The following is a 54742-nucleotide window of genomic DNA, read 5'->3' on the forward strand; positions in this document are numbered from 1 at the left end:
CCGCCGGGCGGGTGGTGCGCAGTGGACTCGATGCGCTGTATCACCTGCCGCGCGGTGAGCGCCGGAAACCGGGCCCGGATCAGCGCGGCCAACCCGCTGACCACCGGCGCTGCGTAGCTGGTTCCGGACAGTGGCGCCGAACCGAGGGAGGTCACCTGCTCGCCGATCGCGGCCACATCTACCCATGGCCCCGCGAGACTGAAGGCCGACGGGGCGCCGTCGGCGTTCACCGAACCGACGGTCAACACGTAGTCGTCGTACCAGGCGGCGCTGGCCGCCGGCGCCGCGTCGCGCCGGCTACGGCGATCCCACAGCCAAGATGTCTCGCGCGACTGACGCGCCCTGCCGGCTCAATTCCGGCCCGGATGGCAACGCCGCCAGCACCGGCCACGGCGCCGGTGTCGCTTGCGCCGTCAGACCAAGGTCGTCCGCTGCGTCGTCGTCGTGGACGGCAAACCGAACCCCGGTGTCGGTGACAAGGTATCGCCTGCCGGCCCGCACGTAGGCGCTGCGCCCGGGCGGCAGGTAAACCGCATCGAGCGCCGGGCCGTTGCCGTCGGCTTGCGAGAGTCGCACCGGAGCTTGCCCCGCTGGAACCGGCAAGCCAGCGCCGGTCAGGAATCCGATGTCGGCATGACCGGCTGATCCTGGCGCCCACGTCGCGCACAAGGTGTTCCCGGCATCCACCGGGGCCGGCGCCCGGTCGGGAAAGCTGGTGACGGGCAGCGTGTTCACTACCGCGGCGTCGCGAATCACGTCCGGCGCCACCGAGATGACGTTGGCGGCGCCCCCCGAGTCGCTGAACCGCAGTAGATCCGCGGTCAGCGGGCCGATTCGCTGCGCTCCAGTGACCAAGACCACGTAGTACTCCTCGCCGTCGCCGCGGACGATGCGCAGCACGCTGCCGACCGGAAATCCAGCCAGGCTGCCCGGGGCCCGGCCGCCGGCGCCGCGGATAGCAGGCGCCGTGAGCGGCGGTGCCTCCGGAACGGCGGCCAGCAACGACGGCGCGACCCTGACGGGCACCCGGCCCTCCAGTCGCAACGCACGCACGATCGCGGGGTCGCCGAGATCCACCACCGCCCGTCGTCCGTCGTAGAACAGGTACGCCGGCGAACCCGAGCCGGACGCGACCAGGACGGCCTGCCCAGGTGCCAGACGACGTAGGGAGGACCCCCCGGCGGACCCGACGACTACGGTCGTCGCCGCGCCCCCATCGGTGTCACAAATCGTCCAAGCAGCTTCGGTGGCGGCCAGCGGCCGGCCGAGAAATTGGGGTGCACCGGGAATTCCCAGTAGCGGACCACGTTTGGTGCGGCTGAGCTCGAACTCGCGTATCGGTTGCGGGTTCGCGTCGGCCGCCGCGATCAATCGCGCCGAAGCCAGATTCAGCACCGGATGCCAGGTATCGCCAACCCGCACGTACAGCGCTCCGGATTCCTGGCCCATCACAATCTGCGCTCGATCGAGTGCCGCCTGCGGCTGCAGCAAAGAAAGAAGCGCGCATCCGGCCACCACGACAAGCGTCAGCACACACCCGAGCGCCAACGCCGCCGCGCGCGTGCGCAGAGGCTCGCTGACCGTGCCGAGATCCCTGCGCAGCAATGCGCACTCGAGTCGGCGCAGCATAAATCGGTGAGCGCTCGCATGCAGCCTTGTCGTCGGTGGACGCGGCACTGCTCCCCCAGAGAATCGGGTCGACTCGAATTGTCTGGGCCAAAAATAGGCTCGCCGCCTGCCGCAAGCAGACCATTCTGCACAGCCGATACCCAGTCGCGGACCATTCCTGTCGCCTGATTGCGGTTAAAATTTCGGCGTGCAAATCAATCGCATGGGTCGCTGGGCCGGCCCGGGTGCTGCCGCCCTGGCCGCCGCAACTGTTCTGCTGGTCACTGCGAGCGGCATTGCCGACGTCCTTCCAACGGCCTCAGCCGCTGACTGCACGGACGCCGAGGTCGTCTTCGCACGCGGCACCAGCGAGCCACCCGGCGTGGGCCGGGTAGGCCAAGCCTTCGTCGACTCCCTGCGCCAGCAGACGCCCGGCATGAACATCGGGGTCTACGCGGTGAACTACCCCGCCAGTCGCCTCCAGCTACACGGCGGCGACGGCGCCAACGACGTCGTCTCCCACGTCAAGTCCATGGCCGCGTCGTGCCCCGCCACCAAGATCGTGCTGGGTGGCTACTCCCAGGGCGCCGATGTGATCGACATCGTCAGTGGCGTCCCGATCGGCGGCCTCAATTTCGGCAGCCCACTGCCGCCCGAGTATGCCGACAACATTGCGGCGGTTGCGGTCTTCGGCAACGTGGCCAACCGCGCAGGCGGGTCACTGACCAGCCAGAGCGCGATGTTCGGATCCAAGGCGGTCGATTTGTGCAACCCCAGCGACCCGATCTGCCACGCGGGCCCGGGCAACGAGTGGAGCGGGCACACCGAGGGCTACGTCCCCGTCTACACCACCCAGGCCGCGACCTTCGTGGCCTCCAAGCTGTTGGCCTCCCGCGGCCAGCAGGTTCCCGGGTTCGGTCCTCAGCCGCCGGGCCTCTACCCGCAGGCCCCCGGGCCCGTCGCACCCGGCCCCGTCGCGCCCGGGCCCGTCGCACCCGGACCCGCTGCGCCCGGGCCCGTCGCACCTGACGCCGCGCACGGCTCCGTCGTCGGCACCCCGGGAACCCGCGTACACGTCCACTGACCAACCGCCAAAGGCATAGCCAATACAAATCTTTCTTGTCTTTGTAGCCTCGTACTATCGGATCATGAGGCTTCGCCGCCTCACGGCAGTCGCACTACTCGCACCGACGTTGGGGATCGTTCCGCCATCCGCGGTCGCGGCGGCGTGCCCGGGTGCTGAGGTGGTTTTCGCGCGGGGCCGGGAGGAACCACCCGGCGTCGGCGCAGTCGGCGACGCATTTGTCAATTCCTTGCGCGGCAAGACGCGTATGTCGGTCGGCGTGTACGGGGTCAACTATCCCGCCAACATAACCACGATCAGTGGTGCTAACGACTTGAGCGGTCACGTTCAATTCATGGCCAGAAGTTGCCCGAACACCCGCGAGGTGCTTGGCGGCTATTCACTGGGCGCTGAGGTGGTCGACCGCGCGACCTGGGGCGGACTGCCGCCAGATACTGTCGCGGCGGTCGCATTGTTCGGTAATGGGACCCGCCGACTCGCCCCCGCGTTCGCCGGTAAGACGATCGATCAGTGCGCACAGGGCGATCCGATCTGTGGGAGAGGCACCAACTGGCCGTCGCACCTGCAGCCCTCATACATCAACTCCGGGCTGGTGGATCAGGCCGCCTCCTTTGCTGCCGGCAGGCTGTAGCCTAGCGAAGTAACACCTGCCACTCTGGCACCAAAATGCGGGCCATATCGCAGTCCGAAAAGCGCTAGCGCCGGTGCTATCACATTGCAAAAGCAATGGCCGAGGATCGTAGGGACTCGTGTGACTGATGCGACTGGCGTGCGATCGCCGCTGAGCCGATCCGCTAAGCCAATCGGCGGCGACCGCTAACGCGAACGCAGATCCCGGGTGATCAGATTACGTGACTCGAGCTCGTCATCGGGCGGATAGTCGACCCCGACGAGCGTCAAACCGTGCGCCGGCGCGGCCGCGAAATCGCTGGATCGGCCTGTCGCGCTGAGCAACTCACGACACCAGTCGACGCTGCGCCGGTGCTCGCCGACCGCTAGAAGCGCCCCGACCAGCGATCGCACCATCGACCAGCAGAATGCATCGGCCGTGACATGAGCGGTGATCAGATCGCCGTCGCGCGACCATTCGAACCGCTGCAAATCCCGAATCGTCGTAGCGCCGGCACGCTGCCGGCAAAAAGCGGCGAAGTCATGCAATCCCAACAGCTCTCGTGATGCGGCGTTCATCGCCGACACATCCAGGGCGCGCGGCCAGGCGGTGACGTAGCGCGCCTGCAGCGGTTGCGCGCCATAGCAGGCCGTCGACAGTCTGTAGCGATAGTGACGTCGCAGCGCCGAGAATCGGGCATCGAAACCCGCTGGCGCGCGCGCGATTCCGAGGACGCGGACGTCGGCGGGCAAAAACCTGCCGAGGCGCCGTAGCAGCGACGAGAATTCCGGATCGTCCCGGTCGGGTGAGCGGGGATACGCGTTGGGCAAGGCGTCCGCCGGGACATCCAGGTGGGCCACCTGCCCGGTGGCATGGACACCCGTGTCGGTGCGCCCCGCGGCGCGCAGCCGCACCGGAGCGCGAAAGACCGTCGTCAGCGCCTCGTCGAGAACGCCGGCGACCGTCCGTTGCCCCGGCTGCGCTGCCCAGCCCGCGAAATCGGTTCCGTCGTAGGCAATGTCGAGCCGAAGACGGACGTCCTCACTAATTCTCGGTGGCCTCTTCGGGTTCCTCGACACTCGCCTGCGGAGCCGCCGCCGCCGTCTCCGGTGCGGCGGGAGCCTCGTCAGCCGTGGCGGCTTCCTCGACAACCTCATCCGCCGTCGGACCCTCCGCGGCGTCCGGCTCAACCGCCGCTTGCGGTGCCGCCGCGGCGGCTACCGGCGCAGCCTTCTTCGCCTTGCCCTGTTGCGCAGCCACCCGGCGCGCGCGATCGGCCTCTGCGGTCACCGTCTTCTCCCGCACCAGCTCAATCACCGCCATGGGAGCGTTGTCACCCTTGCGCGCCTCGACCTTGATGATGCGGGTGTAGCCGCCATCGCGGTCGGCGAAGAAGGGTCCGATCTCGGCGAACAAGGTGTGCACCACATCCTTGTCGCGGATCTTCTTGAGTACCTCGCGGCGATTGTGCAAGGTGCCCTTCTTGGCGTGCGTGATCAGCTTTTCGGCATACGGGCGCAGCGCACGTGCCTTGGGCTCGGTGGTCTTGATCCGGCCGTGCTCGAACAACGACGTAGCCAGGTTGGCCAGAATCGCCTTCTGGTGCGAAGACGACCCGCCGAGGCGAGGCCCCTTGGTGGGCTTAGGCATTGCGACTTCTCCTAAATGGGGCCGATCCCCGTATCAGGTAGGACCGGGACGGGATTCCTTAAAGCTGTTCGGTTTCGGCGTAGTCCTGGTCGTCGTAGGCACCCTCGGTGGACCACGTGCCGGTGGCGACGTCGTAGCCGGCGACCTCCGACGGGTCGAAGCTCGGCGGGCTGTCCTTCAGCGACAGGCCGAGCTGGTGCAGCTTGACCTTCACCTCGTCGATGGACTTCTGACCGAAGTTGCGAATGTCGAGCAGATCGGACTCGGTGCGCGACACCAGCTCGCCTACCGTGTGCACACCCTCGCGCTTGAGGCAGTTGTAGGAGCGCACGGTCAGGTCCAGGTCGTCGATCGGCAGCGCGAACGACGCGATGTGGTCGGCCTCGGCCGGCGACGGTCCTATCTCGATACCTTCGGCTTCGACGTTGAGTTCGCGTGCCAGGCCGAACAATTCGACCAGCGTCTTACCCGCCGACGCCAGTGCGTCGCGCGGAGTGATCGAGCTCTTCGTCTCCACGTCGAGAATCAGCTTGTCGAAGTCGGTGCGCTGCTCGACGCGGGTGGCGTCCACCTTGTACGTCACCTTGAGCACCGGCGAGTAGATGGAATCGACTGGGATACGGCCGATTTCGGCACCTGACGCCCGGTTCTGCACCGCCGGGACGTAGCCGCGGCCACGTTCGACGACGAGTTCGACCTCCAGCTTGCCCTTGTCGTTCAGCGTGGCGATGTGCATGGCGGGGTTGTGCACGGTGACACCGGCCGGCGGCACGATGTCACCCGCGGTGACCTCGCCCGGACCCTGCTTGCGCAGGTACATCGTGACCGGTTCGTCTTCTTCCGAGGACACGACCAGGCCTTTGAGGTTCAAGATGATGTCGGTGACATCTTCTTTGACACCGGGCACGGTGGTGAACTCGTGCAGCACGCCGTCGATGCGAATACTGGTGACCGCCGCGCCGGGAATCGACGACAACAGCGTGCGACGCAGTGAATTGCCCAGGGTGTAACCGAATCCGGGCTCCAGCGGCTCGATGACGAACTGGGACCGGTTGTCGGTGAGGATTTCCTCGGACAGGGTGGGGCGCTGTGAGATCAGCATTCTTTTCTTCTTCTCCTTCTCGGCACCCGCTATTTGATGCCGCTGTGTTGTCCCGCGCCGACCCGCTGCGCCCGGCTTCGCCGCGCTTGCGATCGCCGCGAGTTCCTGCACCGGCGGTGCGGGAAACTTACTTCGAGTAGTACTCGACGATCAGCTGTTCGGCGAGCGGGACGTCGATCTGCGCGCGCTCGGGCAGCTGGTGTATCAGGATGCGCTGGCGCTCCCCGACCACCTGCAGCCAGCTCGGGATCGGGCGGTCGCCCGCCGTCTCCCGGGCGATCTGGAACGGCACGGTGTTCAGCGACTTGTCCCGGACATCGATGATGTCGTACTGCGACACCCGGTAGCTGGGGACGTCGACGCGCACGCCGTTGACGCTGAAGTGGCCGTGGGTCACGAGTTGACGCGCCATCCGCCGGGTCCGGGCCAGCCCGGCCCGGTAGACGACGTTGTCGAGCCGGCTTTCCAGAATCCTGAGCAGTTCCTCACCGGTCTTGCCCGGCTGCCGAACGGCCTCTTCGTAGTAGCGGCGGAACTGCTTTTCCATCACGCCGTAGGTGAAACGGGCCTTCTGCTTCTCCTGCAACTGCAGGAGGTATTCGCTCTCCTTGATGCGCGCGCGGCCGTGCTGGCCGGGCGGGTAGGGACGCTTCTCGAATGCCTGGTCGCCGCCGACGAGGTCGGTGCGCAGCCGGCGCGATTTGCGAGTGACGGGTCCGGTGTAACGAGCCATTGTTATCTCTCCTGACCCTTCTAAACTCTTCTGCGCTTGGGCGGACGAACGCCGTTGTGCGGCTGGGGAGTGACATCGGAGATCGCGCCGACCTCGAGTCCAGCGGCCTGCAGCGACCGGATGGCCGTCTCGCGGCCGGAGCCCGGGCCCTTCACGAACACGTCGACCTTGCGCACGCCGTGCTCCTGCGCCTTGCGCGCCGCGTTCTCGGCGGCCAGCTGAGCGGCGAAGGGAGTCGATTTCCGGGAGCCCTTGAAGCCGACGTGACCCGACGAGGCCCATGCGATGACATTGCCCTGCGGGTCGGTGATCGTCACGATCGTGTTGTTGAAGGTGCTCTTGATGTGGGCAGCGCCGTGCGGGACGTTCTTCTTTTCCCGCCGCCGGGTCTTCTGTCCCTTTTTGGCTGCTTGCCCGGCCTTTTTTGCTGGTGGCATCCTAATTACCTGGCCTTCTTCTTGCCTGCGATGGTGCGCTTGGGACCTTTGCGGGTGCGCGCGTTGGTCTTGGTCCGCTGGCCGCGCACCGGCAGGCCGCGGCGGTGCCGCAGACCCTGGTAGCAGCCGATCTCGATCTTGCGGCGGATGTCGGCCTGCACCTCGCGGCGCAGGTCACCCTCCACCTTCAGGTTGGCTTCTATGTAGTCGCGCAGGTGGGTCAGCTGATCATCGGTGAGGTCCCTGGTGCGCAGGTCCTTGTCGATGCCGGTGGCCGCCAGGATTTCGTTGGAGCGGGTCCGGCCGATGCCGAAGATGTAGGTCAGGGCGATCTCCATCCGCTTGTCGCGCGGTAGATCGACGCCTACTAGTCGAGCCATAGGTGGCGTTCCTCTTTCTAGGCGGAGGTCTGTTCCCAGTCCGTTCCCTGGGCCAAAGTGATTTGGGCAGGGGCCCGGCCTCCGTCCGGACGTGGATGAGCTGGCCCATCTGATAGATGCCAGCCGCTCACTGGTGCTGGGAGGTCTGCATTCAGTTGTTGTGGGGCGAATGGGCCGAGTCCGGCGTCCTAGCCTTGCCGCTGCTTGTGACGCGGGTCCGAGCAGATCACCATGACCCGTCCGTGCCGACGGATCACCCTGCATTTGTCACAGATCGGCTTGACGCTCGGGTTCACCTTCACGGCAGTCTCGGTCCTGTTCTCTGGGCTTGCTGTCTAAATGTCTCGATGTCGGGGTTACTTGTACCGGTACACGATGCGGCCCCGGGACAGGTCATAGGGCGACAACTCCACCACGACGCGGTCCTCGGGCAGGATGCGGATGTAGTGCTGCCGCATCTTGCCGCTGATATGGGCGAGCACCTTGTGGCCGTTCTCCAGCTCAATGCGAAACATCGCATTGGGCAGAGGCTCGACCACGCGACCCTCGACCTCGATGGCACCGTCCTTCTTGGCCATTACTTTTCGGCGATCCTTTTCTATCCCTCGTCAATGCACCTGATTCGGCGCAGCATGTGTCCGGACTACTAAAACGTGAACCTGTGGTGGAAATTCCGCGAAGTGCTCCGAGAAATTTCAGAACTGGGCACGCCAAGAGCCGGCACAGAAGGCCGTACCGTTGTCCCACCTTACCCGTATCGCCGCAGTCGGCGCAAAACCGCCCGCAAGCTGGGAGTTGTGCGGGCTCATTTCTGCGGCAGTGCGTAGACCTTGTTGTTGTTGCCCGCCACGTAGACCGTGCCGTTGTTGGCGACGGCCAGGCCCCACGGATAGTCGAGGTTGCAGAACCCCAGCACGGCTTGCTGGCTCGAGCCGGCGGAAAGTTTCAGCACGCTGTTGTCCCCTCTGTCGGTGACGTACACGGAGCCGTCGCCGTCCACTGTCAGTCCGCCGGGGTCGGAGAGGTCGGCGAAAGGGACCTTGTCTTGTTTGTTCGTACGGGGATCCAAGACCAGCACGATTTTGTTGCCGCCATCGGCGACATAGATCTTTCCGTCTTTGCCCACCACCAAACCGGTTGGAGAATTAAGACCCGTGAACGGTATCTCCCTTTGCGCACCCGAGCCACGGTCGAGGGCGAACACCTTGTTTTTGACCGTGTCGGTGACGTAGACGGTGCCGGCGCTGTCCACCGCAAGGCCTGTCGGCTTTTCCAGGCCGGTGAACTGAAGTTGGCTCAGCTTCCTCGTGCCGGCTTCCACCTTGACCACGCGCTTGTTGCCGGCATCGTTCACGTAGATATTGCCGCTGCTGTCGGCCGTCACACCGGTCGGGAAATTGAGACCCTGAAGACCCATTTGGTGGACTTGCCCGTTCGCGGGTAGCTCAAAGATGTCGTTGTGGGAGGTGTCGGCAACGTAGACCGTGCCGCCACTATCAACCGACAACCCTTGCAACCGGAGGCCGGTGAAGGGCAGCGTCGTCTGCCGGCAGTTTGTGGGTGGTGAGCCGTTATGGCCCAGGAACGCAATGGCGCCGACCACCGCAGCGACGGTGACCACGGCCGCGGCGGCGACGAGGCCGCCCTTGCCGCGCCACCACGGCCGCGCCGGTGACGATGGATGCGACGGAGGCGTGGGCTGTGGGGTGGACAGCGCCGGCGACGGGCTGGCCGGCGGTTGGATGATTACCTGCTCGCGCCGAACGGGCGTGTTCGGATTGAGCGCCGGTTTGCGGAGGGTTTCCGGGCCCGTCTCGGTCGGCGGTGCCGGGACCGGCCTACGACCATAGTCGGCGCGGGGCCGCGGCATCGGCGGCTGAGGCGCGGTCGGGGGACGCCGAACCGGGGGCCGCGGCTCCGGCGGCCGCGGCACGGGCACCGGTGCGGTGATGGCTTGGCGGGCGGCTCGCGCAAGCTCCAGGGCGGTGCTGTAGCGATCGGCGGGGTTCTTCGCCATGCCCTTGGCAATTACCCCGTCCAAGGTTCGTGGCAGCCCGGGGTTGGTGTTCGACGGCCGCGGCGGCGGGGTGACGAGGTGGTTGCCGATCTGCTGTTCCAGGCTGTCTCCCCGGAATGCATGCTCTGCGGTCAAGCACTCGTACAGCACACAGGCCAGGGCGTAGATGTCGGATCGGGCGTCGATCGGAGGAGCGCCCGGCTCCTGGGCTTTGAACCGTTCCGGGGCCATGTAATGGAAGGTGCCGATCACGTCGCCGACGGTGGTCAATCCCCGCTCGCCGACCGCGAGCGCGATTCCGAAATCGATCAGGTAGGCGTCCCCGTTGTCGTCGTCAATCAAGATGTTGGACGGCTTGACATCCCGGTGTAGCAGCCCGACTTTGTGCGCGGCGTTCAAGGCCTTGGCGATCTGCTCGATGATGCTCACCGCCCGGGCCGGTGGCAGCGGGCCGCGATCGAGGATCGACTGTAGGTCTCGGCCGTCGATCAACTGCATTTCCACGAACAGCCGTCCGTCGATTTCGCCGTGGGTGTGAATCGGCACGATGTGTGGACTTCTCAATCGCGCGGCCGCATGCGCCTCGCGACGGAACCGCTTCTGAAAGGTTTCGTCTTGGGAAATCTCGGCAGGCAGGATCTTGATCGCGACGATCCGGTCGATGGCGGTGTCGTGAGCCCGCCACACCTCGCCCATTCCGCCGCGGCCCAGCAATTCGATCAGCTGGTAATGTCCGAACGAAGTTCCCTGCAACGAGCCTCCCACAGCAACTGCTCAGCACCCTAACGCGCCACCAACAATGGTGGCAGGTCTTTCGGCGCGCTGCGGTGCTGTATGCAGCCCGGCTCGATACTGCACGGGTGGACCCGTCACCCGACCAGACGCCCGGCCCGCGAGGCGAGCTTCCCGCAGCAGGGACATACGTAGACGATACCAATTCGGGTATGCGCACGGTGATTTCACGGCCATCCCGGCGCGTTTGAGATGGCACGCAAGCGTGAATTCGCCAAATTTGCTGGTGGCTTTGACAAAATCTCGATCGACGACCGTTAGCCCATTCCAGCGCGCCAATTTATTTTCACCCGGCACAACAATATGAACACTATTCGCTCCAGTCGACGATTCGACCACCGCTCCCGACACACCGGCCGACTGCCGCATGCGGGCCGGAATAGGACGGGTCAGCTCGCGGGTTGGAGCAACCATGACCGATGCGCATGCCACTTCATCACCCAGCAAAGCCACCAGCAAGCCCGATCTCGGCCGGTTCGGATCGTTCGGACGCGGCGTAACGCCACAACAAGCCAAAGAGATCGAGGCCCTCGGTTACGGGGCCGTCTGGGTGGGCGGTTCACCGCCGGCGGAGCTGTCCTTCGTGGAACCGATCCTCGAGGCGACCACTACGTTGCAGGTGGCCACCGGGATCGTCAACATCTGGACGGCGGCCGCCAAGCCCGTCGCCGACTCCTTCCACCGGATCGACAAGGCTTACCCGGGCCGTTTTCTGCTCGGGATCGGGGTCGGCCATCGCGAGGCGATCAGCGAGTACCGCAAGCCATATGACGCGCTGAGCGAGTACCTGGACCGGCTCGACGATTATGGCGTGCCTGCCAACCGTCGCGTGGTGGCCGCGCTCGGCCCGCGCGTCCTCAAGCTCTCCGCGCAGCGCAGTGCCGGTGCGCATCCGTACCTGACCACGCCGGAGCACACCGCACAAGCCCGCGAGCTGATCGGTCCTTCTGCGTTTCTGGCACCAGAGCACAAGGTCGTCCTGACGACCGACGCCGACACGGCGCGCGCGGTGGGCCGTAAGGCGCTGGACATGTATCTCAACCTGGCCAACTACCTCAACAGCTGGAAGCGGCTGGGGTTCACCGACGACGATGTCGCCCGGCCGGGCAGCGATCGCCTGGTCGACGCGGTGGTCGCCTACGGCACGAACGATGCGATCGCGGCCCGGCTGAAAGAGCACCTGGACGCGGGTGCCGACCATGTGCCCGTCCAGGTCCTCACCAAGAGCGAGAATCTGGTCCCCGCACTGGCCGAACTGGCCGGGCCACTGGGTCTGAAGTCCTGAGGCGTTGATCCCGTTCGATTAGGGTCGTGATCATGCGGCTGCTGGTCACCGGTGGCGCCGGCTTCATCGGCGCGAATTTCGTGCACAGCACCGTCCGTGAGCGTCCCGACGCAGCGGTGACGGTGCTGGACGCGATGACCTACGCCGGCAGGCGGGAGTCGCTGGCCGACGTCGACGACGCAATCACGCTGGTCGAGGGTGATATCACCGACGCCGAGCTGGTTTCCCGGCTGGTCGCCGACTCCGACGCTGTCGTACATTTCGCCGCCGAAACCCACGTCGACAACGCGCTGGATGATCCGGAACCGTTCCTGCACACGAACGTGATCGGAACGTTCGCGATCCTGGAAGCGGTGCGACGCCACGGCGTGCGGCTGCACCACGTGTCGACCGACGAGGTCTACGGCGACCTCGAGCTCGACGACTCGCGGCGGTTCACCGAGGCCACGCCGTACAACCCGTCGAGTCCGTACTCGGCCACCAAAGCGGCCGCCGACATGCTCGTCCGGGCCTGGGTTCGGTCGTACGGGGTGCGCGCGACCATTTCCAATTGCTCCAACAATTACGGCCCCTACCAACACGTCGAGAAGTTCATCCCGCGCCAGATCACCAACGTCCTCACCGGGCGGCGGCCCAAGCTTTACGGCACCGGCGCCAACGTCCGTGATTGGATCCACGTCGACGATCACAACGACGCGGTCTGGCGGATCCTGGAAAAGGGGCAACCCGGCCGGACCTACCTGATCGGCGCCGAGGGCGAGCGCGACAACTTGACCGTGCTGCGCACGTTGTTGAAGATGATGGGCCGCGATCCCGACGACTTCGACCACGTCACTGACCGGGTCGGTCACGATCTTCGCTACGCCATCGATCCGGCGGCGCTCTATGACGAATTGTGCTGGGCCCCAAAGCACACCGACTTCGACGAAGGTTTGCGCGCGACCATCGACTGGTATCGCGCCAACGAATCCTGGTGGCGTCCGCTGAAGGACGCGGCAGAGTCCCGTTACGAAGAGCGTGGCCAGTAGATGGACGTCCGCGAACTCGACATCCCGGGCGCGTGGGAGATCACCCCGGCCCTGCACGGCGATTCGCGCGGGCTGTTCTTCGAATGGCTCACCGACCGCGAGTTTCGCGCCTTCGCCGGTCACAGCCTGGACGTCCGGCAGGCGAACTGCTCGGTGTCGTCGGCAGGCGTGCTGCGTGGGCTGCACTTCGCCCAGTTGCCGCCCAGCCAGGCCAAGTACGTGACCTGCGTGTCCGGCTCGGTGTTCGACGTCGTCGTCGATGTCCGTTTGGGCTCACCGACATTCGGGCGCTGGGCCTCGGTCGTGCTCGACGACTCCGACCGCAGGACGATCTACATCTCCGAAGGTCTCGCGCACGGGTTCCTCGCCCTGCAGGACAATTCGACGGTGATGTACCTGTGCTCGACGGAATACAACCCGCAGCGCGAGCACACCATCTGCGCCGCGGATCCTTCGCTGGCAATCGAGTGGCCGCTGGTCGGCGGGGTCGCTGCCAGCATGTCGGACCGCGATGCCGCAGCACCCAGCCTCGAGGAAGTACGCGCGGCCGGTCTCCTGCCAACGTGGGAGGAGACCCAGCAGTTCCTCGTCAACCTGCGCGGCGAATAGCGAAGCGGCCGTTCACGATCAGTCGTCCGGCGATACACAACACCACCGTCGCCAGCTCGGCACCCAGACTCAGGGCCGCATACGGCGACGGATCCCAGCCTTGTTCGACGAAGCCGGCCACGCCAACGGTTCTCGACATCGCGAAGGCCACTACGGAGCCGCCGGCCACCGCCGCCGCCGCCCAGCGCAGCCAAGCGGGCCCGCCCACCAGAATCAGCAGGGCCAACGCGAAGGAGACACTCGCCTGTACCAGGAAGCCATCGCCGATGTTCGGGATGTGTTGGTAGCCATGACGATAGAGATGCGCATGGCTGACCGCACTGACGACCAGCGAAACGGCGATACCCAAGCGAAGCAACAGATCCCTTGACCTCATTGCAGCGTGGTCTCTTTCAGCGCCAATGCGCCCTGCCCCCGGGTATATCCGACTTCGCGAATGCCCAGCGCGTCGCGAAGCTTGCCGGCCGGCAAGGTGACAGGTTTGGGCGCCGGTCCGTCACCGGGATGAGGCAACGGATAAGCCGTCGTCGTCCCGCTGTAGAACGTCACATTCCCTTCCGTCTTGGAGAACAGTTGGTGGACATGGCCGTTGAGACAGGTCACCGACGAGAACCGGCGCAGGTAGCTGAGCGCCTGGACGGCGTCGTCGGTGCCCCATCCCCAGTCCGGGTACATCGCGAACAGCGGTATGTGGCTGAACACGATGACGGGGGTATCACTCGATAGCCGCTCGACGTCCTTGGCGACGAACTCGAGCTGTTCGGTACCGAGGTGGCCGAGCTTCTTCAGGTTCAACGTATTGACCAGTGCGATCACGTGCACGCCTGCGACGTCGAAGCTGTACCACCCATCGCCCCGGCCACTCGTGCCGAAGACGCTTCGATACTTCTGCCCCGCGTCGTCGACCGAGTCGTGCTCGCCGGGCACGGTGAACACGTGCGGCGTTTTCAGCCCGCTCATCATCTGCTTCGCCTGGTCGAACTGCTCCGGGGTCGACAGATGCGTGATGTCACCGGTGTGGATGACGAAATCCGGTGTGTAGCCGAGGTTGTTGATCCGATCGATCGCGTGGCCGAATGTGTCGGTGACGTTGGAATTGGCCGATCCGGTGAATCCGAGATGGCTGTCGCTGACTTGGGCGAAGCGCAGGGTGGGCCGGGCGGCCGCGTGTCCGGCGTGTCCGGCCGCACCGGCATGCGAGATGACCTCGCCCCCGACGACGGCGAAGCCGACGGCGGCGCCGAACCATGCGGTGTGCCGGATCAGCTGGCGGCGACTCATCGACTTCGGGTCACCCGTCACGACGTCACCACCACGGTGCCGTGCATCATCGGATGAATCGAGCAGATGTAGTCGAATTTGCCGGGGGCAGAGAAGGTATGCGAGAAGGTGCCGCCGGTTCCCATGCCCGGTGAGCGGAACGAACCGTCGCTGGCCGCCACCGTGTGGGGTTCCTCGTCGTGATTCGTCCACGTGACGGTGGTGCCCGCGGCAACTGTCAGGGTGAGCGGAACGAATGCGAACTCGTCGATGTTGACTTGATTTCCGCTCACCGGTCCCGCGGGTGCCGTGGCCGACATGCTGACCGACGGCGCGCCGACGCCGGCGCTGGGCCGCGACGTCGAACACCCCGCCAACACCAACACGCCCAACGCCAACCACACCAGGTGTTTTCGTGTCATGCCAACAGATAGCGGGGCGGGTTACATTTCTGAGCCGGCGGTTCACTTCGAGTCTGCGTTGGTGGCACCGAGCCTGCGCTCACGGCGTCGGACGCCGCGGCGAGCGCGCCCTGAGCGCAGTTTCGGCAAACGTGCGGCTGCACCAGCCAATCAGGCCGGTTCCGCCGGTGCGAACACCTCGATGATGCCGTTGGTCTCCCGAACCATCAGCGTGGGCAACGGCTTTGGCGCGATCGGCAGCTGGTGGCTGAGCACCTGGCCGCCGGGCGCGAACGACGTCGTATGGCACGGGCAGCGCAGCCGGTCTTGGGGTGCGTCGAACCACAGCCGGCACCCTTGATGGGTACACACCCCCGAGACCGCCTCGACCTTTCCACCGACCCGGCGGACGAATCCGCTGACCGTGCCCAGATCGAACGGATGCATCAACGCGTCGGGCACGTCCGAACTGGCCGCGACGCGCACCCAGCGCCCGTCGTTCGGGGTCAGTTGCCCTCCGGCGGACGGGCTTTCGGTCGGCTGCTCATCGGTAACGAGCCGGTCCACCGAAACCGCGGCCACCGCGGCGGCCGCGGCAGCCGACGTGCCGACGATCACCTGGCGACGCGTCGTGTTCTGTTTCGGCGAGGACGGTGACGGTGTGCCGCTCATCTGCTCCGCCAGGCGACGGTGCAGATCGGCGAGGAATTCCTCACTCGGGGCGTCACCGCCGGGCCGGGCCGCGCGCAGTTCGATCGCCGTGCGGATCTGCGCCGCCTCGAAGTCGTCGGGCGCAAACGGCTTTGGTCTCCGTCCGCGCAGCAGGTCGTCGACATACCTGCGCAGGCCTCGCGCGTTCATGGCTGGTCCTCGTCGGTGACCTGTGCCGCCAACCGCAGCGCGCGGTGTTGCAGCACTTTGGTGTTGGCGACGCTGATGCCGAGTTCGCTTGCCGTCTCCTTGATCGAACTGCCTTGCAAAAAGCGCAATTCCAAGATGCGGCGATAGCGGTCCGGCAGCTTGTCCAGGACCTGGGCGACACGCTGGGGCGCGGTGCTGATCGCTTCCTCACTATCCGGGCTATTCGGGCTCGGGGGGCCCAGTTGTCCGATGTCCTCGATGGAGGTTATCTCCCGACCCAAGGTTTCCCGCCAGTGCGCGGCCAGCACCGTTCGGGCCGTCGCCCGCAGGTATGCGCGCACCTCGGCAACGCTGGCGGTCAGGCGCAGCGGTCGCAGCGCGGCCAGGAAGACCTCGGCGGTGAGGTCCTCGGCATCAGCCCGGTTGCCGACCCGAGCGAACAGCGTGCGGTACACCCAGGTCGCATTGTCCGCGTACACCGCTTGCCAGTCGGCGTAGCCGCCATCCGGCACCGCGCGCAGGGGCCGCGGGCCGACCGGTTCGTTTCGTGCCGTCACGTGTCTCCTTCACCGATCAATATCCGCTGGGGTTACATGTGTGGGAAGGGCCCGCCTTGCGAACGCACAAGAGAATTACTAGGATATGCAAGTATCGCCATGAATTCCCCTATCTATTTTTTGGATGGCCATGACCACACAAATCCCGCATTTCATCGATGGGCAGCGCACCGGCGGCCAGTCCACCCGCACCGCTGACGTCTTCAACCCCAGCACCGGCGAGGTCCAGGCCACGGTGCCGATGGCTGGCCAGGCGGACATCGACGCCGCGGTGGCCTCGGCCGTCGCGGCGCAACGAGGCTGGGCGGCGTGGAATCCGCAGCGCCGCGCCCGGGTGCTGATGCGATTCATCGACCTGGTCAACGAACACACCGACGAGCTCGCCGAGTTGCTGTCCCTCGAACACGGCAAGACGTTGGCCGATGCCCGCGGCGACATCCAGCGCGGCATCGAGGTGATCGAGTTCTGCGTCGGGATCCCGCATCTGCTCAAGGGCGAGTACAGCGAGGGCGCCGGGCCGGGCATCGACGTCTACTCGCTGCGCCAGCCCCTCGGCGTGGTCGCGGGCATCACGCCGTTCAACTTCCCGGCGATGATCCCGCTGTGGAAGGCCGGCCCGGCCCTGGCATGTGGAAACGCCTTCATCCTCAAGCCCAGTGAGCGCGACCCGTCGGTTCCGGTACGGCTGGCGGAGCTGTTCTTGGAAGCGGGCCTGCCGCCCGGTGTCTTCCAGGTGGTGCACGGCGACAAGGAAGCCGTCGACGCCATCCTGCACCACCGCGACATCATGGCGGTCGGATTCGTCGGCAGCTCCGACATCGCCCAGTACATCTATTCGACCGCCGCCGCGACCGGCAAGCGTTCGCAGTGCTTCGGCGGTGCCAAGAACCACATGATCGTCATGCCCGACGCCGACCTTGACCAGGCCGTCGACGCGCTGATCGGCGCGGGTTACGGCAGTGCGGGCGAACGCTGCATGGCGATCAGCGTCGCGGTCCCGGTCGGTGAGCAGACCGCGGAACGGTTGCGCGCCAGGCTGATTGAGCGGATCAACGGTCTGCGGGTCGGGCACAGCCTGGATCCCAAGGCCGATTACGGGCCGTTGGTCACCGAGGCTGCGCTGACCCGGGTGCGTGACTACATCGGGCAAGGGGTGGACGCGGGTGCCGAACTGGTCATCGACGGCCGCGAACGAACCAGCGACGACCTGACGTTCGCGGATGCGAATCTCGAAGGCGGGTTCTTCATCGGCCCGACGCTGTTCGACCACGTCACGCCGGACATGTCGATCTACACCGACGAGATCTTCGGGCCGGTGCTGTGCATGGTGCGCGCACATGATTACGAAGAGGCGCTGCGGCTGCCTTCCGAGCACGAGTACGGCAACGGCGTGGCAGTGTTCACCCGCGACGGCGACACGGCCCGCGACTTCGTCTCCCGCGTGCAGGTGGGCATGGTCGGCGTCAACGTGCCGATCCCGGTTCCGGTGGCCTATCACACCTTTGGCGGTTGGAAGCGCTCCGGCTTCGGCGATCTCAACCAGCACGGCCCGGCGTCGATCCAGTTCTATACGAAGGTCAAAACCGTGACGTCGCGTTGGCCGTCGGGCATCAAGGACGGCGCCGAATTCGTCATCCCGACGATGAACTAACGCCATGATGTTTCAAGCTCTCAACGACGACGAGCGGGTGATCACCGAGACCGCGGCGGCGTTCGCCGCCAAGCGCATCGCCCCGCACGCCCTGGAATGGGATGCCACCGAACACTTTCCGACCGACGTGCTGCGCGAAGCCGCCGAACTCGGGATGGCGGCGATCTACTGCCGCGACGACGTGGGCGGCAGTGGACTGCGCCGGCTGGACGGGGTGCGCATCTTCGAGCAATTGGCCATCGCCGACCCGGTCACCGCGGCCTTCCTGTCCATCCACAACATGTGCGCGTGGATGATCGACAGCTACGGCACCGATGAACAACGCAAGATGTGGATTCCGCGGCTGGCGTCGATGGACGTCATTGCCAGCTACTGCCTGACCGAGCCGGGCGCCGGGTCGGACGCCGGCGCGCTGAGCACGCGGGCGGTCAAGCAGGGCGGCGATTATGTTCTCGACGGCGTCAAGCAATTCATTTCCGGTGCCGGGGCTTCGGACGTGTACGTGGTGATGGCGCGCACCGGAAGCGAGGGCCCTCGCGGGATATCCACCTTCGTCGTCGAAAAGGACACTCCCGGTCTCAGTTTCGGCGCACCCGAAGAGAAGATGGGCTGGCACGCACAGCCCACCGCGCAGGTGATCCTGGACGGGGTGCGGGTCCCGGCCGAGGCGATGCTGGGCGGCGCAGACGGTGAGGGTGCGGGCTTCGGCATCGCGATGAACGGCCTGAACGGCGGTCGGCTCAACATCGCGGCGTGCTCGCTCGGAGGGGCGCAGGCCGCCTTCGACAAGGCCGGCGGCTACGTTCGCGACCGGCAGGCATTCGGCGGCTCGCTGCTGGACGAGCCGACCATCCGGTTCAGCCTGGCCGACATGGCCACCGCGGTGGAGACCTCACGAATGCTGTTGTGGCGGGCCGCAAGTGCGCTCGACGCCGACGATCCCGACAAGGTCGAGCTGTGCGCGATGGCCAAACGCTATGTCACCGACACCTGCTTCGAGGTCGCCGACAAGGCTCTGCAGCTGCACGGCGGATACGGCTACCTGCGCGAGTATGGTCTGGAAAAGATCGTCCGTGACCTGCGGGTGCATCGAATTCTGGAAGGGACCAACGAAATCATGCGCGTGGTCATCGGCAGGGCCGAAGCCACGCGCTTCCGCGCAAGCCCTTAGAAAGGGAACCATGACGGAGCATCTCACGATCGCTTTTTTGGGGCTGGGCCATATGGGCGCGCCGATGTCGGCCAACCTGGTCGCTGCCGGCCATGCCGTGCGCGGGTACGACCCGCTACCCGCAGCGAGGTCGGCTGCCGCAGAGAACGGTGCCACGGTGTTCGACAGCGCCGGGGCCGCGGTGGCCGGCGCCGACGTCGTCATCACGATGCTGCCCAACGGCGACGTGGTGAAGCGCTGTTACGCCGAGATCCTGCCCGCCGCTCGAGACGGCGCCTTGTTCATCGACAGTTCGACGATCTCGGTCGACGACGCCCGCGAGGTGCATGCCCTGGCCGGCTCACACGGCATGCCCCAGCTCGACGCTCCGGTGTCGGGCGGCGTCAAGGGTGCCGTTGCCGGCACATTGGCGTTCATGGTCGGCGGCGACGAGGCGGCCCTGCAGCGCGCGCGCCCAGCGCTAAATCCCATGGCGGGCAAAATCATTCACTGCGGTGCGGCCGGTGCCGGTCAGGCCGCCAAGGTGTGCAACAACATGGTGCTGGCGGTGCAGCAGATCGCCATCGGCGAGGCGTTCGTGTTGGCCGAGAAGCTCGGCCTCTCGGCGCAGGCGCTGTTCGACGTCATCACCGGCGCGACCGGCAATTGCTGGGCGGTGCATACCAATTGTCCGGTGCCGGGCCCGGTGCCGACATCGCCGGCCAACCACGACTTCCAGCCGGGCTTCGCCACGGCGCTGATGAATAAGGACCTGGGCTTGGCCATGGATGCGGTGGCGTCAACCGGTTCCAGGGCGCCGCTGGGCACCCACGCCGCGGAGATCTACGCGAAATTCGCCGCCGACCACGGCGACAAGGACTTCAGTGCGGTGATCGAAACGCTGCGCGTCAGCTGACTGGCGCCGTACCGCGCGTACGTTGTGAACTGACGGATTTCGTTGTGAATGTGGGGCTTTCGGTGTGAATGTAGGGCGGGAATCGGCCGCGAACTTCCGCCCAGGATTCACGCCCAGAGCCGACGATTCACAGCCAAGCCAGAGACTACGAATGTAGGCTCGGTACATCATTGGCCACACCGGTCACTTCCATCACCGGGCAAGTGGCTTGTGTCTTTCTGTCCACCTCATAGCGACAATTACCTTGCCACGCAACGGCTGTCGCTCGGGGGCGGACAAAAGCCACACAAACTCCGCGCCGGGACTGGTGGGACAGATGAGACTATGACGGCAGACCGAATGACCCAGCGTCACTGGACCTTTCGGCCCAGGAAGGCGGCCAGCTGATCGGCGGGTGGACGCTCAGTTGAACATGGCTGCTCGTCGCTGAACGGCTTGCCCTGTCCGCGGAACTGTGGTCCCACCACCGCACGCGCGACAGCGAGTTGCTCGGTCGCCAACTCGGGATCCAGATCCGTCGATTGACCGGTGGCGGCGGCAAGGTCCCACGCGTGGGTGAGCACATCGGTGGTGCGGAGCCCGATGAACAGTTGTCCAGGCAGCTCCCCGAACGGCAGTTTGAACGTCGTCGTCATGCCGTTCGGCGCCGCGAAGACCTGTTGAGCGGCGGCGGCCGAGGTCCGGTGGGCCGCGGCGATGTCATCGGGCCGAGGCGGTGGCTGGACGGGTTCGCTAGCCCAGAGCCCGACGTGCTCGTTGCCGCCGATGACGTGCTCGATCAGATCACCGATCGTCCACTCCGAGCACGGTGTGGGAGTACCGATCTGGTCGGGGGTGACGTCGGCAAGGACGGCGGCGAACGCGTCCTGAGCGCGTTGGTGAGCAACTAGTGGGTCCACTGTCCTGCCTTTCTCTAGGTTCAGTCCGAGTAGTCTCCTGCGTTGCGGCGCAGGGTTTCAATAGACGACACCAGCGCCTGTGATTCGTCGGCAGACATTCCTATTTCCGCGAACACCTGCTCATTGAGCGTGACGGTGGCATCTTCGACGGTCGAGCGGCCGAGGTCAGTGATTTGCACCAGCGTCGTTCGCCCGTCTGTGGGGTGCGGAACCCGCTGCACCAGCCCGTCGGCCTCCAGTCGCCGGATCGCGTGGGTGACGCTGGTGACGTGGACCTGCAACCGATCCGACGCTTTGGTGATCGGCAATGCTCCGGTCCGGCTGAAGGCCAACAACCGCAGCAGTTCGAATCGCGAGAAGCTCAGGTCGTACGGGCGCAGCGCCGTCTCAACCCTGGCCAGCAAGATCTGGTGCGCGCGCATCACCGAGGTCACCGCGACCATGCCCGCTGCGACATCGCCCCATCCGGCTCGCTCCCAATTGGCGCGCGCAGCGGCGATCGGGTCACGCTTTTGAGGATTTGACGCGGCCACGCCTTTTCTTACCGCAGATCCGAAGCCCGGCTTCCCCCGCCCCCTCGCCGGGGGAAGCCGGGTCACCGGATTCAGCTTGCGCTCGCCGCCGGTTTTGCCACCGCATCCAGTACCGCCAGGGTGGACTCGCGGCTGCCCACGGTGATTCGGGCGCCACCGTCGGCGTAGCACCGGATGTGCAGGCCGCTGCCGGCGAATACCTCGCCCCACGGCCGCCCGCGCCCACCGCTGGACGGCAGGTATACGAAGTTCGCGTGCGCGTCGGGTGTATAAATCCCCATCGCGATCAGCCGCATCCGCAGATAGCGGCGTTCGGCGGTGATCGCTCGAATTCGTTGCAGCAGTTGATCTTCGGCATCGTAGGAGGCCGCGACGGCAAGCAGGCTGGTGATCGCGATGCCGAACGGCAGCTGCTGTGTCCACAACGTCTTGGCCAGCTCCGGGGATGCCAGGCCGTAACCGATTCGCAGGCCGGCCAGTCCGTACGCCTTGGAAAAGGTGCGCACCAGCACGACGTTGGGAAAATAACTGGTCAGGCCCCATACGTCGATCCGGTGCTGCGGGGCAGCGAATTCGATATAGGCCTCGTCGAGCAAGACGACGGTGTCGCGCGGGACCCGGCGCAGGAACCTGACGATCTCGGCCGTCGGGTCCAGCGTGCCCGTCGGATTGTGCGGCCGGCACACCACCACCACGCGGGCATTGGCCGCAGCATCGGCCAGGGCGTCGAGATCGTTGTGGCCGTATTGGTCCAGCGGCACTGTCACCGGATTCAGCCGCGCCATCTTCGCAATGATTGGATATCCGTCGAACGTCGGCGACGACATGGCGATCGCGTCGCCGGGGGTGGTCAATGCCTGCAGCGCCTGCAGCACGACGCCCGTCGCACCGGCGCCGAGCACCACCTGGTCCGGTGGCAGGCCGATCCGGCCGGCGATCAAGCTGCGCAACCGTTCGGGCAGAAACTCCGGATACCGATTGGCCGCGTCGATCGAGCGATACAGTGCCGAGCGCACCGCGGGAAGCGGCGGATACGGATTTTCGTTGAGCGACAACGCAAACGGATCGATAGCGTCGGGAAAGCCGTCTCCGACTTCGGCGGTGACCGGGCTGGCAAAGGCTGCCATCAGTCGCGCCCTCCCCAGCGCACCGCCGCCGCGCCGGCGAAGTCGCCGGCGTGCGCAAAGGCCGCCATCAGGACCAGGTCCCCGCTCTTGAGCTGCCCGTCGGATATTGCGCGGTCAAGGTTGACTGGAATACCCGCACCGAAAAGGTTGCCGCACTGGTCGAAGGTGTCCCGATGACGTTCCTTGGGCAGCTCCAGCGCTTCGCGCCAATTGCGCAGAAACACCCGGTTGGGTTGGTTGGTCACCAGTAGATCGATGTCTTTGGGAGCCACGCCGATTCGGTCGCATACCGCCAGCGCCACCTCAGGAACCTGCCGGTTGCCGCGGGCCAGGACTTTCGTGATCTTGCTATCCGTGAACCCGATGCTGCCCTCGCCGGTTCCGGCCGCCCACCATTTGCGGGGCGGGTCGTAAGACAGCGTCATCTCACCGGCGTACTCGCCATAGGTGCGGCATTCGGCATCCAGAATGGGCGACTGATCGGACAGCGCGACCAGGCCGACCGCGGCCCCGTCGCCCGGCACCGCAGACTGCGCCTTGCGACGGATCGTGGGCTGATCGAAGAACTGCCCGGCCGCATTCTGGGCGATGGCGATCAGCGCGGTGCGACCTTCGCCCGACGACAGCAGTTTGCGAGCCACGTTGAGCGCCAGCACGAACGCCGCACATCCGCCGTTGTTCAGGTCCAGCGCCCACGAAGGTCGCAGGCCCAACCGGTGGGCGATGCCGCCGCCTTCGCCGTAGAAGGCCATGTCGGGTACCTGGGTGTGGGTGATCAGCACGTCGACGCTCTCGATGAAATCTTGGCCGTGCCGGTCGATCAAACCTTGCGCCGCACGCTCTACCATGTCGATCGCGGTCTCGTCCGGTGCGACGTGATGACGAAACTTCGGCGCACGGAACATGAGATTGTCACGCAGGTCGTCGGTCTCGGCGAATTGCGCGTAGTACTCCGCGCCGATGGGTTCGCCGGGCAGGTAGGTGGAAACGTCGATCAGGCTGACGCTCTGGTTGCTCATATCGTTCCTCAGCTCATCCACTCGGGGGTCACCGGCAGCCCGTTGCGGTGGCGGTACTCGGCGATCGCCTTGAGGTTCTTCAGTTCCAGCAGGTGGCCGGCGCCGAACATGTCCCAGAAATCGCCGACCCACACCGGGCGTTGCGCCGGCGCGGTCTCGGGGTACGGGTTCTTGTCATAGAAGGGGTGATGGCAATTGGTCCACAGCACAACCGAACCCGGCTTGTCGAGGACCACCTGGGCATCGACGACGCGCATCAAATAGATCATCCACAAGTGCTTGCCCTGGTCCCATGCGCAGTGGTAATCGACGGTCCGGGCCTGCTTGTCGGCGATGGTGCGGGTGTAGATCTTCGTCTCCGAACCAAGCCGGTCGTAGGCAAGCCAAAGACCGGGTTCGTCGGTAGTGGTGAATCCGCGCAGACTATAAGTCCACTCCTCCAGGCTGCGGGTGTCGGCCATGTACTCGTAAAGCTCATCAGGCGGACAGTCGACGTAATCGTTGACGGTGCAGTACTCCCCGTAGACGACGTCGTGCGGGTATACCGACCGCATCATCTCCATGATGATCGGGGTGGCCTTTTCCCTGGGGCTGGTTTCGATGCGGACCAAGCCGTCGATGGGCTCACCCAGGCCGGTCTGGGCCAGGTGGTGGGTTTGGATATCGTCAAGCGCTGGCAGCGACATCGGTTCGGTTCTCCTTAGCGGTTGTGATCGTATGTTTGACCGAAGGTCTTTGGCGGCCATCGAGAAGTGATGCGAGGAATGGTGCGAAGGGCGGGATTTCGTCGGCAGCACATTCGACGCTGACCACCGCAGGGCCATCGATGTCCGAGACCGCGCGCATCGCGGCGGCCAGGGCGTCGAGGTCGCTGACGTCGATGGAGGCCAGGCCCGGGAACATCGCCGCCAGACCGGCACCCAGCCGGCTGGGCCGGAATCGGTTGTAGCTGTAGAGATCGTCGTAGAACAGTTGCTCGCGGGTGACGCACATGGCGTGGGCATTGTTGTTGAGCAACACGAACGTCACCGGAAGCCGATACTGCACCGCGGTGTGCACCTCCATGCCGTGCATGAAAAATGCTCCGTCACCGGCGATTACGACAGTGCGACCGGGGCCGCGTCCGGAGCTGGACCGGCCGAACGCCATCCCGATGCCCGCACCGAAGCTATAGCCCATCCCCCCCATGCCGAGCGCGACCGCGAACCTGCCGCCGCGCCGCGCCGGCAGGTAGTGGATCGCCGCCGCGCCGGTGTTGCCCGCGTCGACCACGACGTCTGTCCCGTCCGGCAGGGCGGCGTCGAGTACGGCCATGGCGTCGCGGTACCGGACTCCCGGCCCTAAGTACGCGGGCGGCACCAGTTCGGTGCGTCGCACCGCGTCGGGTACCCGCACACCCGTCGGCCGTCCACGGCCGGACAACGACTGGATCATCATGCGCAGCGATCCGCGCAAGTCGTCGGTGTGCACGTGGGTGCACGAAATGTACGGCGGCGCTGAGCCGATCGAGACGGTCACCTTCGGCAGCACGTCGTCGAGACCGGTGCGGGCGGTGGCGGACAGCCGGGTACCTACCACAAGGCACACCGCGCTGGCGTTGACCGCTTCGATCACACCGGGGTGGCCCATGACACCGGTGACACCGAGCGCGGACGACGAGCCCAAACCCGGTGTCCCCGCCACGTCCTTCGCGTCGGGGACAGTAGCCACCCGTGCCCGCAACACCGCGCGCAGCTCCTCGAGCTCGGCGCGGGCGTCGTCGCGGGCCACCTGCTCGCCCACGATGATGGTGACCGGACCGTTCGCGTCGCGCAGCACTTTGACGATCGGATGCGGGTTGCCGATGGGGCGCGGCTCGAGAATGGCATAGCCGTTGTTCCGGCTCTCGATCTCGACTCGGCTCTGCTGAATGTCCTTGGGCAGCAACAACACTGCCGGCCCGCCGGTGCGAGCTGTCGCGATGGCCCGCGGCAGCGCCGTGAAGATGCCGGCCGGTGTGAGCACGCGCTCACACGACACCGAGACCGCGGAGAACAGCGCTTCGGCGTTCAGCGATCCGTTGCGTCCGCTGGTGTCCTGAAAGCTGCCCAGCCCGTCCATCGCGGTGGGGGCCTGGCCGACCAAAGCAAGCACCGGGACCCGGCTGGCCAGCGCCTCGCCCAGTCCAGCAACCAGATTCAGCGCACCGCCGCCCGAAGTGGCCGCGACGATTCCCAGTCCAGAGCCGGGTCCGGCCCCGCTGCGGCTGTACCCGTCGGCCATGGTGGCGGCGGAGAACTCATGCTTGGCCAGCACTGCGGTGATGCCGGACCGGAAATGCGCCGCGTCGTACAGATCCTCGATGTTGGCGCCGTCCACGCCGAAAATGTGGTCGGCGCCAATTGCGGCGAGCCGGTCGACGATGTAGTCGACCACCCGGTACTGCCCTGGCATGTCATTGACACGACACGTGGAGGCTTTGAGTTCACCTCACCGCGGGAATTACAGCGAACGCTCCAACAGCACGTGACCGTCGTCCGCGGAAACCACTTGCACCGCGGCAATCTGGGCCATCGGCGTCGAAATGCTTGCCGCGGGCGTCGCGGTGTGGCCGGGGTCGGCCACCCAGGTGGCCAATCGGGTCTGACTGCCGTCGCGCCCGATCACGACCATCGCCAGCGTGTCATGGTGAGCGGTCAGCGGTGCCAGGCACACGCAGCGCAGATTGATGAACGTGCCCCAGTGTTGCGGGGTGACCGCCACCGTCGAGGCCAGCAGGTTGGTGCCGACCTGAGTCATCGGCTGGGCAGACGCCGTCACCTGCTGAGCAGGGGTTGCCGAATGACCCTGGACCCCGACGAACACGCCGATTGCCAGCACCGCGGCGGCCGCGGCTGAGGCCACCCACGCCGTCATGCGGGTGCGGCGGCGACGCCAACGCACCTTTTCCAACAGCGTCGGCAACAACTGTGGCGACATCTCAGGTGTCGCGAACGCCGTCCCGGCCGCGCCGCCCGACTCGGCGATCGCGGTCACTTCGGCACGGTCGAGCTGCGAAAGCAGGGCAGGCACGCCGCTGAGTTCGGCGACGGCCTCCCGGCATGGCGGGCACTGGGTCAGGTGTGACTCGTATTCGCGACGCTCGGCGGCAGAGAGTGACCCCAGCACGTACGCGGCGTCCCACGTCGCGTACGTGTCCTCGTTCATGGCCAGATCGCGTATCTCTTTGTCACCGGGCGTGTCGCCCGGCGGGCCGATTCCCCGTAGCGGCATCCTCATGTCATTTCTCCCGTCACCCTCAAGTATTCGGAACCGATTGCCAGCCGGATGGGCCCGAGATTCCCACGGATCCCGATATCCCCAAAAGATTCCGCTGTCATCGGGTTACTCCAAGTTCCTGCAGAGTGAGCCGCAATGCCCGTACGGCATAGTGTAATCGCGACTTCACTGTTCCTTCCGCGATTCCGAGGTCCGTAGCGATCTGCGCGGTGGTCCATCCGCGGTAGTAGGACCGCTCGATGACCGCCCGGTGCTCCGCGGACAACTGGGCCATCGCGTCGCCGATCAACATCCGGTCCAGTGCGGCGTTGACCTCATCCGGCGTGGACCGCTCGGGCGCGCCTTCCTCGTCGGTCGAACCGACGACGTTGCGGAACCGGGCGCTGCGCCGGTCGTCGATGATCATGTTGCGGGCCACGGTGAACAGCCATGCCCGCGCCGGGCGCTCCGAGTCGCCGATCACTTCCGGATGCTGCCACGCCCGCAGCAGCGTCTCCTGTACCACGTCCTCGGCCTGGCTCGCGTCGCCGGTCAGCCGCAGCGCGTAGCGCCACAACACGGCGGCGTGCTCGTCGTAGAGCGCCTTCATCAGCGCGGCTTCCGCAGCCGCGACGCCGGCAACCCGAGCCACGCAATCACCTCCTGCAACTGACACGAGGCGAGTGGGTGATTAGTTCATCGTCGCACGGTCATAAGCTGGGTAAACCGGCTCAGGGCAGGGTCAGAATGCGCGGCCCACTCTCGGTCACCGCCACCGTGTGCTCCCAATGTGCCGCCCGTGACCCGTCGGCGGTGGTCACCGTCCATTCGTCGTCGAGGACCACCGTCTTGCCGGTTCCCAGGGTGAGCATCGGCTCGATGGCCAGCACCGAACCGGCGGCCAGCAGCGGACCGCGGCCGGGCGGCCCCTCGTTGGGCAGGAACGGGTCCATGTGCATGTGCCTGCCGATGCCATGGCCCCCGTACCCCTGCACGATCCCGAACGCGCGTGCGTAGCGGACCTCAGCCGCTCGAGTGCCGAGTTCGATGGCGTGCGCGACGTCGGTCAAGCGATTGCCGACGACCATCGCCGCGATTCCGGCTTCCAGCGATTCCCTGGTCGCCTGCGAGAGTGCTTCGTCGGCCGGGTCGAGGATTCCGACGCCGAACGTGACCGCGGCATCGCCGTGCCACCCGTCCAGTACCGCACCGCAGTCGATGGAGACCAGGTCGCCGGCAGCAAGAATCTCGGCGGCCGAGGGGATGCCGTGGACCACCCGGTCGTTGACGGATGCACAGATCGACGCCGGGTAGCCGTGGTAGCCCAGGAACGACGGCGTGGCGCCGGCTTCGCGGATCACCGACTCCGCGATTTCATCGAGGCTCAGGGTCGAGACCCCGGCAACCGCGGCGGCCTGGACGGCGTTCAGCGCGACTGCGACGACGGCGCCGGCGGCGGCCATCGCGTCGAGTTCGGCTGCACTGCGCTGCGGCACGACCCTGCGAGGCCGCAGGCGTGCCAAAGCGCTCATGGTTACTTCCCCAATGCGTGCAACGCGCGGGCGAAAACCTCGTCGAGACTTCCCACCGCGTCGACGGTCTTCAGCTCGCTGCTGTAGTACTCGAGCAGCGGCGCGGTTTCGTCGCGGTAGACCTTCATCCGGTTGTGGATGACCTCTTCGGTGTCGTCCGCGCGGCCGCGCCCTTTGAGCCGCTGCAACAGCTCTTCCTCCGAAACGCGGAACTCGACCACCGCATCGATGTCGGTGCCACGACGTTCGAGCATCTCGTGCAGCGCCTTGGCCTGCTCCACCGAGCGCGGATACCCGTCCAGGATGAAGCCCTTGGCCGTGTCGGGATTGTTCAGCCGGTCGTCGACGAGCTGGTTGGTCAACTCGGAGGGCACCAGGTCACCGGCGTCCAGATAGCGCTGGGCCTCCAGACCCAGCTTGGTGCCGTTCTCGATGTTCTGCCGGAACAGTTCGCCGGTGGAGATCTGCGGGATCCCGAGCTTCTCGGCGAGCTTTTGGGCCTGCGTCCCCTTACCCGCTCCCGGCGGTCCCAGCAAAACCACTCTCACTTGAGGAACCCTTCGTAATTGCGCTGCATGAGCTGACTCTCTATCTGTTTGACCGTATCCAAACCGACACCGATCATGATCAGAACGGCTGTTCCACCGAAGGGAAGGTTCTGCACCCCTCCGCTGGCTCCGATCTGAAGGAACAGATTAGGCAGCACCGCGATCACGCCGAGGTAGACCGAACCCGGCAGGGTAATGCGGCTGAGCACATAGCGCAGATAGTCCGCGGTCGGCCGCCCCGGCCGGATACCCGGAATGAAGCCGCCGAACTTCTTCATCTCGTCGGCACGTTCGTCGGGATTGAACGTGACCGACACGTAGAAGTAGGTGAAGAAGATGATCAGCCCGAAATAGATGGTGATGTAGACCGGGTCACTCGGGTCGGACAGGTACGTCCCGACGAATTTGTCCCACCAGCCGTTGGCCGCCCGCGAGCTGCCGCCGCTGCGGACCAGCTGGGTGATCAGATGCGGAATGTAGATCAGCGAGGACGCGAAGATGACCGGGATAACACCGGCCTGGTTGACCTTGAGCGGCAGATACGTCGAGGTGCCGCCATACATGCGCCGGCCCACCATGCGTTTGGCGTACTGGACCGGGATGCGGCGCTGGCCCTGCTCGACGAACACCACCCCGACGATGATGACCAGCGCGGCCCCGCACACGGCCGCGAAGATGACACCGCCGCGGCTTTCCAGGATCTGCTGGCCTTCGGGGTAGATGCGGGCGGCGATGCCGACGAAGATCAGCAGCGACATGCCGTTGCCGATCCCGCGTTCGGTGACCAGCTCACCCATCCACATGACCAGCCCGGCGCCGGCCGTCATCACCAGCACGATGACGACGAGCGTGAAGATGCTCTGGTCGGAGATGATCTCTTCCCGGCAGCCCTGCAGCAGCTGGCCGCTGGCCGCCAGGGCCACGATGCTGGTGGCTTGCAGAATCGCCAGCGCGATCGCCAGGTAGCGGGTGTACTGCGTCATCTTGGCCTGGCCGGCCTGGCCTTCTTTACGCAGCTCCTCGAACCGCGGGATGACCACGGTGAGCAGCTGCACGATGATGCTGGCGGTGATGTAGGGCATCACGCCCACCGCGAACACCGTCACCTTCAGCAGCGCACCGCCGGAGAACAGGTTGATCAGCGAATACATCTGTCCGGCCTGGCCGCCCTCGGCCTGCTTGACGCACTCGTTCACGACCTTGAAGTCGACACCTGGCGACGGCAGGGTGGCGCCGACCCGATACAGGATGACTATGCCCAGCGTGAACAGGATCTTCCGTCTCAAGTCGACTGTTCGCAGCGACGAGATGAAAGCCGAAAGCACTCTTCCTCCTGCGCAGCCGGGGGTCATCCTGAGTTACGCGCCCAACACCCGCAGGTCAGGACGTACGGCGTAAGCCGTGTACGAGACTAACAGCTAGTGCCCGCTGGTCCGCCCAGGGCCGCCGGGGAGCCGGTGCAACCGAGTAGAGTTCCGGGTAGCTCATTGCATTTGCTAAATATCCAACGCGGCTTGTCGAGAAGGAACACCATGACACGCACTGACTCACCACGGTCCCCTGGAGACAGCTGGGACCTGGCCTCCAGTGTCGGTGCCACCGCGACCATGGTCGCCGCCGCTCGTGCGCTGGCGAGCGAGGGGCCCGACGCGATCATCGATGATCCGTTCGCGGCTCCGCTGGTACGTGCGGTCGGCCTCGACTTCTTCACCCGCATGGTCGACGGCCAGATAAGCCCACCCGAGGACTACGCCGACGCCGAACGAGACTTGCAGTTCGAGACCGACTCGATGGGGGTGCGGACCCGTTTCTTCGACCAGTTCTTCCTCGACGCCGCCGATGCGGGAGTTCGCCAATTCGTGATTCTGGCCGCCGGTCTCGACGCCCGGGCCTACCGGCTGTCCTGGCCCAGGGGCAGTGTGGTCTACGAAGTGGACCAGCCCAAGGTCGTGGAGTTCAAGACCGCAACCATGTCCGCGCTGGGCGCCACGCCCGCCGCACACCGGAAGACGGTCGCCATCGACCTGCGCGAAGACTGGCCTGCTGCCTTGCGCCGCAGTGGATTCGACGCGACGAGGCCCGCCGCGTGGAGCGCGGAGGGCTTGCTCATGTACCTTCCGCCGCAAGCCCAGGACCGGCTGTTCGACAACATCACCGAGCTCAGCGCCCCCGGCAGCAGGCTGGCCACCGAATACCACCCCGAATCGCGCGGCTCCGATGTGACAATGTCGCAGCGCGCACAGGAATTCAACCAACGGTGGGTCAACCTGGGCTGCGACATCGACCTGTCCGGGCTGTTCTACGACGGCGAGCGCAGCAATGTCGTCGACTACCTGAAGGATCAGGGCTGGCAGGTCACCACCCGGCCACGGCGGGACATGTTCGCCGACTTCGGCCGCGGCTTCCCCGACGACGACTCGGTGGCCCAGTTCCGCAACATCACCGCCGTCGTCGCGACGCGCTAATCGTCCGCCACGCTGCAGGCCATGCTGAACCCGTACAGGTCGAAACTGTGCGGTAGCGGTCTACCGGGGTTCAGCCGGGTTCCGGAGCAATTGGTGGCGCCCCCGTCGATCAGGTGGGCGAGCACCGCCTGTCCCAGTAGCACAGCCAAGTTGGCACCCGGGCAGCCCTGCGGGCCGTGGCTGAGGAAGTTGTACGACCAGTCGTTGCCGGCGTCTCCGCTCACCCATTCGCCCGGTGAGAACTTGTCCGCGTACGGGATGCGGTTGCGGTTGCGGTGGTTGAACACGTTGTAGATCAACACCTGCTGGCCTTCGGGCAGGACGGCGCCGTTCGGGAACTCGACGTCACGCGTGGTCACCCGGCCGAACAGTTGGGTGGTCGGCCATAGCCGCATGGTCTCGTACAGGCAACCGGCCAGGTAATCGAGCTTGGCAATGCCGGCGGCCGAAGAGATGTCCGCGCCGGCCATCTCGTGCTTTACCTCACGCAGCTGTTCGCCGTGAGTCGACAGCACGCCCAGCGTGCGAAACACGTTGGCGGCCAACGTGTCTCCCATCGCGAACAACCAGTGCACCAGCTGGCCCGCGGGTGCCACCCCCGGATCGGGCGCCTGCGGGATCAGCGCGGCGAGGCTGCCAGCTTCGGGATCCGCCAGATAGCTTTCGATACGGGAGATGAACTCGTCGTAACGCGGCGCGGGTTCACCGGGCATGCGATTACCCGCCGACATCAGTTCGCCCAACAGCTCGGTCAGCTCGGTGTCCTCGGCGGCCGCGGGGCCGAATACCACCCGCCGGGTCATCCGCTGGATGGCCGCGTTGAAGTTCTGCCAACGGATGGTTTCCGGCACGAGTTCGGCCGCGGTGTCCGCGGCGATGTCGACGAATGGTTGGGCGAGCCGGTGCACGGGCTTGTCGGTGTCGAGCACGGCCTCGGCAAACTTGCGGCGCTCCTGCCACTGCTGACCGCGCGAAATCGTCAGCGCCTCAGGCTGAAACGCGGCCATCCCCTTGCGTTTGGCCTCCGGGTCCGAAGCGAACGGATCCGGCGAGCCATTGAGCACGAAGCGCAAGTCGTCGGGGTCGTGGAGCAACAGCGCCTCGTCGCGTGCGACGCGGACGTAGAACGGTCCGGGCCCGTAGCTGCGCACCATCCCCTCCACCAGCCGGTAGCCGAGGTAGTCGGCGGCCACCATCGACGCGATCCGGGTCGGCACCTCCCGCTTGCTGAACAACCCCAGAATGATGTTGGGAGCGCCGATCTGGGCGGTGAATCGCAGGCCTTCCAGGACGGATGCGTGCGGAAAGTCAGTCACGGACCTACCCCCAGGGCATGTAGGCGCGGACGGAGTCGGCAAGGCGCAGCACGGGATGCTTCTTGCCTTCCACCGCTGCACCCAGCTTCGGCCACGGCGCGAAGATCCGCTCGGCATCGCCGATCACCGGCTGTAGCTCCGGATAGTGGCGCAGCAGCACATCTTTCATCGTCGTATGGTTCACCCAGTCATATCCGACCTGGGTGTAAACCTCGGGCCGGAAGTCGTTGGTGAAGAACCGGTCGCTCTTCAGCCGCCGCGATGCCATCAGGATGAAGATGCGGAATGCGGTGTCGGAGAAGCCGAAACCCTTCGGTGGCTGCTCGGCCTGCATGCCGATCTGCAGGTCGACGGAATCCACGTCGCCGTTGTAGATCTCGTTGATCTCGGCAGCCCATTGTTTGTTCGGCGTGATTTCGTCGATGGTCTTGCGGCGCGGCATCCGCAGGGCTTCGCGAAAGTCGTTGTAGCGCGGCACCCCGCGTTCCCGGTCGCGCACAATGTCCAGTGTCGCCAGGTCGGTGATCTGCCCGTCGACGCGGGTCAGCTTGCGCAACGCGTTCGGGTAGTTGTGCAGGCAAACCGCGCCCGCACTGGCCAGGCCGAACGAATACCACATGTCGCCCATCTCCATGCGGTCCATGAAGTCGCGCGTGAAACGCCCTTGCAGCTCGGTGAAGTCGCGCTTCTCGAGATGCTCGCCGGTCTCCAGCGAGAAGAAGTTCCAGTCGTCGGGAATCAGCGGGTGCATGCGGTAGACCGAGACGAATTCCTCGGTCAGCGAGAACGGTGCGCTGTGGTGATCGGTTGACGATCCGATGATGCCCGACAGTGCCTCGCTGTCGCCGATGCGGCCGATCCGGTCTTTGAATGTCTCGCCGAGAGCGCCGAACCAGTTGGCGTTCATGCCGATCTGCAGCGCGGGGTGGCGCAGTACGCAGGTCGTCCATTCGATGGTGTGGATCTTGGCGATCAGCGCCGAGACCACCAGGACACCCAACTCGAAGAGGCGCTGATCGTCAAAGCTGGGGTACGCCTTCTTCATTTCGTCACATACGGCGTTGTGTTCGCGGGCAAACAGGGTGTGCAACAGCCCGACGCCGACCCACCAGTTCTCCCGCATGCCGGTGAGATCGATACCGGGGATGTCGCTCTTCGGCAGCCTGCCGTCGCCGCCGACCTTGATCTTGCCGTCGACGAAAGTGCGCACCTCGGCTTGACGTTCCGTGCCGCTGCCGTAGATCTGCGAACCGTCCCACCAATGGGTTTCGACATTGCCGAACACCGGTGCCGGACAGCCGTCCACGATCTCCCCGTGAGTGGGGATGGTGCAGCGGATGCGCATCGGGCTCTGCGGGAAGTCGTCACCTTGGCGCAAAGGGATGTCGATCGTCTTGTCCGCCACACCGTCACCGTGGAAGAACCAGTTGTGGTTCTCGAACTGCAGCCAGGCCGCGGCCAGCGCATTGATGATTCCGGCGGGCTTGAATTCGTCACGCGCCATCAGGCGCCGGCTGACCACCCGTGGATCGGGGTCGAGTATCCGCTTGGTGTCGGTGACGGTCTTGGCCAGCGGGACATTGCGCCCGAAGCCCGATCCTTTGGAGCCCATCCACGGATCGGACAGGTCGTTGAATGTCCCGTCCGGGGTGCGCGCACGCTTGACTTCCTCGGTGGGCTCTCCGAGGTCCTCTTTGGGGCGAATGCCGTCGCCTTCGAACAAGTTGTGGTTGCGCAGGTCGTCGCGCAGGCCCGCCAGCGCTCTGAGTTGCAGAACAAGCGAGGGATGCTCATACCACTGACGACTCACTTTGACCACCGTTCCCTAGAAGTTGCCATGCCATATTCAGCCCGAGACCCCAACGGGCACAACGGACTTAGCCGGGGTTAGCCGCGGGCGCGCGGACGACCAGCGGCACGGCTGGGAAGAACCAGGCCATCTCCGAGCGCGACTTGCGTAGCGCGGCGGTGCCGTAGCCCCGCTTCCGATGCTCGGGATGGATCCAGATCCGGACGTTCACCTCGCCGTGGACGAGCTCACCGAACACCATTCCGACCTTCTGTCCGGAGTCGACGGCCACGAACCACGCCGCTTCTTCGGCATCGACGCGGCGCAGCGCCGAACGGATCTCGTCGTCGAGGTCGCCGGCTGGTCTGCCGGATCCGTCGCCGGCAGTTCGGATCTCCTCGGTGCGCGCGGCAAAGATGTCGCGGTCCTCGTCCGGCGAGAAGGGCCGCAGCTCGAGGCTCTCCCCCGAGCTCGCCGGCCGGTCACTGAGCGCAAAACTCAGCTGCTTGTTCAGGTCGTCGAGTTCGGCGAGGATCTTGCGGCGAGCATCCTGGGTGAGCTGGTCGAACCTCATGCTCATCACCGCTTCGGCGGCCTGGTGGGAGGTGTCCAGCAATTTTACGATCGTCTCGATCGCGGCCGCCTTGTTCGGCGACTCCACCACGACGTCGGCTATCTCGTGGCGACGCTCAAGGGCTTTGAGCAGGGCATCTGCAATCTCGCGACGGACGGCGGTGCGATCGTGATCGGTCATCCCGCAAGCCTAGAACGAGACAGCAGCTCTCGCCTCAGACTTCGGCAGATGCCTGGTCGCTCAGCTCGAGAAACCGCCGATAGCGGTCGGCCACGGCCGTCGCCCACGTCGGCTGGGGGTCGACGACGTGCTCGACCCGGGCCCAGCGCCCGGCGTCGGTGATGGTCGTTTCCAGGCCGACCGCCATGCGGGCGAGGAAGGCCGCGCCGAGTGCCCCTCCCTCGGCCACCCCGGACACCTCCACGGGCCGGCCGGTGGCGTCGGCGATGGCCTGCATCCAGGGCAGTACCCGGCTGCCGCCACCCGCGGCCACGATGCGAGCCACCGGGGCCCCGCTGAGCTCGATCAGGTGCCGGACCACGAAACCCGAAGCCTCGTAGGCGGCGCGCCGCACGGATGCGGCGTCGTGGGTGAGGTCCAACCCATCCAGCACTGCCCGGCGGTGAGGATCGTGGAACGGTGTGCGCTCACCGCGGATATACGGCGACCAGACCGGCACCCGCCGTGGATCCGCGTGCTGCGCATCGGCCGCCGGATCGCCCGGTGCGACAAGGCGATTCACCCATTCCAGAAACAGCCCGCCGGCGTTGCTGGCTCCCCCGATCTTGCTCAGCCCGGCAACCGTGTGCGGGATGGTCCACAGCCCGGGAACGCGTCTGGTTCCCGAGGTCGTGGTCCACACGATCAACGTGGTGCCACACAGCACCAGCACCTCGCCCTCACGGTCGGCACCGGCGACCAACTGTTCGCACAGGGCATCGACCGCGCCGGTGGCCAGCACCGAATCGGTGCCGTGGACTTGTCCAGCAGCAACGCCGAACGACTCCACCCGGGGCATGTGGTCCACCGTCGCGCCGCAGTCGGCGCAGGCCGCCGCATCCCAGCCGGTCCCGTCGAACAGCGGAAGGCTGGTGATCGCGGTGGCGGAGTCGATCACCGCCTCACCCGACAGCGCATAGTTGGCTACCGCCGCTGCCGGCCAGTATCCGGCCGCGCCTGGCGCCTGGGCGGCTGTCCAGCGCAGAAACTCGGCGGCCTCGCCGACCGCCGGCAGCGGTAGGGCCCGTTGGTCTGCGGTGCCGGCACCCTGTCCCCTGGCGTCGCCGTACAACAGGCCCGGTGAGATGGGCCGGCCGCCGGAGTCGACGGCGGTCATCGACGGCACCATTGCCGCAACCGCCATCGCCCGGGCCGGCGCTCCCCCGGGTAGGGCCAGCTGGTCGAGCGCCGCCAACGGACCGCGCCGCCATGCCTCGTCGGCGTCGTGCTCCAGCAAGTCGGGTGCCGGCACGCGCAGCTGATGGGGAATCCGGACGCGCGCCCGCACGTCACCGTTCTCGTCGGCGGCAACCGCTTTGACCCCGGTGGTGCCGATGTCGATGCCGATTGTGAGGTCTTCGCGTGACACGGGCGCCACCGTACGCCAGCATTGGCATTCGTGACGTCTCGACCACGCGCTCTGGTGACAGCTCCGCTGAGAGGACCGGGTTTCGACAAGCTACGGCAGCTGGCCGACGTGGTCTACGACCCTTGGATAACTGAGCTCGATCAGAACCCACTGCGGATCTACAGCGCCGAGCAGCTGGCCGAACGCATTGCTGACGAAGGCGCCGATGTCGTTGTGGTGGAAAGCGACTCGGTTTCAGGGCGGGTATTTGATCTGGAGTTGCGGGCGATCGCCTCCACCCGCGGCGATCCCAATAACGTCGACGTCGCCGGAGCAACCGCCGCCGGGATCCCGGTGCTCAATACCCCGGCCCGCAACGCCGATGCGGTGGCCGAGATGACGGTGGCGCTGTTGCTGGCCGCGACCCGTCACCTGCTGACCGCAGACGCAGATGTCCGGTCCGGCAACATCTTTCGCGATGGCGTTCTTCCCTACCAGCGCTTCCGCGGCTGGGAGATCGCCGGTCGCACCGCCGGGCTGGTCGGCCTGGGCGCCGTCGGCCGCGCGTTGCGGTGGCGGCTGGCCGGGCTGGGCATGAATGTCATCGCCTACGACCCGTACAACCACGAAGCCCGGCACAGCCTCGACGAGCTGCTGGGCGAAGCCGACGTCATCTCGTTGCACGCGCCGGTCACCGACGACACCGTCGGGATGATCGGCGCCGGGCAGTTTGCTTCGATGCGCGACGGCGTGGTCTTTCTCAACACCGCGCGGGCCCAGCTCCACGACACCGACGCGCTGGTCGACGCCCTGCGCGGCGGCAAGGTGGCCGCGGCCGGCCTGGACCACTTCGTCGGCGAATGGCTGCCGACCGATCACCCGCTGGTGGCGATGCCGAACGTCGTCCTGACCCCACACATCGGCGGGGCCACGTGGAACACTGAGGCGCGGCAGGCGCAGATGGTCGCTGACGACCTGGAAGCGTTGCTGTCCGGCACGATGCCGGCCCACATCGTCAACCCGGAGGTGCTGGGGTTATGAAATTCGTGGACGACCCGGAGTCCGCGGTGCTGGCGGCCGCCAAAGACATGCTGCGTCGCGGCCTCGTCGAGGGAACGGCCGGCAACATTTCGGCCCGGCGCAAGGACGGCAGCCTGGTGATCACGCCGTCGTCGGTCGACTACGCCGACATGGAGCTCGACGACCTCGTGGTAGTGGATCCCGAAGGCGCTGTACTGCAGGCCAAGGACGGTCGGATGCCGTCGACGGAGATGAAGCTGCACCTGGCCTGCTACCAGGCGTTCGACGACATCGGCAGCGTCATTCACAGTCATCCGGTGTGGGCGACCATGTTCGCCATCGCGCATGAGCCGATTCCGGCATGTATCGACGAGTTCGCGGTCTATTGCGGCGGGGACGTCCGCTGTACCGAGTACGCCGCGTCGGGCACACCCGAGGTCGGTGTCAACGCGGTCAAGGCGCTGGACGGCCGTGGCGCGGCGCTGATCGCCAACCACGGCCTGGTGGCCGTGGGCCCCCGGCCCGACAAGGTCCTGCACATCACCGCGCTGGTGGAGCGTACGGCTCAAATCGTCTGGGGTGCAAGGGCTCTCGGTGGTCCGGTGCTGCTTCCCGAGGATGTGAACCGCAACTTCGCCGGCGTCTACGGTTATCTGCGCGCCAACCCGATGTAGCGATGAATCGGCTGCGGCTGGGATCCGCGAGTGTCGCGCGCGTAGTGGAATTGCAATTCGACCTGGGCACCCGTGTTTTCCCGTCGACCACTCCGTCGGTATGGCGGGAGAACGCCGACCTGCTGGTGCCGGATTTCTTCAACCCCGACACCGACCAATGCCACATCGCGATCCAGAGCTGGGTCATCGAGGTCGACGGCTTGACCGTTGTTGTGGACACCGGCGTCGGCAATGACCGTGCGCGTCCGCATATGCCGCCTCTGGACCACCTGAACACCGGGTTCCTGGCCGCACTGCGGTCGGCGGGCATCGACCGCAACGCCGTGGACGTGGTGGTGAACACGCACATCCACTCCGATCACGTCGGCTGGAACACCCTGCAGGACAACGGAACTTGGGTGCCGACGTTTCCCAACGCGCGATATCTGGTGCCCGCCGCCGACTACCACTACTTCGAACCCGACGGGCCGGCGGCACGGCAATCGCCGCGCACCGAAGCAGAAGCGGCCCAACAGCGCGGCAACCAATTGATGTTCGCAGACAGCGTTTTGCCCGTCAGGGATGCAGGTCAGTTGGTCCACTGGTCTCACGACTATCAGGTCAGTCCGTCGCTGCGACTACGGCCCGCGCCCGGACACACCCCGGGCTCCTCGGTCCTGTGGCTGGATGCGGGTGAGCCGGCGGTCTTCGTCGGCGATCTCACGCACAGCCCGCTGCAGGTTCGACTACCCAATCAGCCCTGCGCATTCGACGTGGATGGAGCGGCCGCCGCGGGTACCCGCCGGCGTCTCTTCACCGAGGCTGTCGAGGCCCGGGCGGCGGTGATACCCGCCCACTATCCGGGTCGCGGCGGGGCGCGATTGAGCGCCGTCGCGGAACGCTTCGAAATCGACCACTGGCTGGACATTGATCCGCTCTGAAGCGGGTGGCCCTCGCCGCCGCGCCGAGTCACATCCGCCACATTGGCCTCGGCGCGGGAGACACTTACCTTTTTGTCCGCCTCGCAGCGACAACTCCTTTGGCGCGCAACGGTTGTCGATTGGGCGCGTTCTCAATCTCGGCTTTGGTTGTGAATCCTCGGCGTTGGGCGTGAATGCAGGGATTTGCGCGTGAGCCCTGGGCGGAAATTCGTGCCGCTTCCCCGGCCCGGCGTTCACAACGAAAGCCGTCAGTTCACACTCAACGCCGCCAGTCCACACGCAACGCGCAGTACGCGGACACGACAGTGCTGCGCGCTCATCTATACCGTCGCCAGTTGCGCGGTGAGATACCGTGCGCCCTGGTGAAGAGCCGACTGAAATAGCCGGGGTCGGGCACCCCTACCCGACGGGCTACCTCCGCCACCGGAAGGTCCGTCTCGCTCAGCAGTCCGCGGGCTTCGGCCATCCGGCGCTCGACGATCCACTCCTGCACGGTGCGTCCGGTGCGGCGACGTACGACGGTGGTCAGATGCCCCGGCGTCATGCCCAGTTCTCTCGCCACGTCGCGGAGTGACAACGGTTGGGTGTGACGTGCGTCGATCACCGCGAACACGTCGGCCAGCAGCGGTTCACCACTACGCCGCAAATCGGCTACCAGGTCGCGGGCTAGGCGTGCGAGATCTATCAGCAACAACGTCAAGTACGCCAGCGCCGCCTGCCGATAGCCCTCCTGCCCGGCGCTAAGTTCCCCCTCGATCGACTGGATCGCGTTGTCCCAGAATGGTATTCGGGCCGCGGGGATCTCCAGCCGCAGCAAGCCGCCCGACTGACCGTGCAGAAACGGGAACAGCAGCGGGTGAGCCCGCCACGCCGGCCACGGCGATCGCCCGTCCTCGCCCAGCGCGGCGGGATCGAAGAACACCGCCACCCCGTCATCCAGGCGTTGCAGTTGCCCGGGATCGAGCACCTCACCGGCGGCCGCCACGAACACCATGCCCGCCGAGGGGACGTACCAGAGCGCGGGGAAATCGTGAATGTGGCGTCCGAGGTCGCCGGAACCGCCATGGGGGTGCCGATGCACCGATACGGGGGAAACGTTGGGATCAGTCCGGTACTGGTAGACGGGCACACCGTCCCGATGGCTGATAACCCGTGTCGCCTGCGTCATACCATTCCCCAAAAATCGTCCTACTTTAGCCAATGATCACTCAATTATGTAGCCATGCAATGGCACAGTATGTAATCTATGGTCAAACATCATCCACATGACTACCTTCCGGCGGCCGGCCACGACGCGCTGCTGCCGGGCTATGACATTTTGACGCGCCTCATGGGCTTCAACCGTGTCTATCAAGAGCTCATCGCCCAGGCCGAACTCAGCGACGGCCACCGCGTGCTCGACATTGGCTGCGGCACGGGCAATCTCGTCACCCGAGCGAAACGCGATCACCCCGGCGTGGAGCTGATCGGATGCGACCCCGACCCCCGAGCGCTCAGTCGGGCGCAGCGCAAGGCTCGCCGATTGACGGGGATCCGCTTTGAACACGGCTACGCCCAACGACTCCCCTACGCCGACGGCGAATTCGACCGGGTGCTGTCGTCGATGATGCTGCATCATCTTGACGCCGAGGCGAAACCCACCGCGGCGGCGGAGATCTTCCGCGTGCTGCGTCCCGGGGGTCGACTTCATTTGGTGGACATGGGCGGCAACATGACCGCTCACGACGGCCTGGCAGCGCGGCTCGTCAAGCACAGCCCCCACGCGACAGGCAACCTCGGTGACGCGATTCCGCGGCTACTGGAGACGGCCGGATTCGACTGCACCGAAGTCGCCACGCAGCGCCACCGGTTCGTGGGACGACTCACCTACTATCTCGCCACCCGTCCGGCCTAGCGCTGATCGAAGGCAACTTTCACGGCACCGCTCTCGCCTTGGTTGGCAATCACCAGAAACGCATCCCGCCACTGCTCCAGCCGGAATGTGTGGGTCAGCATGGGCCGCAAGTCGATTCGGCCCGCCGAGACCAGATCGAGGTAGTGCGCGATCGCGTGCTTACGCTCCCCCTCCACCTCCTCGAAGCCGAAGGCGTTCGAACCGACCCAGCTGATCTCCTTGAAGTACAGCGGACTCCACTCCCACCGGCCGGGCGCGTGGACGCCCGTCTTCACCAGCGTCCCCCGCGCAACCAGCACCCGCACCCCCACTTCGAACGTCTCCGGCTTGCCGACCGTGTCGTAGACGACGTCGACCGCGCCGGGGTAGGCCATCGGCAGGCCCTGCAGCGGTTGTCGCAACCGGCCGCCGCCCCATGCGACCAGTTCCTCGACGACGGCCAGCCGCGGCTCGTGCGCCAGCACCTTCTCGGCGCCGAACCGGCGTGCCAGCTCGGCCTGGGCCGCGAACCGCGCCACCACCGCCACCGCCACATCCGGGTACAGCGTCCGCAGGATCGCCACCGCGCACAGCCCCAGCGAGCCGGCCCCGTACACCACAACCCGCCCTGAGCGCGGCGGCGGGTGGCGAGTTATCGCGTGCAGCGATACCGAGAACGGGTCGGCGAACACGGCCAACTCGTCTGGCACCGACTCCGGCACGCGGAACAGCATGCTGTCGTGTGCGGGCATCAGCTCGGCGTAGCCACCGGTCACGTCGGCCGAAACCCCGGTGTGGATGCCGGGCTTGATGTCGCCGTCGGTGAAGCTCCAGCACAGGCTGTAATCTCCGGTTTGGCAAGCGGGACAAGGTGGTTCGATGCCACGCGGCCCGCAGGACAGCCACGGGTTGAGCACCACCCGATGCCCGGGCTGCACGCCCCCCGCCTCCGGTCCCACTGCCATGACGTCGGCGACCACCTCGTGACCCATCACTTGCGGAAAGGAACAGAACGCGGCCATCGCGTTGTCGACGTCGTCTTCGCCGAAGTCCATCAGGATCTGCTTGGAGTCCGATCCGCAGATTCCGGTCAGCCGCGGCCGGGTGATCACCCAATCACGGTGCAGCAGCCGCGGTTCCGGTATCTCCCGCAGCGCAGTCGGCGTGCGGGCCAAGTTCTGGGTCAGCAGGTTGGCGTTCTCGGGAACCTCGAACGGCTCCGGTGGCACACCGTAAACCAGCGCCTTCATCGGGGTGCCATCAAGGCAGCACCGGCGATGAACGCATCGAGGTCTGCGTTCTTGGCGTCGACGACCGCCTTCATGTCGGGGACGTAGTGCTCGAAGCGGTCGCCGCCAAGCGCCGCGATGATGCCCTCGGCCACTTCATCGGCCGCCACTTTGGGACCCTGGTACAGCGGTTCCTCGTTGCCGGGTTGGTCCCAGATTTCGGTGTCGACCGGTCCCGGCTCGACCAGCTTCACCACAATGCCGGTGCTGTGCAGGTCGACGGCCATCGCCTCGCTCCATCCGCACAGCGCGAATTTGCTTGCGCAATAGGCGCTCTCATGGATGATCCCGAGACGGCCCCCAACGCTCGACACGTTGACGATCATGCCCGACCCGCGCGCGAGCATCCGCGGCAGCACGGCGAGCGTGAGCCGCATCGGCGCAAAGAAGTTCACCCGCATGACTGCCTCCACCTCGCCGGGGGCCAATTCGCTGACCGGCCGGCGTTTGGGGATCGCCGCATTGTTGACCAGAACGTCGATGCCGCCGAGCCCATCCCAGGCCCGCAGCGCCAACTTGCTCAACGCTTCGGTGTGGGCCAAGTCGGCCGGCCACATCGCCGAGGCGGGTGACGTCTGCCGACAGTCGGCCAGCACCTCGCTCAACCGATCGCGCCGACGGGCGACCAAGCCCACCACCGCACCCCGGGCGGCCAGCTGCCTGGCCAGCGCCGCCCCCAACCCCGAAGAGGCACCGGTGATGAGCACCCGCTTGCCGGCCGCCGAGTATGCCATCGCTCCAGGTTGCCTCCTGCGTCAAGTCCGCGGGAACCTTTCGCGCGACGCGTTTGTTATATTGGCTAAGTATCAACTGAGCTTATTTGGGGGCACCATGACGTCCACCGGTTCCATCAGGTACGAGGGCGACACCTGGGACCTTGCATCCAGCGTCGGGGTGACGGCGACGATGGTTGCCGCCGCCCGTGCGATCGCCACCCGAGCCGACAACCCGCTGATCAACGATCCATTCGCCGAGCCGCTGGTGCGAGCGGTCGGAGTGGACCTGCTCACCCGGCTGGCCAGCGGCGAAGTGGACCCGGCCGAGCTGGACGACAAGGACCACCCGGGCCGCTCTGCCGGCGCGATGACCCGCATGGCCGACAACATGGCCGTACGCACCAAGTTCTTCGACGACTTCTTCATCGAAGCCACCAAAGCCGGCATCCGGCAGGTGGTGATCTTGGCTTCCGGATTGGATTCGCGCGCCTACCGATTGCCGTGGCAGGCCCGAACGTTGGTCTTCGAGATCGACCAGCCGCAGGTTATCGAATTCAAATCCCGCACCCTGGCCGAGCTCGGCGCCGCACCCACCGCCAACCGGCGGGCGGTGGCCGTCGACCTGCGTGACGACTGGCCTGCCGCCCTACGCGCCGCGGGGTTCGACCCGTCGCAACCGACCGCCTGGAGCGCCGAGGGGCTGCTGGGCTACCTGCCGCCGGACGCGCAGGACCGACTGCTGGATACCGTTACCGAGCTCAGTGCGCCGGGCAGCAGATTCGCCACCGAAAGCGTCAGCAACGTCGACCCTGCCGATCAGCAGAAGATGAAAGAGCGCATGCAGATGATTTCCGAGCGGTGGCGGGCGCACGGCTTCGACATCGACATGACCGGCCTCGTGTACTTCGGCGACCGCAACGAGGCGGCGCCCTATCTTGCCGATCATGGTTGGCAGGTCACCGCCATCAACGCCCGGGACCTGTTGGTAGCCAACGGGCTCCCGCCGGTCGAGGACGACGACATGCCACGGGCCGATCTGTTCTACGTCAGTGCCACGCTGAACAAAGGCCGAACCGACGGCGACAGTTGGGGCCCGGCGTCCAGCGTGGGCGCGACAGCGACCATGGTCGCCGTCTCACGCGCCCGGGCCTCCCAAGGACCCGACGCGCTGCTGAACGACCCGCTGGCCGACCCGCTCGTGCGGGCGGTGGGCCTGGACCCGTTCATCCGGATGCTCGACGGCGAGATGCCTGTCGACGATGACCCGCTGTTCACCCGCCAGGCGATGAACGAACAGATCACCGTCCGAACCAGGTTCTTCGACGACTTCTTCAACTCGGCGGCCGCAGCGGGTATTCGCCAGGCCGTGATCTTGGCCTCCGGTCTGGACACCAGGGCTTACCGGCTGGGCTGGCCCGACGGCATGGTGGTCTACGAGATCGACCAGCCGCAGGTCATCGACTTCAAGACGCGGACCCTGGCCGATCTCGGTGCCGCGCCGGCGGCGGTCCGCAGGCCGGTCGGCGTGGATCTGCGGGACGACTGGCCGGCGGCGTTGCGGCAGCAAGGTTTTGACGTCAACCAACCCACCGCGTGGTCGGCCGAGGGCCTGCTGGTCTATCTACCGCCCGAAGCTCAGGACCGGTTGTTCGACAACATCACCGCGCTCAGCGCGCCGGGTAGCCGGGTGGCCACCGAGCATCTCCCCGATCCTCAGCAGTTCTTCAGTGAGCGGGCGCAGCAACTCTCCGACCGCTGGAAACGATTGGGAGTCGGGATCAACATGTCCGAGCTGATGTACGACGGCGAACGCAACACCGTCATCGACTACCTGACCACGCACGGCTGGGACGTCACCGCCCGCACTGCCCGGGAGCTATACGCGCACAACGGTTTCGAGTTCCCGGACGACGAGATGGCGGCGGTCTTCGGGAAGGGCAGCTACGTCGCCGCCACGCTTCGGTAGGGTTTCCTCATGGCACGGGCTCACGACGACAACTGGGATCTGGCGTCCAGCGTCGGCGCGACTGCAACCGTGGTTGCGGCCGGCCGCGCGATGGCGAGCAAGGATTCGCGCGGCCTGATCAACGACCCGTTCGCCGAACCGCTGGTGCGCGCCGTCGGGCTGGACTTCTTCGCCAAGATGATGGACGGCGAACTCGACCTGACGGCGATCGAGAACTTTTCGCCGGTGCGGGCGCAGGCGATGGTCGACGGGATGGCGGTGCGCACCAAGTACTTCGACGACTACTTCGTCGGGGCGACAGGCGGCGGAGTCCGTCAAGTGGTGATCCTCGCGTCGGGGCTGGATTCCCGCGCCTACCGGCTGCCCTGGCCGGTAGGCACCGTGGTTTACGAAATCGATCAGCCCCGGGTGATCGAGTTCAAGACAACCACATTGGACGAGATCGGTGCCAAACCGACCGCCACCCGGCGAACAGTTCCGATCGACCTGCGCGCCGATTGGCCCGCAGCCCTGAAAGCTGCTGGCCTGGACGCCTCAGCGCCGACGGCGTGGCTTGCCGAAGGCCTGTTGATCTACCTGCCTCCCGATGCCCAAGACCGGCTGTTCGACAACATCACCGAGCTCAGCGTTCCGGGCAGCACCATCGCCACCGAATTCGTGCCCGGCATCATCGATTTCGATGTCGCACGAGCACAGGACATGCCCAATCCCCTGCGGGACCACGGCGTGGACATCGACATGGCGTCGCTGGTCTACACCGGCGAACGCAGCCACGTCCTGGACTACCTGAGCGCCAAAGGGTGGAAGGTCGACGGAGTGACGCGGTCAGAACTGTTCGTACGCAACGGTTTAGACGTCCCTGCTCCGGAAGACGACAACCCTCTGGGAGAAATCATCTTCATCAGCGGCGGTCTGAGGGGTTAGAAGCGCGAGTCCCCCAGCCACAGCGCGCTGGTACCACTCATCGTCTGCTCGACGCGTTCGACGATCCCTGCAACCGAGCGGCTCAACAGCGCGCCGACCGCCTCGGGCAGCGACGAAGCGGCCGGTTGCGACGAGGATCGAGGCCGCACCATATCGAGCAACGAGGTGCCGGGGTAGCTGACGATGCGGACTTCGTCGTCCTCGTCCAGATCGACCAGTGCCTTGGCGCGGCGCACCGCGGCTCGCAGCCCGCCGAGTTCGTCGACCAGGCCTCGCTCGTGCGCGTCGGCGCCGGTCCAGACCCGCCCTCGCGCAACGGCTTCCACGGCTTCGACGCTCATGTTGCGGCCCTCGGCGACGCGTTCCACGAAGTCGCTGTAACACAGGTCCGCTTCGGCCACCAGCTGAGCCTGCTGTTCGGGCGTGAATGGCGCGTCGATCGACCAGGCGTCGGCATTGGAGTTGGTGCGCACGGTATCCGACCCAACTCCGAGCCGGTCCTTCAGGTCGCGTACCACCAGCTTGCCGGCGAGCACCCCGATCGAACCGGTGATCGTCCCCGGATTGGCAACGATCGCATCGGCGGCCATCGAAATGTAATAGCCACCGGAGGCTGCAACGGAACCCATCGACACCACCACCGGCTTGCCGCGCTCGCGCACCCTTTCCACCTCACGCCAGATGGTCTCCGACGCGGTGACCGAGCCTCCGGGGCTGTCCACCCGTAACACAATCGCCGACACCGCATCGTCGGCGGCCACCTCACGCAGTGCCGCCGCTATGGTGTCGGCGCCGGCGGGAGCGTTGCCGAGCGGGAAGAACTGGGGGCCGCCGCGTCCGTCGACAATCTGGCCCGCGACCGTGACCACCGCAATCGTGGGCTTGGATCGGCGGCCGGGAATCGGCACCGCCGGCGGGGCCAGCCTCGACTGGGGGGCTCCCGCGTAGCGCGCCAGGTACAGCCGTGGCAACGTCTCTGAATCACCTTCGAAACCAATCAGTTCCGCTATCCGGCCATAGGCTTGGTCGCGGAAACCGATCCGGTCGATTAGACCGGACGCGACCGCGTCGTCCCGCAGCAGCGGAGCCCGGTCGGCCAGGGCGTCGAGCGCGCCGGCATCGAGCTTGCGCGATTTTGCGATCGCCTCCCATACCTGGCTTCGCAGGCTCTCCAGCGTGCGGGTGACGGCCTCGCGGTGTGCGTCGGTGAAGCCGCTCTCGGTGAAAAGGCTTGCCCGCGACTTGTATTCACCACGAGCGACAATCTGGGCTTCGATCCCGGCCTTGTCCAGCGCGTCGCGCAAGAACATCGCGTTGCTGGCGAAACCGACCAGTGCGAGATTGCCCGACGGCTGCATCCATATCTCGCGGAATGCCGAAGCCAGGTAGTACGACAACGTGCCCGGGTAGGTCACGGCCCACGCCAGCGACGGCTTGACGGCACTGAAAGCGGCGATGGCCTCCCGAAGTTCCTGAACCGCCGCCGGCGGCGACGCCGCAAGCTGCACGCGAGCGATCAGCCCGGCAACCCGGGGATCCTCGGCGGCGCGGTGAATCGCGGCGACGGCATCGCGCAGCGCCATCGGCCGGCCGCCCCCGGTGATGAGCGCCAGCGGGTCGAAGCCCGCCGTCTCCGGTGGCACCGAACGCAGATTGAACTCGAGCACGCAGCCGTTGGGCACGCCGTGGTGGCGCGCCGTGTCGACGCGATGGGCCAGGGCACGCACGTCGTCGACACCGGGAAGAGAAGGCAGGAAGGCGAACATGCTCTGCAGCCTACCGACGTGGCGATCGCAAGCGCGGCGCAGCCGGGCGCCGCGGGTCGCCACCATGTCGACGTGGCGATCGCAAGCGCGGCGCAGCCGGGCGCCGCGGGTCGCCACCATGTCGACGTACGGTGGTCGGGTGAGGTTTTCGATCGCGATTCCCCAGTTCGACTACGACGAATTCGATGCGGCGGGGCTGAAAGCGTATCTGGCGCGCGCCGAGGAACTCGGGTTCGAAGGAGGTTGGGCGCTCGAGCAGATCATCGGCCCGGCACCGTTGCTGGCACCGATGGAGCTGCTGGCCTACTGCGCGGCCTGCACCGAGCGACTAAGGCTGGGCGTTGGCGTCCTGGTGACGTCGCTGCATGATCCCCTGCAGTTGGCGTCAGCCGCGACCGCCGTCGACCGACTCAGCCACGGACGGCTCGACATCGGCGTCGCGCCCGGCGGCGGTAGCCGCAAATTCGCCGCCTTCGGCGCCGAGAAATCCAGCTACATAAGCTATTTCACCGAGGGCCTGGAATTGATGAAGGCGGCGTGGTCCGAGGAGGCCAGGGTGACGTTCAACGGCCGGTTCCGCGACGTCGACGACCTGCCCATCCAGCCCAAACCGGTGCAGCGGCCACACCCGCCGATCTGGTTCGGAGGCAGTGCCCCAAAGGCGGTGGCGCGGGCGGTGCGTCACGGCGATGCGTTCCTGGGCGCGGGTTCGTCGTCCACCGACGCCTTTGCCGGGGCCGTCGCCGTGGTCCGGCGCGAGCTTGCCGAGCAAGGAAAAGACCCGGACCGGTTCACCATCGGCAAACGCGTCTATCTGACGGTCGACGACAATGCCGGCCGCGCCCGCGAGCGGGTGCTTGCCGGCCTGCGCCGCATCTACGGCCAGATGTCCGGCATCGACGCGGTGCCGGTTTCCGGCACGCCCGACGACGTCGTGCGAGGACTCAGTCAGGTGATCGACGCCGGCGCCCAGATGCTGCTGCTCAATCCCGTCGGCCCCGACGTCGCGGAGAACCGTGAGCAGATGGAACGCCTTGCCGCCGAAGTGATTCCGCGGTTGAGGTAGCCGGCTAGAGCTCGGTGACCGAGCCGCCGGCGGCGGTGATCTTCTCGCGTGCGCTGCCGCTGAACTTGTGCGCTGACAGGTCCACCTTCACCGTGAGCTTGCCGTCGCCGAGCACTTTGACCAGAGAGTTCTTGCGGACAGCACCCTTGGCCACCAGTTCGTCCACACCGACGGAGCCGCCCTCGGGGAACAGCCGGTTGATGTCGCCGACGTTGACGATCTCGTACTCGGTACGGAACCGGTTGCGGAATCCCTTCAGCTTGGGCAGCCGCATGTGGATGGGCATCTGCCCACCCTCGAAGGTCACCGGCACGTTCTTGCGCGCCTTGGTGCCCTTGGTGCCGCGGCCCGCGGTCTTGCCTTTGGAGCCGTCGCCGCGGCCGACGCGGGTACGCGCCGTCTTCGCCCCCCGGGCAGGCCGCAGGTCATGCAGTTTGAGCGTCATTTCGCGTCACCTCCAGCCGGCTCCACCTCGACGAGGTGTCGCACCACCGCGATCAGCCCACGGGTCTGCGGGTTGTCCTCGCGGATAACCGAATGCCGAATCCGTCGCAGCCCCAGCGTGCGCAGGCTCTCGCGCTGCTTCCAGCGCGCCCCGATGGTGCTGCGCACCTGGGTGATCTTCAGTTGGCTCATGGCTGTGCCTCCCGGCTTGCGGCCGCGGCCAGGGCTTCACTTTCCCGGCGCGCCTTGAGCATTCCGGCGGGAGCGACGTCTTCAATCGGCAGGCCGCGACGGGCGGCCACCTCCTCGGGACGCTGCAGCAGCTTGAGCGCGGCCACGGTGGCGTGTACCACGTTGATCGCGTTGTCGCTGCCCAACGATTTGGCCAGAATGTCGTGCACCCCAGCGCATTCCAGTACCGCTCGCGCCGCGCCACCGGCGATCACACCGGTACCCGGGCTGGCCGGACGCAACAGCACCACACCGGCGGCCGCCTCACCCTGAACCGGGTGCGTGATGGTGCCACCGATCAGGGGCACGCGGAAGAAGCCCTTGCGGGCCTCTTCGACGCCCTTGGCGATCGCGGCCGGAACTTCCTTGGCCTTGCCGTAGCCGACACCGACCATGCCGTTGCCGTCACCCACGATGACCAATGCGGTGAAGCTGAAGCGACGACCACCCTTGACCACCTTGGAGACGCGGTTGATAGCGACGACCCGCTCGAGGTAGTTGCTCTTGTCGCCGTCACGTTCGCGGCCCCCCCGGCCCCCGCCGCCGTCGCGGCGGCCGCGCGAGTCACGGCTGTCGCGCGAATCCCGGCTATCGGCGCGGGTTTCTCCGGCGCCTGCCGACTGCTCCGCCATTATGCGGTCCTTTCGTTCATCAAGCCTGTGTTGTTCATCAGAATCGCAATCCGTTCTCGCGCGCGGCATCGGCCAGCGCCGCGATGCGTCCGCCGTAGGTGTAGCCGCCACGGTCGAACACCACGGTGTCGATGCCGGCTGCCTTGGCGCGCTCAGCGATCAACTGGCCGACCCGCACGCTGTGAGCTTTCTTGTCACCGTCCAGGCCGCGCACATCGGCCTCGATCGACGACGCGGCGGCCAGTGTGGTGCCGTTGAGGTCGTTCACCAGTTGCACGTGGATGTGCCGTGCCGACCGGTGCACTACCAGTCGCGGACGCTGTGCGGTACCCGAGAGCTTCTTGCGCAGCCGTGCATGCCTACGCAGCCGCGAGACTCGCCGGGTGGCGGATACGCTCTGCCCCACTGATTGCGCCATGTTTACTTACCTGTCTTTCCGACCTTGCGGCGGATCTGCTCACCCTCGTAGCGCACGCCCTTGCCCTTATACGGGTCGGGACGGCGCAGACGGCGGATGTTCGCCGAGATCTGGCCGACCTTCTGCTTGTCGATGCCGGAGACCGAGAACTTCGTCGGTGTCTGCACCGCGAAGGTGATGCCTTCGGGCGCTTCGATCACGACCGGATGGCTGTATCCCAGGGCGAACTCGAGATTGCTGCCCTTGAGCTGTACGCGGTATCCGACGCCGAAGATCTCCATCTTGGTGGTGTAGCCCTCAGTCACACCGGTGACCAGATTGGACACCAGGGTGCGGGACAGGCCGTGCAAGGACCTGCTGCGCCGCTCGTCGTTGGGCCGGGAAACCACGATCGCACCATCGTCGTTGCGCGCCACCGTGATTGGCTCCGCGACAGTGAAATCCAGGGTCCCCTTGGGCCCCTTCACCGACACCTTCTGGCCGTCGATCGTGACGTCGACTCCGGTGGGGACCGGAATCGGCTGCTTACCAATGCGCGACATGCTTACTCCCTCACCACACGTACGCGAGGACTTCGCCGCCCACGCCCTGTCTGGCTGCCTGACGATCGGTCAGCAGGCCCGAGGAGGTCGAGATGATCGCCACACCCAGGCCGCCCAGCACCCGCGGCAGGTTGGTGGACTTCGCGTACACCCGCAACCCCGGCTTGGACACCCGGCGCAGACCGGCGATGCTGCGCTCGCGGCTCGGCCCGTACTTGAGCTGAATGACCAACGACTTGCCCACCCGAGCGTCCTCGGTGCGGTAATCGGTGATATATCCCTCTTTTTTGAGGATCTCGGCGATGTTCGCCTTGATCTTCGAGTGCGGCAACGTCACCTCGTCGTGGTACGCCGAATTGGCGTTGCGCAGACGGGTCAAGAAGTCTGCGATCGGATCCGTCATCGTCATGGTTTAGTCCCTGTGTCCTGTCACCAGCTGCTCTTCTGCACGCCGGGCAACTCGCCCGCATGCGCCATCTCGCGCAGGCAGATCCTGCACAACCCGAACTTGCGGTACACCGCGCGCGGGCGGCCACACTTGCTGCAGCGGGAGTAGGCGCGCACCGCGAACCTGGGCTTCTTCGCCGCCTTGTTAACCAGTGCCTTCTTAGCCATGTGCTCAGTTCTCCTTGAACGGAAAGCCGAGGGCCCGCAACAGCGCTCGTCCTTCGTCGTCGTTCGTCGCCGAGGTGACGACGTTGATGTCCATGCCGCGAACCCGGTCGATCTTGTCCACGTCGATCTCGTGGAACACCGACTGCTCGGCCAGTCCGAACGTGTAGTTGCCGACCCCGTCGAACTGTTTGGGCGAAAGCCCGCGGAAGTCACGGATACGCGGAAGTGCGATCGAGGTGAGACGGTCGAGGAACTCCCACATCCGGTCGCCCCGCAGGGTAACCCGGACACCGATCGGCATGCCTTCACGCAATTTGAACTGCGCGATGGACTTTCGCGCTTTACGGATCTCCGGCCGCTGCCCGGTGATCAGCGCCAGGTCGTTGACCGCGCCGTTGATCAGCTTCGCGTCCCGGGCGGCTTCGCCGACCCCCATGTTGACGACGACCTTGGTCACCGTCGGGATCTGCATGACGTTGCCGTAGCCGAACTGCTTGTGCAATGCATCCCGAATCTCGTTGCGGTAGCGCACCTTGAGGCGCGGCTGAACCTTCTCTGCAGTGCTCATCAGATGTCCTTGCCATTGCGCTTGGAGATACGGACGCGCTTGCCGGTCTCCTCGTCCACCCGGTAACCGATTCGGGTGGGCTTGCCGTCCGAGTCGACCACCATCACGTTGGAGACGTGAATCGGGGCTTCCTGCGTGACGATTCCACCGGACCGGGCACCGCGCTGATTCGTCGAAATCGCGGTGTGCTTCTTGATTCGGTTGACGCCCTCGACCAGTACCCGATTACGGTCCGGGTAGGCCTGCAGCACCTTGCCCTTGGCGCCCTTGTCCTTGCCGGCGATGACCAGCACGGTGTCGCCCTTGTGGACCTTCATCTACAGCACCTCCGGGGCCAGCGAGATGATCTTCATGAATCGCTTCTCCCGCAGTTCGCGGCCGACGGGGCCGAAGATGCGGGTTCCGCGCGGGTCGTTGTCGGGCTTGATGATCACCGCGGCGTTCTCATCGAACTTGATGTAGCTGCCGTCGGGACGCCTGCGCTCCTTGACCGTGCGAACCACGACCGCCTTGACGACGTCTCCACGCTTGACGTTGCCGCCGGGAATGGCGTCCTTGACTGTGGCGACGATGACGTCACCGATGCCGGCGTACCGCCGTGACGAGCCACCCAGCACCCGGATGCACAAGATCTCCTTGGCGCCGGTGTTGTCGGCGACCTTCAGCCGCGATTCCTGCTGAATCACTAGATCTCCTGACCTGGTTGACGTGAGCACGGCAGGAGACGTGGTAGGCCTCGATAACGCATAGCCCACCGAAACCTGACGTGCGCGGTCTTTCTTTGCCGAAGGGCACGCAGGGCCGATAGCGCTTGCACGCACCAGCCGAGGTCTGCCCAAGGCAACCCCTAGAGTCTAGGTGAAGGCCAGCTCAGAGCCAAATCTGCGGATTGGCTGCTGGACACTCCTAGAGCACGCTCGTGAGCAGCATAGACGCTGTGGAAGCCCGGCCCTGGGACTTAGACTTCCGCAATGTTCTCGGAGACGCGCTATGCGATGAACGGCGATGTGCGCGTCGCGTATCGCACATCCCGGGAAGGTGAGCGGGACATCGTGTTCGTCTCCAACCCGTTCACCAACTGTGAGGTCTTCACCGAACTGCCGTATATCCAAGGCTGGCTCGAGGCGATGACCTCGCTTGGTCGATTCATCTTCTTCGACCATCCGGGCACGGGGGTGTCCGATCCCGCACCCCCGACCTTGGAGTTATGGGCTGACAGCATCGTCGCCGTGTTGGACGAACTCGGAAGCGGCGAAGCGGTCCTCATCGCGATGAACGGCACGTTCGCGTCATCGGCGGTCTTCGCAGCGACACATCCATCCCGCACCGCCGCGTTGGTCGTGCTCGACGGCTATGCGGATCCGCTTGTTGAACGCACGGAGGGATCCACGCCAGAGGAGCTCTCTACCGCCGCGGCCGCCATGTGGGGCACGGGCAAGCTCGCGCATCTCGGGAATCCGGACATGCCGTGGAACGAGGAGATTCGAGCAACCTGGGCGCGACACGAACGCCTGGCGGCAAGCCCCGCGACGTTTGCTTTGATGAGGCCGCTGCTGGATGAAATGGACGTGCGGGCATTGCTTCCCACAGTCCGCGTTCCGACACTCGTGGTCCATCACTCTGACGACGCCTTTATCTCGCCCGAGTTGGGCAAGTACATCGCCGATCGCATACCGGGCGCGAAATACGTTGAGCTACCGGGCCGTAACGTGTTCCACTTCGTCGAGCCGTGGCGAGCGTCGTTTCAGGAGATCGCGGAGTTTCTGACCGGTGAGCAGGCCGAGGTGGCCGATGATCGGGTTTTGGCCACGGTGTTGTTCACCGACATCGTGGATTCGACGCGGCGGGCGGCTGAGTTGGGTGATCGGGAGTGGCATGCGCTGCTCGATGCGCACGACGCCGTAGTGCGCGCGCAGCTGGCCCGGTTTCGGGGTCGTGAGGTGAACACCTCCGGTGATGGTTTTTTGGCGGTGTTCGACGGCCCGCAGCGCGCGATCCGCTGTGCGGTGGCGATTCGTGATGCGGTGCAGGCGTTGGGCATCGCGGTGCGTGCCGGGTTGCACACCGGTGAGTGTGAGGTCCGCGGTGAGGACCTGGGCGGGATCGGGGTGCACATCGGCGCGCGGGTGAGCGCGCTGGCCGGGCCCAACGAGGTGCTGGTGTCTCGCACGTTGCGCGATCTGGTGATCGGGTCGGGGCTGCAGTTCGCGGACCGCGGCGCCTATGAGCTCAAGGGCGTGCCCGGGCAGTGGCGGCTGTTCGCCGTCGCAGGTGGGTGAACCGGTCCCGCCGTTAGAAGGGTGGGGGTTCCTCGGGTGGGGCCGGTCCAGCGGCGTCCCGA

General features: G+C 66.0%; 61 protein-coding genes and 2 pseudogenes. 18 read left to right on the forward strand and 45 right to left on the reverse strand.

Annotated elements, in window-relative coordinates:
• A pseudogene (locus tag A5791_RS10690) lies at nt 1-299 on the reverse strand (S8 family serine peptidase); the annotation flags it as partial.
• Nucleotides 298-1677 carry a type VII secretion protein EccB gene (gene eccB, locus A5791_RS10695; RefSeq protein WP_067235301.1) on the reverse strand — a complete coding sequence of 460 codons (1380 nt, stop codon included), beginning with the start codon at nt 1675-1677 and terminating at the stop codon, nt 298-300. The gene eccB and the pseudogene A5791_RS10690, both read right to left, overlap by 2 nt.
• Before the next feature lie 154 nt (nt 1678-1831).
• Here eccB and A5791_RS10700 point away from each other — a divergent pair, with 154 nt between their 5' ends.
• Together A5791_RS10700 and A5791_RS10705 are read left to right on the forward strand one after the other, a co-directional pair.
• Entirely contained in the window at nt 1832-2692 is an 861-nt protein-coding gene (locus tag A5791_RS10700; protein WP_067235451.1) for a cutinase family protein, read from the forward strand.
• Between the two features lie 64 nt (nt 2693-2756).
• On the forward strand, nt 2757-3323 hold the full coding sequence (locus tag A5791_RS10705) for a cutinase family protein (RefSeq protein ID WP_067235304.1): 567 nt from the start codon (nt 2757-2759) through the stop codon (nt 3321-3323).
• A gap of 185 nt (nt 3324-3508) precedes the next feature.
• Here the strand turns inward: A5791_RS10705 and truA are convergent, their stop codons facing one another.
• The 9 genes from truA to A5791_RS10745 all read right to left on the reverse strand — a co-directional run bounded on the left by truA (nt 3509) and on the right by A5791_RS10745 (nt 10374).
• Entirely contained in the window at nt 3509-4381 is an 873-nt protein-coding gene (gene truA, locus A5791_RS10710) for a tRNA pseudouridine(38-40) synthase TruA (protein WP_231995853.1), read from the reverse strand.
• On the reverse strand, nt 4347-4952 hold the full coding sequence (rplQ, locus tag A5791_RS10715) for a 50S ribosomal protein L17 (RefSeq protein ID WP_067235311.1): 606 nt from the start codon (nt 4950-4952) through the stop codon (nt 4347-4349). The genes truA and rplQ overlap by 35 nt, the downstream gene beginning before the upstream one ends.
• A 58-nt stretch (nt 4953-5010) precedes the next feature.
• The gene (locus tag A5791_RS10720) at nt 5011-6054 is read right to left on the reverse strand and encodes a DNA-directed RNA polymerase subunit alpha (RefSeq protein WP_067235455.1); all 1044 of its coding nucleotides are present in this window, start codon (nt 6052-6054) and stop codon (nt 5011-5013) included.
• A 127-nt stretch (nt 6055-6181) separates the two neighbouring features.
• Nucleotides 6182-6787 carry a 30S ribosomal protein S4 gene (gene rpsD, locus A5791_RS10725; protein WP_067235314.1) on the reverse strand — a complete coding sequence of 202 codons (606 nt, stop codon included), beginning with the start codon at nt 6785-6787 and terminating at the stop codon, nt 6182-6184.
• Nucleotides 6788-6807: 20 nt separating this feature from the next.
• On the reverse strand, nt 6808-7224 hold the full coding sequence (rpsK, locus tag A5791_RS10730) for a 30S ribosomal protein S11 (RefSeq protein ID WP_067235318.1): 417 nt from the start codon (nt 7222-7224) through the stop codon (nt 6808-6810).
• 5 nt (nt 7225-7229) lie between these two features.
• Complete coding sequence (rpsM, locus tag A5791_RS10735) at nt 7230-7604, reverse strand: 30S ribosomal protein S13 (RefSeq protein ID WP_067235322.1); 375 nt, start codon at nt 7602-7604, stop codon at nt 7230-7232.
• Between the two features lie 188 nt (nt 7605-7792).
• Nucleotides 7793-7906, reverse strand: a complete 114-nt coding sequence (gene rpmJ, locus A5791_RS25950; protein WP_003879483.1) for a 50S ribosomal protein L36 — start codon at nt 7904-7906, stop codon at nt 7793-7795.
• A 54-nt stretch (nt 7907-7960) separates the two neighbouring features.
• Nucleotides 7961-8182, reverse strand: a complete 222-nt coding sequence (gene infA / locus A5791_RS10740; protein WP_003418601.1) for a translation initiation factor IF-1 — start codon at nt 8180-8182, stop codon at nt 7961-7963.
• Between the two features lie 227 nt (nt 8183-8409).
• The gene (locus A5791_RS10745; RefSeq protein ID WP_067235458.1) at nt 8410-10374 is read right to left on the reverse strand and encodes a serine/threonine-protein kinase PknD; all 1965 of its coding nucleotides are present in this window, start codon (nt 10372-10374) and stop codon (nt 8410-8412) included.
• A gap of 451 nt (nt 10375-10825) precedes the next feature.
• Here A5791_RS10745 and A5791_RS10750 point away from each other — a divergent pair, with 451 nt between their 5' ends.
• The 3 genes from A5791_RS10750 to rfbC are packed head-to-tail and all read left to right on the forward strand — an operon-like array spanning nt 10826 to nt 13335.
• The gene (locus A5791_RS10750) at nt 10826-11698 is read left to right on the forward strand and encodes an LLM class F420-dependent oxidoreductase (RefSeq protein WP_067235461.1); all 873 of its coding nucleotides are present in this window, start codon (nt 10826-10828) and stop codon (nt 11696-11698) included.
• Nucleotides 11699-11730: 32 nt separating this feature from the next.
• On the forward strand, nt 11731-12726 hold the full coding sequence (rfbB, locus tag A5791_RS10755) for a dTDP-glucose 4,6-dehydratase (protein ID WP_067235465.1): 996 nt from the start codon (nt 11731-11733) through the stop codon (nt 12724-12726).
• The gene (gene rfbC, locus A5791_RS10760; protein ID WP_067235326.1) at nt 12727-13335 is read left to right on the forward strand and encodes a dTDP-4-dehydrorhamnose 3,5-epimerase; all 609 of its coding nucleotides are present in this window, start codon (nt 12727-12729) and stop codon (nt 13333-13335) included.
• On the opposite strand, the gene A5791_RS10765 is transcribed toward rfbC, so the two are convergent.
• From A5791_RS10765 to A5791_RS10785, 5 genes are all read right to left on the reverse strand, one after another.
• Nucleotides 13316-13711 carry a hypothetical protein gene (locus tag A5791_RS10765; RefSeq protein ID WP_067235330.1) on the reverse strand — a complete coding sequence of 132 codons (396 nt, stop codon included), beginning with the start codon at nt 13709-13711 and terminating at the stop codon, nt 13316-13318. The two genes, rfbC and A5791_RS10765, sit on opposite strands and share 20 nt — an antisense overlap.
• The gene (locus tag A5791_RS10770) at nt 13708-14637 is read right to left on the reverse strand and encodes a metallophosphoesterase (protein ID WP_067235334.1); all 930 of its coding nucleotides are present in this window, start codon (nt 14635-14637) and stop codon (nt 13708-13710) included. Before A5791_RS10770 ends, A5791_RS10765 begins: the two co-directional genes overlap by 4 nt.
• Entirely contained in the window at nt 14634-15017 is a 384-nt protein-coding gene (locus A5791_RS10775; protein ID WP_067235337.1) for a cupredoxin family copper-binding protein, read from the reverse strand. Before A5791_RS10775 ends, A5791_RS10770 begins: the two co-directional genes overlap by 4 nt.
• Nucleotides 15018-15167: 150 nt before the next feature.
• Nucleotides 15168-15857 (reverse strand): Rieske (2Fe-2S) protein, encoded by a 690-nt coding sequence (locus tag A5791_RS10780; RefSeq protein ID WP_067235341.1) that lies wholly within the window; start codon nt 15855-15857, stop codon nt 15168-15170.
• Complete coding sequence (locus A5791_RS10785) at nt 15854-16414, reverse strand: RNA polymerase sigma factor (RefSeq protein WP_067235344.1); 561 nt, start codon at nt 16412-16414, stop codon at nt 15854-15856. Before A5791_RS10785 ends, A5791_RS10780 begins: the two co-directional genes overlap by 4 nt.
• A gap of 130 nt (nt 16415-16544) precedes the next feature.
• On the opposite strand from A5791_RS10785, the gene A5791_RS10790 reads away from it, so the two are divergent.
• From A5791_RS10790 to mmsB, 3 genes are read left to right on the forward strand one after another with little or no spacing between them, the layout of a single operon-like run.
• Nucleotides 16545-18065, forward strand: coding sequence for a CoA-acylating methylmalonate-semialdehyde dehydrogenase (locus tag A5791_RS10790; RefSeq protein WP_067235468.1), 1521 nt, complete (start codon nt 16545-16547; stop codon nt 18063-18065).
• 7 nt (nt 18066-18072) lie between these two features.
• Nucleotides 18073-19236 (forward strand): isobutyryl-CoA dehydrogenase, encoded by a 1164-nt coding sequence (locus A5791_RS10795; protein ID WP_067235471.1) that lies wholly within the window; start codon nt 18073-18075, stop codon nt 19234-19236.
• A gap of 10 nt (nt 19237-19246) precedes the next feature.
• Entirely contained in the window at nt 19247-20131 is an 885-nt protein-coding gene (gene mmsB / locus A5791_RS10800; protein WP_067235347.1) for a 3-hydroxyisobutyrate dehydrogenase, read from the forward strand.
• 350 nt (nt 20132-20481) lie between these two features.
• On the opposite strand, the gene A5791_RS10805 is transcribed toward mmsB, so the two are convergent.
• The 11 genes from A5791_RS10805 to secY form a co-directional block, all read right to left on the reverse strand.
• Nucleotides 20482-21030, reverse strand: a complete 549-nt coding sequence (locus A5791_RS10805; protein ID WP_067235350.1) for a TIGR03086 family metal-binding protein — start codon at nt 21028-21030, stop codon at nt 20482-20484.
• A gap of 20 nt (nt 21031-21050) precedes the next feature.
• Complete coding sequence (locus tag A5791_RS10810) at nt 21051-21563, reverse strand: MarR family transcriptional regulator (protein WP_067235353.1); 513 nt, start codon at nt 21561-21563, stop codon at nt 21051-21053.
• 71 nt (nt 21564-21634) lie between these two features.
• Nucleotides 21635-22690 carry an aminotransferase class I/II-fold pyridoxal phosphate-dependent enzyme gene (locus tag A5791_RS10815; protein WP_067235356.1) on the reverse strand — a complete coding sequence of 352 codons (1056 nt, stop codon included), beginning with the start codon at nt 22688-22690 and terminating at the stop codon, nt 21635-21637.
• A complete protein-coding gene (locus A5791_RS10820) occupies nt 22690-23709 on the reverse strand; it encodes a 3-oxoacyl-ACP synthase III family protein (protein ID WP_067235474.1) in 1020 nt (339 codons plus the stop codon). Before A5791_RS10820 ends, A5791_RS10815 begins: the two co-directional genes overlap by 1 nt.
• 8 nt (nt 23710-23717) lie before the next feature.
• The gene (locus A5791_RS10825) at nt 23718-24395 is read right to left on the reverse strand and encodes a hypothetical protein (protein ID WP_067235361.1); all 678 of its coding nucleotides are present in this window, start codon (nt 24393-24395) and stop codon (nt 23718-23720) included.
• Nucleotides 24376-26142, reverse strand: coding sequence for a thiamine pyrophosphate-binding protein (locus A5791_RS10830; RefSeq protein ID WP_067235364.1), 1767 nt, complete (start codon nt 26140-26142; stop codon nt 24376-24378). The genes A5791_RS10825 and A5791_RS10830 overlap by 20 nt, the downstream gene beginning before the upstream one ends.
• A 48-nt stretch (nt 26143-26190) precedes the next feature.
• The gene (locus A5791_RS10835; RefSeq protein ID WP_369828049.1) at nt 26191-26961 is read right to left on the reverse strand and encodes an anti-sigma factor; all 771 of its coding nucleotides are present in this window, start codon (nt 26959-26961) and stop codon (nt 26191-26193) included.
• A gap of 103 nt (nt 26962-27064) precedes the next feature.
• A complete protein-coding gene (locus A5791_RS10840) occupies nt 27065-27598 on the reverse strand; it encodes a sigma-70 family RNA polymerase sigma factor (RefSeq protein ID WP_082966861.1) in 534 nt (177 codons plus the stop codon).
• A 79-nt stretch (nt 27599-27677) separates the two neighbouring features.
• Nucleotides 27678-28478: a type I methionyl aminopeptidase gene (gene map / locus A5791_RS10845; protein ID WP_067235368.1), complete on the reverse strand. Its 801-nt coding sequence runs from the start codon at nt 28476-28478 to the stop codon at nt 27678-27680.
• Between the two features lie 2 nt (nt 28479-28480).
• Nucleotides 28481-29026, reverse strand: coding sequence for an adenylate kinase (locus tag A5791_RS10850; RefSeq protein ID WP_067235373.1), 546 nt, complete (start codon nt 29024-29026; stop codon nt 28481-28483).
• Entirely contained in the window at nt 29023-30351 is a 1329-nt protein-coding gene (gene secY, locus A5791_RS10855) for a preprotein translocase subunit SecY (protein ID WP_067235377.1), read from the reverse strand. The genes A5791_RS10850 and secY overlap by 4 nt, the downstream gene beginning before the upstream one ends.
• 207 nt (nt 30352-30558) lie before the next feature.
• Here secY and A5791_RS10860 point away from each other — a divergent pair, with 207 nt between their 5' ends.
• Nucleotides 30559-31491: a class I SAM-dependent methyltransferase gene (locus tag A5791_RS10860; protein WP_067235379.1), complete on the forward strand. Its 933-nt coding sequence runs from the start codon at nt 30559-30561 to the stop codon at nt 31489-31491.
• On the opposite strand, the gene A5791_RS10865 is transcribed toward A5791_RS10860, so the two are convergent.
• The 4 genes from A5791_RS10865 to A5791_RS10880 all read right to left on the reverse strand — a co-directional run bounded on the left by A5791_RS10865 (nt 31488) and on the right by A5791_RS10880 (nt 36758).
• Nucleotides 31488-32807, reverse strand: coding sequence for a cytochrome P450 (locus tag A5791_RS10865; protein ID WP_067235382.1), 1320 nt, complete (start codon nt 32805-32807; stop codon nt 31488-31490). The two genes, A5791_RS10860 and A5791_RS10865, sit on opposite strands and share 4 nt — an antisense overlap.
• 4 nt (nt 32808-32811) lie before the next feature.
• Entirely contained in the window at nt 32812-34617 is a 1806-nt protein-coding gene (locus A5791_RS10870; RefSeq protein ID WP_067235485.1) for a peroxidase family protein, read from the reverse strand.
• Nucleotides 34618-34684: 67 nt separating this feature from the next.
• Nucleotides 34685-35350, reverse strand: a complete 666-nt coding sequence (locus tag A5791_RS10875; protein ID WP_067235386.1) for a GNAT family N-acetyltransferase — start codon at nt 35348-35350, stop codon at nt 34685-34687.
• A gap of 34 nt (nt 35351-35384) precedes the next feature.
• A complete protein-coding gene (locus A5791_RS10880) occupies nt 35385-36758 on the reverse strand; it encodes an FGGY-family carbohydrate kinase (protein ID WP_067235489.1) in 1374 nt (457 codons plus the stop codon).
• Between the two features lie 30 nt (nt 36759-36788).
• Here A5791_RS10880 and A5791_RS10885 point away from each other — a divergent pair, with 30 nt between their 5' ends.
• From A5791_RS10885 to A5791_RS10895, 3 genes are read left to right on the forward strand one after another with little or no spacing between them, the layout of a single operon-like run.
• Nucleotides 36789-37778: an NAD(P)-dependent oxidoreductase gene (locus A5791_RS10885; RefSeq protein WP_067235491.1), complete on the forward strand. Its 990-nt coding sequence runs from the start codon at nt 36789-36791 to the stop codon at nt 37776-37778.
• Entirely contained in the window at nt 37775-38431 is a 657-nt protein-coding gene (locus tag A5791_RS10890) for an L-fuculose-phosphate aldolase (RefSeq protein ID WP_067235389.1), read from the forward strand. Before A5791_RS10885 ends, A5791_RS10890 begins: the two co-directional genes overlap by 4 nt.
• 2 nt (nt 38432-38433) lie before the next feature.
• Entirely contained in the window at nt 38434-39351 is a 918-nt protein-coding gene (locus A5791_RS10895; protein WP_067235392.1) for an MBL fold metallo-hydrolase, read from the forward strand.
• Nucleotides 39352-39667: 316 nt separating this feature from the next.
• On the opposite strand, the gene A5791_RS10900 is transcribed toward A5791_RS10895, so the two are convergent.
• Nucleotides 39668-40519 (reverse strand): AraC family transcriptional regulator, encoded by an 852-nt coding sequence (locus A5791_RS10900; RefSeq protein ID WP_067235396.1) that lies wholly within the window; start codon nt 40517-40519, stop codon nt 39668-39670.
• A gap of 78 nt (nt 40520-40597) precedes the next feature.
• Between A5791_RS10900 and A5791_RS10905 the strand changes: the two genes are divergently transcribed.
• Complete coding sequence (locus tag A5791_RS10905; protein WP_067235400.1) at nt 40598-41245, forward strand: class I SAM-dependent methyltransferase; 648 nt, start codon at nt 40598-40600, stop codon at nt 41243-41245.
• Here A5791_RS10905 and A5791_RS10910 read toward each other — a convergent pair.
• Both A5791_RS10910 and A5791_RS10915 read right to left on the reverse strand, forming a co-directional pair.
• Nucleotides 41242-42474, reverse strand: a complete 1233-nt coding sequence (locus tag A5791_RS10910) for a zinc-binding dehydrogenase (RefSeq protein WP_067235404.1) — start codon at nt 42472-42474, stop codon at nt 41242-41244. The two genes, A5791_RS10905 and A5791_RS10910, sit on opposite strands and share 4 nt — an antisense overlap.
• Complete coding sequence (locus A5791_RS10915) at nt 42471-43247, reverse strand: SDR family oxidoreductase (protein WP_067235408.1); 777 nt, start codon at nt 43245-43247, stop codon at nt 42471-42473. Before A5791_RS10915 ends, A5791_RS10910 begins: the two co-directional genes overlap by 4 nt.
• Before the next feature lie 97 nt (nt 43248-43344).
• Here A5791_RS10915 and A5791_RS27190 point away from each other — a divergent pair.
• The 3 genes and pseudogenes from A5791_RS27190 to A5791_RS10930 all read left to right on the forward strand — a co-directional run.
• Nucleotides 43345-44286 (forward strand): annotated as a pseudogene (locus A5791_RS27190) (class I SAM-dependent methyltransferase); the annotation flags it as partial.
• Entirely contained in the window at nt 44287-45195 is a 909-nt protein-coding gene (locus A5791_RS27195) for a class I SAM-dependent methyltransferase (protein ID WP_067235493.1), read from the forward strand.
• A gap of 9 nt (nt 45196-45204) precedes the next feature.
• Nucleotides 45205-46119: a class I SAM-dependent methyltransferase gene (locus A5791_RS10930; RefSeq protein WP_067235411.1), complete on the forward strand. Its 915-nt coding sequence runs from the start codon at nt 45205-45207 to the stop codon at nt 46117-46119.
• Here the strand turns inward: A5791_RS10930 and sppA are convergent.
• Nucleotides 46116-47885 carry a signal peptide peptidase SppA gene (gene sppA, locus A5791_RS10935; protein ID WP_067235496.1) on the reverse strand — a complete coding sequence of 590 codons (1770 nt, stop codon included), beginning with the start codon at nt 47883-47885 and terminating at the stop codon, nt 46116-46118. The two genes, A5791_RS10930 and sppA, sit on opposite strands and share 4 nt — an antisense overlap.
• Before the next feature lie 139 nt (nt 47886-48024).
• Between sppA and A5791_RS10940 the strand changes: the two genes are divergently transcribed.
• Nucleotides 48025-48951 (forward strand): LLM class flavin-dependent oxidoreductase, encoded by a 927-nt coding sequence (locus A5791_RS10940; RefSeq protein ID WP_067235498.1) that lies wholly within the window; start codon nt 48025-48027, stop codon nt 48949-48951.
• Between the two features lie 4 nt (nt 48952-48955).
• Here A5791_RS10940 and rplO read toward each other — a convergent pair whose 3' ends face one another.
• The 10 genes from rplO to rplN are packed head-to-tail and all read right to left on the reverse strand — an operon-like array spanning nt 48956 to nt 53087.
• Entirely contained in the window at nt 48956-49396 is a 441-nt protein-coding gene (gene rplO, locus A5791_RS10945) for a 50S ribosomal protein L15 (protein ID WP_067235414.1), read from the reverse strand.
• Complete coding sequence (rpmD, locus tag A5791_RS10950; RefSeq protein WP_067235417.1) at nt 49393-49587, reverse strand: 50S ribosomal protein L30; 195 nt, start codon at nt 49585-49587, stop codon at nt 49393-49395. Before rpmD ends, rplO begins: the two co-directional genes overlap by 4 nt.
• Complete coding sequence (gene rpsE, locus A5791_RS10955; RefSeq protein ID WP_067235420.1) at nt 49584-50258, reverse strand: 30S ribosomal protein S5; 675 nt, start codon at nt 50256-50258, stop codon at nt 49584-49586. The genes rpmD and rpsE overlap by 4 nt, the downstream gene beginning before the upstream one ends.
• 37 nt (nt 50259-50295) lie before the next feature.
• Entirely contained in the window at nt 50296-50664 is a 369-nt protein-coding gene (gene rplR, locus A5791_RS10960) for a 50S ribosomal protein L18 (protein ID WP_082966864.1), read from the reverse strand.
• Between the two features lie 14 nt (nt 50665-50678).
• Complete coding sequence (gene rplF / locus A5791_RS10965) at nt 50679-51218, reverse strand: 50S ribosomal protein L6 (RefSeq protein WP_067235427.1); 540 nt, start codon at nt 51216-51218, stop codon at nt 50679-50681.
• Nucleotides 51219-51228: 10 nt separating this feature from the next.
• Nucleotides 51229-51627, reverse strand: a complete 399-nt coding sequence (rpsH, locus tag A5791_RS10970; protein ID WP_067235432.1) for a 30S ribosomal protein S8 — start codon at nt 51625-51627, stop codon at nt 51229-51231.
• 20 nt (nt 51628-51647) lie between these two features.
• Nucleotides 51648-51833 (reverse strand): type Z 30S ribosomal protein S14, encoded by a 186-nt coding sequence (locus A5791_RS10975; RefSeq protein ID WP_067235436.1) that lies wholly within the window; start codon nt 51831-51833, stop codon nt 51648-51650.
• A gap of 4 nt (nt 51834-51837) precedes the next feature.
• A complete protein-coding gene (gene rplE, locus A5791_RS10980; protein ID WP_067235440.1) occupies nt 51838-52401 on the reverse strand; it encodes a 50S ribosomal protein L5 in 564 nt (187 codons plus the stop codon).
• Nucleotides 52401-52718: a 50S ribosomal protein L24 gene (gene rplX, locus A5791_RS10985; protein ID WP_067235443.1), complete on the reverse strand. Its 318-nt coding sequence runs from the start codon at nt 52716-52718 to the stop codon at nt 52401-52403. Before rplX ends, rplE begins: the two co-directional genes overlap by 1 nt.
• Nucleotides 52719-53087 carry a 50S ribosomal protein L14 gene (gene rplN, locus A5791_RS10990; RefSeq protein ID WP_003403649.1) on the reverse strand — a complete coding sequence of 123 codons (369 nt, stop codon included), beginning with the start codon at nt 53085-53087 and terminating at the stop codon, nt 52719-52721. It abuts the gene before it with no gap.
• A gap of 285 nt (nt 53088-53372) precedes the next feature.
• On the opposite strand from rplN, the gene A5791_RS10995 reads away from it, so the two are divergent.
• Nucleotides 53373-54680, forward strand: a complete 1308-nt coding sequence (locus tag A5791_RS10995; RefSeq protein ID WP_067235447.1) for an adenylate/guanylate cyclase domain-containing protein — start codon at nt 53373-53375, stop codon at nt 54678-54680.
• The last annotated feature ends 62 nt before the right edge of the window (nt 54681-54742 follow it).

Source organism: Mycobacterium sp. 852002-51163_SCH5372311 (assembly GCF_001667115.1).
GTDB lineage: Bacteria > Actinomycetota > Actinomycetes > Mycobacteriales > Mycobacteriaceae > Mycobacterium.

Excerpts from the sequence above, each read along its gene's own strand:
- rfbB (WP_067235465.1), top strand. The coding sequence starts at position 11,731 with ATGCGGCTGCTGGTCACCGGTGGCGCCGGCTTCATCGGCGCGAATTTC.
- A5791_RS10905 (WP_067235400.1), top strand. The coding sequence starts at position 40,598 with ATGGTCAAACATCATCCACATGACTACCTTCCGGCGGCCGGCCACGAC.
- mmsB (WP_067235347.1), top strand. The coding sequence starts at position 19,247 with ATGACGGAGCATCTCACGATCGCTTTTTTGGGGCTGGGCCATATGGGC.
- rplF (WP_067235427.1), bottom strand. The coding sequence starts at position 51,218 with ATGTCGCGCATTGGTAAGCAGCCGATTCCGGTCCCCACCGGAGTCGAC.
- rplO (WP_067235414.1), bottom strand. The coding sequence starts at position 49,396 with ATGACGCTCAAACTGCATGACCTGCGGCCTGCCCGGGGGGCGAAGACG.
- rpsK (WP_067235318.1), bottom strand. The coding sequence starts at position 7,224 with ATGCCACCAGCAAAAAAGGCCGGGCAAGCAGCCAAAAAGGGACAGAAG.
- A5791_RS10700 (WP_067235451.1), top strand. The coding sequence starts at position 1,832 with ATGGGTCGCTGGGCCGGCCCGGGTGCTGCCGCCCTGGCCGCCGCAACT.
- rfbC (WP_067235326.1), top strand. The coding sequence starts at position 12,727 with ATGGACGTCCGCGAACTCGACATCCCGGGCGCGTGGGAGATCACCCCG.
- rpsH (WP_067235432.1), bottom strand. The coding sequence starts at position 51,627 with ATGACGATGACGGATCCGATCGCAGACTTCTTGACCCGTCTGCGCAAC.
- A5791_RS10795 (WP_067235471.1), top strand. The coding sequence starts at position 18,073 with ATGTTTCAAGCTCTCAACGACGACGAGCGGGTGATCACCGAGACCGCG.
- A5791_RS10815 (WP_067235356.1), bottom strand. The coding sequence starts at position 22,690 with ATGGCAGCCTTTGCCAGCCCGGTCACCGCCGAAGTCGGAGACGGCTTT.
- A5791_RS10750 (WP_067235461.1), top strand. The coding sequence starts at position 10,826 with ATGACCGATGCGCATGCCACTTCATCACCCAGCAAAGCCACCAGCAAG.
- A5791_RS10835 (WP_369828049.1), bottom strand. The coding sequence starts at position 26,961 with ATGCCGCTACGGGGAATCGGCCCGCCGGGCGACACGCCCGGTGACAAA.
- A5791_RS10995 (WP_067235447.1), top strand. The coding sequence starts at position 53,373 with ATGTTCTCGGAGACGCGCTATGCGATGAACGGCGATGTGCGCGTCGCG.
- A5791_RS10860 (WP_067235379.1), top strand. The coding sequence starts at position 30,559 with ATGACACGCACTGACTCACCACGGTCCCCTGGAGACAGCTGGGACCTG.
- rplE (WP_067235440.1), bottom strand. The coding sequence starts at position 52,401 with ATGAGCACTGCAGAGAAGGTTCAGCCGCGCCTCAAGGTGCGCTACCGC.
- A5791_RS10790 (WP_067235468.1), top strand. The coding sequence starts at position 16,545 with ATGACCACACAAATCCCGCATTTCATCGATGGGCAGCGCACCGGCGGC.
- A5791_RS10765 (WP_067235330.1), bottom strand. The coding sequence starts at position 13,711 with ATGAGGTCAAGGGATCTGTTGCTTCGCTTGGGTATCGCCGTTTCGCTG.
- A5791_RS10895 (WP_067235392.1), top strand. The coding sequence starts at position 38,434 with ATGAATCGGCTGCGGCTGGGATCCGCGAGTGTCGCGCGCGTAGTGGAA.
- A5791_RS10705 (WP_067235304.1), top strand. The coding sequence starts at position 2,757 with ATGAGGCTTCGCCGCCTCACGGCAGTCGCACTACTCGCACCGACGTTG.
- A5791_RS10975 (WP_067235436.1), bottom strand. The coding sequence starts at position 51,833 with ATGGCTAAGAAGGCACTGGTTAACAAGGCGGCGAAGAAGCCCAGGTTC.
- A5791_RS10900 (WP_067235396.1), bottom strand. The coding sequence starts at position 40,519 with ATGACGCAGGCGACACGGGTTATCAGCCATCGGGACGGTGTGCCCGTC.
- rpsM (WP_067235322.1), bottom strand. The coding sequence starts at position 7,604 with ATGGCTCGACTAGTAGGCGTCGATCTACCGCGCGACAAGCGGATGGAG.
- sppA (WP_067235496.1), bottom strand. The coding sequence starts at position 47,885 with ATGTTCGCCTTCCTGCCTTCTCTTCCCGGTGTCGACGACGTGCGTGCC.
- A5791_RS10910 (WP_067235404.1), bottom strand. The coding sequence starts at position 42,474 with ATGAAGGCGCTGGTTTACGGTGTGCCACCGGAGCCGTTCGAGGTTCCC.
- A5791_RS10820 (WP_067235474.1), bottom strand. The coding sequence starts at position 23,709 with ATGAGCAACCAGAGCGTCAGCCTGATCGACGTTTCCACCTACCTGCCC.
- rplX (WP_067235443.1), bottom strand. The coding sequence starts at position 52,718 with ATGAAGGTCCACAAGGGCGACACCGTGCTGGTCATCGCCGGCAAGGAC.
- infA (WP_003418601.1), bottom strand. The coding sequence starts at position 8,182 with ATGGCCAAGAAGGACGGTGCCATCGAGGTCGAGGGTCGCGTGGTCGAG.
- A5791_RS10875 (WP_067235386.1), bottom strand. The coding sequence starts at position 35,350 with ATGACCGATCACGATCGCACCGCCGTCCGTCGCGAGATTGCAGATGCC.
- A5791_RS10930 (WP_067235411.1), top strand. The coding sequence starts at position 45,205 with ATGGCACGGGCTCACGACGACAACTGGGATCTGGCGTCCAGCGTCGGC.
- A5791_RS10825 (WP_067235361.1), bottom strand. The coding sequence starts at position 24,395 with ATGTCGCTGCCAGCGCTTGACGATATCCAAACCCACCACCTGGCCCAG.
- rpsD (WP_067235314.1), bottom strand. The coding sequence starts at position 6,787 with ATGGCTCGTTACACCGGACCCGTCACTCGCAAATCGCGCCGGCTGCGC.
- A5791_RS10915 (WP_067235408.1), bottom strand. The coding sequence starts at position 43,247 with ATGGCATACTCGGCGGCCGGCAAGCGGGTGCTCATCACCGGTGCCTCT.
- rpsE (WP_067235420.1), bottom strand. The coding sequence starts at position 50,258 with ATGGCGGAGCAGTCGGCAGGCGCCGGAGAAACCCGCGCCGATAGCCGG.
- rpmD (WP_067235417.1), bottom strand. The coding sequence starts at position 49,587 with ATGAGCCAACTGAAGATCACCCAGGTGCGCAGCACCATCGGGGCGCGC.
- map (WP_067235368.1), bottom strand. The coding sequence starts at position 28,478 with ATGAGCGCTTTGGCACGCCTGCGGCCTCGCAGGGTCGTGCCGCAGCGC.
- A5791_RS10890 (WP_067235389.1), top strand. The coding sequence starts at position 37,775 with ATGAAATTCGTGGACGACCCGGAGTCCGCGGTGCTGGCGGCCGCCAAA.
- A5791_RS10720 (WP_067235455.1), bottom strand. The coding sequence starts at position 6,054 with ATGCTGATCTCACAGCGCCCCACCCTGTCCGAGGAAATCCTCACCGAC.
- A5791_RS10775 (WP_067235337.1), bottom strand. The coding sequence starts at position 15,017 with ATGACACGAAAACACCTGGTGTGGTTGGCGTTGGGCGTGTTGGTGTTG.
- rplQ (WP_067235311.1), bottom strand. The coding sequence starts at position 4,952 with ATGCCTAAGCCCACCAAGGGGCCTCGCCTCGGCGGGTCGTCTTCGCAC.
- A5791_RS10830 (WP_067235364.1), bottom strand. The coding sequence starts at position 26,142 with ATGCCAGGGCAGTACCGGGTGGTCGACTACATCGTCGACCGGCTCGCC.
- A5791_RS10780 (WP_067235341.1), bottom strand. The coding sequence starts at position 15,857 with ATGAACGCGCGAGGCCTGCGCAGGTATGTCGACGACCTGCTGCGCGGA.